This window comes from Gordonia sp. NPDC003422, assembly GCF_053588675.1.
In genome coordinates this window covers 56,766-112,817 of sequence record NZ_JBSFQL010000003.1, presented here as the reverse complement: position 1 = coordinate 112,817, position 56,052 = coordinate 56,766, and the positions used below count along the sequence as shown (strand labels likewise).

The window sequence follows — 56,052 nt, the reverse complement described above, 5'->3', positions numbered from 1 at the left end:
GAACAGCTCTGGGGCACCCTGCTGTCAACCGCAGCAGCGACCCGTAATGCCAAGGTGCTCAGCGAGATCGCCGACGAGGCGGCCGATACGCTGTCGGCCGACGCGTACAACGCGGCCCTCGGCGCAGCGTCGATCATGGGCATGAACAACGTCTTCTACCGTGGCCGCGGATTTCTCGACGGTCGCTACGACGATCTGCGCCCCGGACTGCGGATGAACATCATCCGCAACCCCGGCGTCGACAAGGCCCTTTTCGAACTGTGGTCGTTCGCCGTGTCGTCGATCAATGGCTGCGGCCACTGCGTCGCAGCTCACGAGAACACACTGCGTGAAGCGGGTGTCGAGCGTGAGGCGATCCTGGAATCCCTGAAGGTCGCCTCGATCGTCGCCGGTGTCGCGCAGGCCCTCACCACCACCGAGGTCCTTGCCGGCGTCTGAATCACCGCACACCGCACGGTCGACAAGTGACAGCGGGGCCCCGGTCTCGAATCCACGAGACCGGGGCATCATTGCTTTGATGTCGACCGTGCGGCGGACACCGATCCGCGGCAGCGCATGACAGACTGAGAAGGATTTCTGTGCGACGATCCACGGTGCGAGCGTGATCTCGCCGGCACGGTGAGACGCGCAGGCATGCACAGAGAGGACTGGTACTGGTGACCTACCCGAACGATCCGGGCAATCAGCACTGGAATCAAGGGCGTCCGCCCACCGGTCCCGGCGGTTCACCGCATCCGTACGGCAATCAGGCACCGTACGGCAATCCACAGCCGCCGAACGATCCGTACGCCCCGACTTCCTCGTACCAGCAACCCGATCCGTACGGCTATGTCGCTCCGGGCTATCCGGGTTACGGGCAGCAGCCTCCCGGGTACGGCGGTCCGCAACCGCAGGGCGGCACCAACGGTCTGGCGATCGCGGCGCTGATCTCGGCATTCATCGTCGCGCCGGTGGGCATCGTCCTCGGGCATTTCTCGCTGTCCGAGATCAAACGCAATCACCAAAAGGGTGGTCCGCTCGCGATCGCCGCGCTCGTGATCGGCTACCTGTTCACGGTCGTCGGTGTCGTCGCGCTGGTACTCGTTCTGACGGGCGCGATCGGATCCGGCAACGACGAGGAGTCGACCACCGCGGCCGGCAAGTCGAGCACGACGACCGAATCCACCACCGAGACAACAGAGACCACAGAAACCAGCACGACCTACTCGTACCCGTCAACCACCTACACATACTCGACGACGGCCGAACCCGGGGTGACGAGTCCCCCCGCGTACACGCCGGACCCGTCGAACACCATCGCCAACGAGATCCGCACCACCGATGTCGGCGCGTGCATCCACCGAGAGGCCAACGGAAGCCAGCTCACCGCGTTCTATCGGACGTCGTGCGGGTCGTCGGCAGCCACGGACCGGGTCTACCTGCGCACCGACAACACCAGCAGCTGCAACGGAAACTGGGTGCAGATCGGTCCGTCGTCGTACTTCCGCTACAACGTCGTCCTGTGCCTCACCCCGCTGTGATCGCCTGATCAGCCCAGTGCGGCACGCATGCGTCAACTCAGTGCGGCACGCATGCGTCAACTCAGTGCGGCGCGCATATGCGTCAACTCAGTGCGGCACGCATGCGGTCGGCGAGTTCGCCGACCTCTTCGGTGGTCATCACGAACGCGGGCGAGATCTGGAGCGCGCCCTGCCCGGCGGCGCGCCCGCTCACTCCGTGCTCGCGCAATTTCGAGATCATTCCGATTGCCTGTGTGGGGTCGGCGAGTTGGACGGCCGAGACCGCCCCGAGCCCCGTCCGCACCTCGGTCACCGAGTCCAGTTCGGCGAGCGGAGCCAGCGCCGCGGCGAGATCCTTCTCGAGGCGGGCCGCCTCGGCGAGCAGCCCCTCCCGTTCGATGATGTCGAGGTTCGCCATCGCCGCCGCCGCCGCGCCCGCGTGACCGCCGTAGGTATAGCCGTGGCGCCACCAGACCCCGCCGGCGAAGAAGGGTTCGGCGACATGCGGCGCGACGAACACCGCGCCCATCGGGACGTAACCGGAGGTGAGCCCCTTCGCCGTGGTCATCATGTCCGGCTCCAGACCGAGTCGCGACGATGCGAACCAGGAGTCGCCGCCGATGCGGCCGAACCCCGTGACCACCTCGTCGGCCACGAAGAGCACGTCATGGTCGCGACAGATCTGACGCACCTCGGTCAGGTAGCCGTCGGGCGGGAGATAGATTCCGCCGGCTCCGATGATGGGCTCGCAGAAGAATGCGGCGATCCGATCGGCGCCGAGCCGCTCGATGAGTCCCAGCAAGCTCTTCGCGTTGTCCCATTCGACGGTTTCCGCGGCCGGCATCAGCTCGCCGTAGCCTTCACGGTTCACCGGAATCCCGGCCAGTGCCGTTCCCGCAACGTGCATTCCGTGGTAGGCCTTGGTCCGGCCGACAATGATCTCCTTCTCCGGCCGCCCGCGCTCGTGCCAGTAGCGCCGGGCCAGCTTGGCGGCGCTGTCCACCGAGTCGCTGCCACCCGAGGTGAAGAAGATCTTGCTGCCCGCGACCGGCGCGATCGCGGCGAGACGTTCGGCCAGCGCCAGCGTCACATCCGACGTGAAATCGCCGAATCCCGAGTAGTGCGCGAGCGTGGAAAGCTGATCCGCCACCGCCGCGCCGATCTCTGCGCGCCCGTGACCGACGTTGGTGAACCACAGTCCCGCTGTCGCGTCGAGATACCTGTTCCCCTCGCGGTCCCAGATCCGGGTGCCCTCGCCACGCACCACAACGAACGGACCGCTCGCCCTCACCGCACCCATGTCGGCGAATCCATGCCACAACGCATCAGCCATGCCGCCAATCATGCCGGATGCCCGGCACGGCGGGACCACAACGCCCACCGACGGGCAACGGCCTGCACCGCGCTCACTATTCTGGACAGACCATGACCGCGACCCCAACCGACGCCGATCGCGCGGCCCTGCGCACCGCGCTGCGCGAACTGACCGTCGTCGACGGTCATCGGCTGCGTCGGCGCGCCGACAAACTCGGGTCGGCACCCACGTCCGACGCCTGGCAGCAGCTCCTCGGTGCGGTGCAGGCCGCACGTCGTCGAATCGACGCCCGACGAGCATCCGTGCCCGACCTCCACTTCCCACCCGAACTGCCCATATCGGCCGCCCGCGACGAGATCCGGGACGCGATCGACGCACATCAGGTCGTGGTGATCGCCGGCGAGACCGGTTCGGGTAAGACCACGCAGCTCCCGAAGATCTGCCTGGAACTCGGACGCGGTGTGCGCGGCATGATCGGGCATACCCAGCCACGCCGCATTGCGGCGAGCTCGGTCGCCCGGCGCATCGCCGACGAAACCAACACCAAACTCGGCGACGCGGTCGGGTACTCCGTGCGATTCACCGACAGATCGGGCGCCGACACCCTGGTACGGGTGATGACCGACGGGATTCTGCTGCGCGAGATCGCGGCCGATCCGCTGTTGCGCCGCTATGACACGCTGATCGTCGACGAGGCGCATGAACGCAGCCTCAACATCGACTTCATTCTCGGATACCTGCGCCGGCTGCTCCCGCGCCGCCCAGACCTCAAGGTGATCATCACCTCGGCCACCATCGAACCCGATCGGTTCGCACGGCATTTCACCACGGCCGACGCTCCGGTGCCGGTGATCGAGGTGTCGGGGCGCACCTACCCGGTCGACGTGCGCTACCGCCCACTCACCCTGCGTGAACGACCCGACAGCGGCGACGAGGGCGGTGGAGGCGAGCACGCCGACCTCGACCTGTTCCAGGGCATCGATGCCGCGATCGACGAGCTGTGGTCGGCCGGCCGTGGCGACGTGCTGGTCTTCCTGCCCACCGAGCGTGATATCCGCGACGCGTCGGATGCTCTGCGGCGCAGAGCTTCTGCGGGTGCAGAGATCGTCCCGCTGTATGCGCGGCTGTCGGTCGCCGATCAACAGCGGGTGTTCGCACCCTCGGACGGACGTCGCATCGTCTTGGCCACCAACGTCGCCGAGACCTCCGTCACCGTCCCCGGCATCCGCTACGTCGTGGACTCCGGCACCGCACGCATCAGCCGATACTCGACCCGCACCAAGGTCAGTCGCCTTCCCGTCGAAGCGATCTCACAGGCCAGCGCCCGTCAACGTGCCGGACGCTGCGGTCGTGTCGCGCCCGGCATCTGCATCCGCCTCTACAGCGAGGACGACTTCGACGCACGACCGGCCTTCACCGATCCCGAGATCTTGCGGACCAACCTCGCCGCGGTCATCCTGCAGATGACGTCGCTGCGCCTTGGCCCCATCGCCGACTTCCCGTTCGTGCAGCCGCCCGACGATCGCGCGATCCGCGACGGTATGGCCGTGCTCACCGAACTCGGGGCGATCGAACAGTCCGACAAGGCAGGCGGGCCCCCGCGACTCACCTCGGTCGGCCGCTCGATGGCGCGGCTCCCGGTCGACCCTCGCATCGCCCGAATGCTGATCGCGGGACACGAACTCGGATGTCTCGACCACCTCGTCGTCCTGGCGGCCGCCCTGTCGCTGCCCGACGTTCGTGAACGGCCCGCCGATCACCGCGAGGCCGCCGACACCGCACATCGCCGCTTCGCGGTGCCCAATTCGGATTTCCTGGCCTACCTGGAGCTGTGGCGCTATCTCCAGGAGAAGCGGAATGAGCTGTCCGGCAACACGTTTCGCAGGATGTGCGAACGCGAGTACCTCCACTATCTACGCATCCGCGAATGGCGCGATCTGACCCGTCAACTGCGCGAGATCGTCGGCGAACTCGACTGGCCGACCACGCCGACCGAACCCGACGCGGACGCCATCCACCGAGCGGTCCTGTCCGGACTGCTCAGCAACATCGCTGTGCGCAATTCCGAGGGCCGCGAATACACGGGAGCCCGCGGCACCACGCTGATGATCTTCCCGGGTTCGGCCCTTGCGCGGAAACCGCCCGCCTTCCTCATGGCCGCCGAAATCCTGGAGACCTCACGGCTTTTCGCGCACACCGTGGCCGGGATCGACCCGCTGTGGGTGGAACGGGTCGCCGGCAGCCTGGTCAAGCACACCTACAGCGAGCCGCATTGGTCGGCAAAACGGGGCGCGGCGATGGCCTACGACCGGGTCACGCTCTACGGCGTCACCCTGGTTGCTCGACGACGGGTCGTGTACGGGCCGATCGATCCGGTCACGTCCCGCGAGTTGTTCATCCGCCACGCGCTGGTCGAGGGCGACTGGCGCACCGATCACTCCTTCTTCCACCGCAACCGCGAACTGCTCGAGGCGGCCGCCGACGTCGAACACCGAGTCCGCCGACGCGATCTCGTCATCACCGAGGATCAACTCTACGATTTCTACGATCAGCGCATCGGAGCCGAGGTCACCTCGGCCCGCCACTTCGACACCTGGTGGAAGCGCGCACGCCGCGATCGGCCGGATCTGCTCGATCTCACTGCCGCCGACGTCGGCGCCGACACCTCGGTCGCCGACGCGGACTTTCCCGGCGCATGGCAACAGGGCGACGCACGACTCGAATTGCGGTACCGGTTCGATCCGGCGGCCACGGATGACGGCGTGACCGTGGTCATTCCGGAAGCACTGCTGGGCCACATCCGGTCCGCGGGCTTCGACTGGACGGTGCCGGGCCTGCGATCGGAATTGGCCACCGCGCTGGTCAAGACGCTGCCCAAGCATCTGCGCAAGACGATGTCGCCCGCCGGGCGGTTCGCCGAACTCGCTCTGTCCCAACTGAAACCACGGTCCGAACCGATCGTGTCCGGACTGGCCCGGGAGCTGACCACCATCGTCGGAACCACGGTGGCCGCCGACGATTTCGTCCCCGACCGGCTACCGGCACACCTGCGCGTGCATTTTGCGCTCGCCGATGCGACGGGCGCCATCGTCGACACCGACGACTCGCTCACCGATCTCCAACGCCGACATCGTCGGAGCACCACCCCGGAGCCGATCGTCCGGCGCGAGTTCACCGCGTGGACGGCCGACGGGATCGGTTCGCTCCCACACAGCTCGCAGGTGAAGATCGCCGGTCAAGAACTGACCCGCTACCCCGCGATCACGGCGGTGACCGACGCGACCGGCGCCTCGCGTGCCGTCGTCCGTACCGACGCGACGTCCCCGCAGGAGCGTGATCGGCTCGTTTTCGAAGGCGTCGCGGCCCTGCTCGACATCGCCATCCCGCCGCTGTCGAAGAAGGTCGTCGGCTCTCTGGCCGGGGCCGACAGACTCGCCTTGAGCCAGAGCCCCTACCGCAGGATCGAGGACCTCACCGCCGACTGCACGCGACGCGCGATCCGCGACCAGATGGCTGATGCGTCCGCCGCCGTTGCCGCCGTCCGCACTCCCGCCGAGTTCGAGACCGTGCGCGCGCGGATACAGCCGGCAGCCCTGGCCGCCGCACCCGAGTACTTCGCTCTCGCCGTGGCGACCCTTCGGGCCCTCGCCCCGGTGCGCACGCTGATCGACCAACACGCGGGTTCGGTGGCAGCCGACGACGTCGCCGAACAGATCGACGACCTGGTGTTCGACGGATTCGTCCGCGTCACCGGGCGTACTCACCTGTCCGAGTTGCCGCGCTACCTTCTCGCCGCACAGACCAGGTTGGCAGCGCTGCCCGCATCGGCGGCACGCGACCAGGAAGGCGTCGCGGTCATCGACCGCGTGACCCAACGCTGGAATCAGCGTCTCGCGCAGGTGTCGGCGGCCAGGCGGGACGCGGTCAACGAAGAAGCCCACTGGCTCGTCGAGGAACTGCGGGTGGGTGTGTTCGCCCAGCGCATCGGAACCGCGTACCCCGTATCCGAGAAAAGGGCGCTACGAACCCTGGACAGACTCGGCTGACACCTTGGTATCGGCGCCATTCGTTGCGACCGAACGGCCTTGGAGGTCGTCGATCTCACGCTGGAAGTCGTCGAGCGAATCGAACGACCGGTACACCGAGGCGAAGCGCAGGTAGGCCACCTCGTCGAGGTTGCGCAGCGGTCCGAGGATCGCGAGACCGACCTCGTTGCTCGGGATCTCGGCCGAACCGCTGGCGCGGACGGCGTCTTCCACCTGTTGCGCCAACTGTGCGAGGTCGTCGTCGCCGACCTCGCGCCCCTGACATGCGCGACGGACCCCGCGCATCACCTTTTCCCGACTGAACGGTTCGGTCACGCCGTTGCGTTTCACCACGGCGAGCACCGCGCTCTCCACCGTGGAGAAGCGGCGGCCGCACTCAACGCACGCCCGACGCCGCCGGATGGCCTGCCCCTCGTCGGCGACACGCGAGTCGATGACCTTGGTGTCCTCGTTCTTGCAGAAGGGGCAGCGCATGTGATCCTCACGCCTGTCGCGGGACACGGCGGCACATGCGAGTCGTACGCCGGGTCGGTTCCCGACCGGTCCCTGTGACATCGAGGATACCGCCCGCCGATCAGCGGTACGCGGGTGTCAGCAGTGGCTGCCCGACCCGAAGTCCGCTGGACTCCAGGTCATTCAGCTCCAGAATCTCGTCGATGACCACTTGGCGCGGAACGTCCGGCGCCACCCGCGCCGCAATGGTGCTCAGCGAGTCACCCGCCCGCACGTGCGTCACCTGGGTACTCGTCGGCGACGGGGTCTGCGACTCGGCGTAGTTGTTGCCGACGATGCCGATCACCCACACCGACACCGCGAGCGCGAGACCGGCGAGCACCCCGAGCGCGGTGGCACGCCGACGCGCGTACACGGCGGATGCGGGCCGTTTGGACCCGCGACGCCCCACCGCCTCGCCGCACCGCGTCGAGGTCGGCGCGACCCCCGGCATCGGCGCGTCGGCGCGACCTGCCGGGCTGGTCTGCCCGATCGGCCGGCCGGTCGGCCGCGTGATGCCGCGCGGCGCGGGCTGCGTCCGCAGCGGCGTGCCGGCCGCCTTACGAGTGGTGACAATGGTCGAGTCCACGCTGGTGCGGGCGCGGCCCGAACGGGTGAGTGTCGCGCTGGTCATGCTGGCCTCCGGGGGTGCTCGTGGCGGTTGTGCCGGGTACTCGGGCAGTTCGGCGAACGCGCTGTCGAGGACGTTCGACGGCCTCGATCACGTGTTCGATGAACTGATGTTCGAGTTGTACCACGCCCGACCGACAAAGTCGCGCCACACCTCGAACAAATGTTTGAAGTGATCGTCGCGCTCCGCTAGGCTCGGGCCCACGGACATGTCAACACCCGCCGCCGACAACCAGCCGATTCGCTCTCAAGCGAGGCGGCGACAGAGAGGAATCCGAGCAGATGAGCGACTCACGGCCCAAGCGCACCGGAACTCGGAGCGATGATCGCGACCAGGACGCTCCCATCGATCCTGCCGCCGCCGAGGCGTCGCTGACCGCGCGTCAGCGCGGCGTGCTGGACGTGATCCGGCAATCGGTGCGCGAACGTGGCTATCCCCCGAGCATCCGCGAGATCGGCGACGCGGTCGGACTCACCTCGACATCGTCGGTCGCCCACCAGCTGCGCACGCTGGAGCGCAAGGGACTGCTCAAGCGCGACCACAACCGTCCACGCGCGGTCAACGTGCAGGACGCAGATCCGGCCGCGACCAACGCGGGAGGCGATCCGCTGCCGACGCCGACCTTCGTGCCGGTGCTGGGCAGGATCGCCGCCGGTGGACCGATCCTCGCCGAGGAAGCGGTCGAAGACGTGTTCCCACTCCCCCGCGAACTGGTCGGGGACGGCTCACTGTTCCTGCTGCGGGTGGTCGGCGAATCGATGATCGACGCCGCGATCTGCGACGGCGACTGGGTGGTCGTCCGTCAGCAGAGCGTGGCCGAGAACGGCGACATCGTCGCCGCGATGATCGACGGCGAGGCCACGGTGAAGACGTTCAAGCGCAAGAACGGGCACGTCTGGCTCATGCCGCACAACGAGCTGTTCGAGCCGATCCCCGGCGACGACGCCGCCATCCTCGGCAAGGTTGTGACGGTGATGCGCCGGATCTGAGGGCAAGTACACCCCGTCGGATATCTGTACCTTTCAACCCGACCGTGGACCTGGCCAGAAACCTCAGCTGTGGCCAGAAACCGCTGGGGCGCCTCGGGTTTCTGGCCAGACACGCGGTTTCTGCACTCACGCAGCGCCGACGATGCGCCGGGGACACCATCTCGCCCCCGCACAGACCACCCATCCCGAGTGCTCGCATCTGCGCGCGTCTCCCATCCGCGCGCAATGCATTACGAGCAGATGGGAGGAATGCGAGCACCTGTTCCGTCGAGCCCGCTAACGTCGATCGGCGCGTTCTGCGGAACGCGCCGCACGGACGCGGCACCCGCAGAAAGCAGGGGAAGAAACTTCCTCCCCTACCCTCAGAGTCCTCCCCTACAAATTTCTCGGGGACGACTGTGAACCCCGGGGAAGAAACTCTTCCCCTAGATTTTGCGGCACCACACTGACGCATTTGCCCAGGTCAGCGACCTGGGCGCCGCCATCGACAGCGGAAGCACAATCCGTTGAAGTTGTGCCCGGAATCCGGGCACAACTTCATACGGAACCACGGACAGCCGAAGTCTTCGTCTCAGACGGCAGGAGAGAGCGGGGTGGCTGCGGCGTCGAGCACCGACGTCGCGGCCTGACGCGCACCGGCCGGATCCGCGGTTGCCAGTGCTGCAGTGGCGGCTTCGCGGCACGCGTCGAGGGTGACCTCGGCGAGCCGCGCGCCGACGCCGGCCGCGGCGACCGGTGCACTCGAGAGCGAGGTCACCCCGAGCCCGGTCAGCACGCATGCGAGGTTGGGGTCGGCGGCGGCCTCCCCGCACACCCCCACCGGCTTGCCCAACGTCTGACCTGCCGACGCGACCTCGGCGATGAGCTTGAGCACCGCCGGTTGCCACGGGTCGGTCAACGACGCGAGGTCCGCGGACATCCGGTCGGCGGCCATCGTGTACTGCGTCAGATCGTTGGTGCCGATGGATACGAAGTCCACCTCCGCGAGGATGAGCGGCGCCAGAATCGCGACGGCGGGGATCTCGACCATCACTCCGGCGGTCATCCCCCGCGCACGCACCTCCTGCGCGAACGCCGCTGCTTCCCGGGCGCTGGCGATCATCGGTGCCATCACCCACGGTGTCGATCCGGTTTCGGCTGCGGCCCGCGCGATCGCATCGAGTTGGTGCGCTCGAATCTCCGGGTTCTCCACCGCGATTCGGTCGCCACGAACTCCTAGTGCCGGATTTGCCTCGTCTTTGTGGTTGACGAATTTGAGCGGTTTGTCGGAGCCCGCGTCGAGCGTGCGAACCACGACCTTCTGCCCGGGAAATGCCTCGAGCACTTCGCGGTAGATGCCCGCCTGCTCGTCGACCGTCGGCTCGTCGGGGCGGTCGAGGAAGGCCAACTCGGTGCGGAACAGCCCGATCCCTTCGACGGGGTATCCGGTGGCCGTGCGTGCCGACGCCCCGTCCGCGACGTTGGCGAGCACCGAGACCTCGTGTCCGTCGGCGGTGCGCCCGGGCCCGTGCCAGGCGGCGACCGCTTCCGCACGCCGACGACTGGCATCGACCTGTGCTCGCGCCGTCGCCTCGTCGGGGCCGATGGTGATGGTGCCGAGCGTGCCGTCGATCAGCACGGGGGTTCCGGCCGGCACCGTCGTCAGATCCGATACCGCGACCACACAGGGAATCCCGAGTTGCCGGGCGATGATGGCGGTGTGACTCGTCGGGCCGCCGAGCCGGGTGACGAGGGCGACGGTGGTCGCCGGATCGAGTCCGGCGGTGTCCGCGGGCGCGAGATCGTCGGCGAGCAGGACAGACGGTTCGATCGGTTCCGGCACACCTGGTTCGGGCAGGCCGAGAAGTTCGGCGAGGACGCGGTCGCGCACGTCGTTGAGGTCGGTGACTCGCTCGGCCATGAGCCCGCCGAGCTTGGTGAACATGGTGGCGAACTGTTCGGTTGCCGCAGCCGCTGCCGCAGGCGCAGGCGATCCTTTGCGAATCAGTCCCGACGCAGCGCCGATCCACCCGCGATCCTCGGCGAGTCCGGCGGTGGCGGCCAGCACTTCGGCGGCTGCACCCGAGCTGTGCGATGAGCGGTCACGGAGTCGGCCGGCGACCGTCCCCGCCGCGGCGACAAATCTTGCCACCTCGGGTTCGCGCTGGTCTTCGGGCAGTTCCGTGTTTGCACCCAGGGCGTCCGGGTCGTGGTCGGGGCGCTCCCCGGGCCAGATCGCCGGCCCGTAGGCCAGCCCGCCGACGACCGGCGTTCCCTCCAAAATGCCTCCCGCTAGCGTCTCGGTCACTGCGACCCCTCTCGTCTTCGAGTTCCGCTCCGCCAATCGGCGGCACGGCCGCACATACACGACTCAGTTCTACGCGATTCGTGTCCGGGCTCACCGTCGAGCTGCATTGCGTGACCGATGACCGGCTTTCGAATCTCTTGTGATCAAAGTTACAAGAAATGCTTGACTTGTCAACGCAAACAGGCGTAAACAAAGAAATATCAACAATCAAGGCCACACAGATCAACACAACCACACGGGAATCGCAGACAGATCCACCCGGATGTCCCATCGAGAGATCGGAGCGGTGTTGTACGCCGAAGAACGCCAACAGGCGATCGCCGAACAGGTACGCGCGAACGGACGCGCCTCCGTCGCCGCACTCGCCACCAGATTCGAGGTGACGAGTGAGACCGTCCGCCGTGACCTGGCCGCCCTCGAACGGGCGGGCCATCTGCAGCGGGTGCACGGCGGTGCGGTGCGCGCCGGGGTCATGCGGGTGATCGGCGAGCGCGGAATCGACGAGCGGCAGGTCACCCAGACCGACGAGAAGGCCGCCATCGGCCGTGCCGCAATCCGCTTTCTCCCACCCGACGGCGGGTCCGTCTTCTTCGACGCGGGTACCACCACCTTCCAGGCCGCCTCCGCGCTGCCCACCGACCGTCGTCTCACCCTGATCACCAACAGCCTCCCGATCGCCGGCCTGCTGGCCAACCACAATTCGGCCAACCTGCACGCGATCGGCGGCCGCGTGCGCGGTCTCACCCAGGCGACCGTCGGCGCCGAAACCGTTGCGGCGCTCGAACGTCTACGGGTCTCGACCGCTTTCGTCGGAGCCAACGGCATCAGCGAGGCGCACGGATTGTCGACTCCCGACCCTGACGAAGCCGCGGTCAAAGCGGCAATGGTCCGCGTCGCGCAGCGGGTTGTGGTCCTCGCCGACTCGTCGAAGATGAACCGCGAAGACCTGTCCGGCTTCGCCGATCTCGACGACGTGGACGTCCTCATCACCGATTCGGGTGTTGATCCAGGCTTCTCCGCGGCGTTGTCGGCCCGGGGCATCGACGTGGTGATCGCATGATCCTCACCGTCACACCCAATCCCAGCCTCGACCGCACACTCGAGTTGCCCGGGCCCCTCGACCGAGGCGAGGTCCAGCGCGCCGTCGCAACCCGAGCCGAGGCCGGCGGCAAGGGCATCAACGTGTCCCGCGTGGTCGCCGAGGCCGCAATCGCGACCCGTGCGATCCTGCCCGCACGCGACGGAGATCCGCTGCTGCGGGCCCTCGACAGCGTCGGGCTGCCGTACGAGACCGTCGCGGTCGACGGAGAAATCCGGTCCAACATCACCATCGCCGAACCCGACGGCACCACGACCAAACTGAACGCACCCGGAACCGAACTCGACGCAGGACAGCTCAGCGCTCTCGGTGATCTCATCCGGACCCACGCGGCCGACGCCGTATGGGTCACCCTCTGCGGCTCCTTGCCGCCGGGAGTTCCGGTCGACTGGTATCGCACCGTTGCCGACGACCTCTCCGACCTCGGATGCCGGATCGCCGTCGACACGTCCGGGCCTCCGCTGCACGCAGCGGCACTCGGGTCCGTCGACCTGCTCAAGCCCAACGAGGACGAGCTCGCAGAGGTGACCGGTGCCGATGGCGAGGTCTTCCGACGCTCTGCGTCGACCGGAGATTTCGGCCCGATCGTCGCCGCCGCGCGCACCATCGTCGACCGCACCGGCGGTGCCGTGCTCTCCACCCTCGGCGCGACGGGCGCCATTCTCACCACGCCGGCCGGTTCGTGGTTCGCGACTCCACCGCCGATCGTCCCCCGCAGCACGGTGGGCGCAGGCGACTCGTCACTGGCCGGTTACCTGGTCGCCGAGACACGCGGTGCGTCCGAACCGGAACGTCTCCGCAGCGCCGTCGCGTACGGCGCCGCGGCAGCCGCCCTCGCCGGCACTCAGGCCCCCACCCCCGATCAGCTCGACCTCGACGGAGTCCGGGTCACCGAACTGACGGGAGCCGCACGAGTCACCTGAACCCCGCCCCAACGATCACAAACCCCACCCCCAACCCAGAAAGCACCTCGAGAAGGAACCCCCATGGCAGAGCAGATCATCACCGAATCAACGGTGAGTCTCGACGTGAACGCCGGCAACGATCCGGCCGCCGTCATCAGTTACCTCGCGGAGTCGCTCGGCGCCGCCGGGCGGACGACCGATCCGGCCGACCTCACCCGCGGAGCCCTTGCACGCGAAGCCAAGTCGGCCACCGGCCTGCCCGGCGGGATCGCGATCCCGCACGCCCGGGCCGCGTCGGTCACCGAGGCGAGCCTCGCGATGGCACGCCTGTCGGAGAAGGTCGACTTCGGGGCACCCGACGGCCCCGCCGATCTGGTGTTCCTCATCGCCGCACCCGAGGGTGGCGCCAGCGAACACATGAAGCTGCTCAGTTCACTTGCCCGCGCCCTCGTCCGGCCGGACTTCGTCGAGGCACTCCGGAGCGCACCCGACGACGCCCAGGTCATCGCCCTGGTCAACGAGGCGATCGATCCGGCCGCGAAGCCCGCATCCACCGTCGCCGTCACCAAACCCGCCGCCGCAACATCGGCGCCGGTGGCCGACGATCAGTCCGGTGACCGGCCGAGCATCGTCGCGATCACCGCCTGCCCGACCGGAATCGCGCACACCTACATGGCGGCCGACGCGCTGAAGTACGCCGCGGAGCGCGCCGGTGTCGACTTCGCCGTCGAGACCCAGGGCTCGTCGGCCACCACACCCTTCGCCTCGGACGTCATCGCGAACGCCGACGCAGTCATCTTCGCCACCGACGTCGGGGTGAAGGGCAAGGAGCGTTTCCACGGCAAGCCCGTCATCGCATCCGGCGTCAAGCGCGCGATCAACGAACCAGACACGATGATCGCCGAAGCCGTTGCGGCAGCGAAGAACCCGAACGCCGCGGTGGTCACCGCCGGGGACGGCGCCGATGCGTCGGACGCCACGCCCGAAGGCGGCGTCGGTCTCGGCAAGCAGCTGCAGCAAGCGTTGATGACCGGCGTCAGCTACATGATCCCGTTCGTGGCGGCCGGCGGCCTGCTGATCGCTCTGGCCTTCCTCCCGTTCCTCGGTGGATATGAGATCGCCAACACGAATCTGGACCCGGACGGCGCCCTGAACGACGGACAGTTCATCGCCCTCAACAACAGCCTGTGGGATCTCCCCGCCGGCGGACTGGGTCAATACATCGGCGCGGTCCTCTTCGCCGTCGGCGGTCTCGCCATGAGCATGCTCGTCCCCGCCTTGGCCGGCTACATATCGTTCGCGATCGCCGACCGGCCCGGCATCGCACCCGGTTTCGTCGCAGGTCTCGTCTCGGTCCAGGTGGGCGCCAGCTTCATCGGTGGCCTGATCGGCGGTCTCATCGCCGGCGTTGTCTGCCTGTGGATCTCGCGATTGCCGCTACCGCAGTGGGCGCGAGGTCTGATGCCTGTGGTCATCATCCCGCTCCTCGGCAGCATGGTCATCGGCGTTCTGTTGTACATGCTGCTCGGAAAGCCCCTGGCCTGGGTCACCGATCAGATGACCGACGGACTCAACAGCATGTCGGGTGGCTCGGCGATCATCCTGGGCATCGTCCTCGGTCTCATGATGTGCTTCGACCTCGGCGGTCCGGTGAACAAGGCCGCGTACCTGTTCGCGACCACGGGCCTCGCAGTCGGCACCACCGCGCAGTTGGAGATCATGGCAGCCGTGATGTGTGCCGGCATGGTTCCGCCGCTGGCGATGGCTCTCGCCACCGTGCTGCGCCCGGGTCTGTTCACCGAGCCGGAACGTGAGAACGGAAAGGCCGCATGGCTGCTCGGAGCGTCGTTCATCTCCGAGGGCGCCATCCCGTTCGCCGCCGTCGATCCGCTGCGGGTGATCCCCTCGATGATGGCCGGTGGTGCACTGTCCGGCGCCTTGATCATGGCCTTCGGCGTCACCCAGCGCGCCCCGCACGGCGGCATCTTCGTCTTCTTCACGATGAACAACTGGCTGCTGTTCCTGGTGTCGCTGGCGGCCGGAACCGTATTGTCGGCAGTCCTGGTGATCGCCGCCAAGCAGTGGCACACCAGCCGCGCCGCCCTGACGGTTCCTGCCTACGAGCCCGTCGCGGCGTGACACGCTCGCCGGATTCGCGCCGCCACGCGGTCGAACTTGGCAGAGTAGAACCCAATACCAACCTCAGCAAAGGAGCGATCATGCCCAGTACCACCGCCGTCGTCGGATCGGCCGTCGGCCTGCACGCACGCCCGGCCACCATCATCGCCGAGGCAGCCGCGGACGCCGGCTCGCCGGTCACCCTCGCGGTCGAGGGCGGTGAACCGGTGGATGCCGGCTCGGCCCTGATGATCATGACGCTTGGCGCGGAGAAGGGCACCAAGGTCGTCGTGACCGCCGACGATCAGAACACCCTCGACGCGATCGTCAAACTCGTCGAGAGCGACCTCGACGCCGAGTAACCCGCCCGACGACGAAACGAGTGGCCGGTCACCTATGAGGTGATCGGCCACTCGTGTCTTGCGGTGTCAGGCGTCGACCGCGAGCGGCGCGAGTTCCCCGGCGAAGGCGGACGGCACCCGCACCCGCATCGTGGTGCCGTCGGCGTGATGGTCGGCCGCGAGTACCTCACCCTCGCTGTGCACGCGCGAGACGATGTCGCCACGCGAGAAGGGCACCGCGATGGTCAGTTCGACGTCGGAGGAGCCCACGAACTCGCGGATGCGCTCGAAGAGTTCGGGCAGTCCCTCGCCGGTGCGCGCCGACACGAAGGCCGCCTCGGTTCCCACCGCGCCGCGGATCTCGGTCAGCCGGGTGGCGTCCACCGCGTCGATCTTGTTGATCACCAACAACTCCGGCGGGGCAGCCACGCCCTCCTCGGCGACGATCTCGTTGATCACCCGGCGCACCGCCGAGATCTGTTCCATCGGAAAGGCATCCGACCCGTCGACCACGTGCAGCACCAGGTCGGCGTCGACCACCTCTTCGAGGGTGGATCGGAATGCCTCGACCAGCTGGGTCGGCAGGTGCCGGACGAATCCGACCGTGTCGGTGAACACCACCGCGCGGCCGTCGTCGAGCGTCGCGCGCCGCGTCGTCGGATCGAGCGTCGCGAACAGTGCGTCCTGCACCAGGACACCGGAACCCGTCATCGCGTTCACCAGGCTCGACTTGCCGGCGTTGGTGTAGCCGGCCACCGTGATGGCCGGGATGGCGTTGCGCCGGCGCGCGGCCCGCTTGGTGGTGCGGGCCTTCTTCATGCCGCGAATCTCGCGGCGCAACTTGGCCATTCGCTCACGGATACGCCGCCGGTCGGTCTCGATCTTCGTTTCACCGGGACCACGCAGGCCCACGCCGCCGTTGCTGCCGGCACGACCACCGGCCTGCCGTGACATCGACTCACCCCAGCCGCGCAGGCGCGGGAGCATGTATTCCATCTGGGCGAGCGACACCTGCGCCTTGCCCTCTCGGGAGGTCGCGTGCTGGGCGAAGATGTCGAGGATGAGCGCGGTGCGGTCGATCACCTTGACCTTGACGACCTTCTCCAGCGCGGTCAGCTGTGCGGGTGTGAGCTCACCGTCGCAGATCACGGTGTCGGCGCCGGTGGCCAGCACCACCTCGCGCAGTTCGTCGGCCTTGCCAGACCCGATGTAGGTGGCGGGGTCCGGTTTGCTGCGACGCTGGATCAGCGCGTCGAGCACCTGGGAACCCGCGGTCTCGGCAAGCGCCGCGAGCTCGACCATGTTGGCGCGGGCCGCGGCCGCGCTGCCCTCGGTCCACACGCCGACGAGAACGACCCGTTCGAGTCGGAGGCGGCGGTATTCGACCTCGGTGACGTCGGTGAGTTCCGTCGACAAGCCGGCCACACGCTGCAGTGACGCGCGCTCGGAGAGTTGGAGCTCGCCTGTTGTGGGTGTGGATGTCGTGGGAGTGGATTCGGGCGCCTCGAGAAGATCGTCCGGAAAACTGATGTGTGCTGCTGATTCGGTCATACTACGACCATTTTGGCACGTCGCCGGTGTGCTTAGCACATCATTTACTGCGCGCCCGCGTCCCGCCATCCGTCTCGGAGCACCCCGTCGGCGACCAGCATCGACGGGCCACGCAGCCGAGCGCCCGATGCGTCGATCGCGACCCGCACGGTGCCACCGGGTATGTGGATGCGCAGGTCGCCGGTTGTTTCGCCGCGTCCGGCGAAGGCCGCCGCGGCGGCTGCCACGAGACCGGTGCCGCAACTGCGGGTCTCCCCGACCCCACGCTCGAACACCCGCATGTGCGCGGTGAGCACCCCGTCGTCGGCGGGTTCGGGCGGAGTCAACAGTTCGACGTTCGCGCCGTGCGGAAACTCGTCGGGCTCGAGCACGACACCCGTGGTGAAGTCCACCGCGGCGAGCGCATCGGCGGTCAGCTCGCCGACGACGCAGGCCAGATGGGGATTGCCCACGTCGACCTTGGTTCCCACGTAGAGGTCGTCACCGACGCGCACCTTGCCGTCGTCGCCGACCCGCGCAACACCCATCTCGACGGTGACGTCGGCGTGGACGTGGTCGAAGCTGTGCACGGTCACCGGCCGGCCACCCGCGCGGGATCCGACCGTGAAACGGTCGACGTCCACGAGCCCGCTCGCCCGGAGGAAGTGCGCGAACACCCGGACGCCGTTCCCACACATCTCGGCGATCGAGCCGTCGGCGTTGCGGTAGTCCATGAACCAGTCGTCGGGCTCGACGCCGTCGGGCAGTCCGTCGAGCACACCGCCGGACACCAGCGCGCCGGATCGTGCGACACGCAGTAGGCCGTCGGCCCCGATGCCCCGGGGCCGATCGCACAGTGCCGCGACCAGCGCCGCGTCGACGTCGAGTTCGGCCGCCGGGTCGGCGAGGATCACGAAGTCGTTCTGGGTGCCGTGCCCCTTCGCGAAGCGCAAGCCGGTGGTCGCTGTCATCGGTCCAGGATACGTGCGCGCCAGGGCACTCAGCCGTGCACCGTGTCGAGCGCGCGGTCGGCGAGGTCGGGTGCACTCGCGTCGAGCCACACGATGCGGTGGTCGCGCCGAAACCACGACCGCTGGCGGCGCACGTAGCGCCGGGTACCGACAAACGTCAGTTCCTCCGCGGTCTCCAGGTCGTACTCTCCGGCCAGGGCGGCGAGCACCTGGACGTAGCCGATCGCCCGCGACGCGGTACGCCCCTCGACGAGACCGTGCCGCATCAGTTCACGCACCTCGTCGACGAGCCCGTCGGCGAACATCTGCCGCGTTCGCTCCCGAATCCGGTCGTCGAGCTCGGCGGTGTCGCGGTCGAGCGCGATAATTCTTGTGCCCCAGCGTGGTTCGCCGATCTGCGGTGCCGAGGCCGCAAACGGGCGGCCGGTGAGCTCGACGACCTCGAGCGCTCGGACGATCCGGCGTCCGTCGGTGGGCAGGATCGACGCCGCTGCCGCCGGGTCGACTGCGCGCAGCCGGCGGTGCATCTCGGCCACCCCGACCGCCGCCAACTCTTCCTCGTAGCGCCGCCGGACGTCCGGGTCGGTCTCCGGGAAGCTCCAGCCGTCGAGCAGACCCTGGATGTACATCATCGAACCGCCGACGATCACCGGTACCCGCCCGGCGGCGAGCAATCGCTCGACGTCGGCCGTCGCGGCGGCCTGGTAGCGGGCCACCGTCGCCACCTCGGTGACGTCGAGGACGTCGATCTGGTGATGCGTGATGCCACGTCGCTGGTCGATCGGCACCTTGGCCGTCCCGATGTCCATGCCGCGGTATTGCTGCATGGCGTCGATGTTCACGATCTCCCCACCCAGCCGTTCGGCCAGGTCGAGGGCCAGCTCAGACTTGCCGCCCGCGGTGGGCCCGACGACGGCGATGGGGCGCGTCGCGCCACCGGTCATCGCCGTACCGGTCACCGGGCACCTTCCGGAATCCATCGCGCCACCGTGTAGCCGACGCCGAACGGCGCGTCGGCGTAGAGCACCTCGGAGCGCACGGCGAGTCCGGTACACAGTGCCGCGGCCACCTGCCAGGCGACCCGACCTGCGACGCCCTCGGCCTCGCACTCCGGCTCGCTCAGCGCGGCAAGCCGTTCGGGTTCCGGGCCTGCCATGGCCTCGTCGATCACCTTCTGCAACACGACCGCCGACTCCCGCAGTCCGCCCCCTGGAGCCTTCGCCGACAGCGCGGTCGCGCCATCGCCGACGACGAGCACGCCGAACCGCTCATCGGACGCCGCGATCTCGGTCGCGAGTCCGCGGCCCACCACGGCGCACCCGGCGGCGGAGGTGTCGGCACCGACGAGCACGGGCCGGCACCGGTCGATTCCGCTTTGGCCGCGCAGCCATGCCGCGACGAGCATCGACAGACTCATCTCCGGATCGACAGCGTGTGGATCGGTTCGGCCGGCGGTCAGGGTCACGGACACATCCACGCCGAACCGCGCGAAGGTGCCGACCTCCGACGGCGTCGGCATCTGTCCCGAGCCGCCACAATCGGTGGCGCCGAGAGCGATCCACTTGTCGCAGCCGGTCGTGGCGCTCGCAAGTGCCGACACCGCGGCGGCACGCACCGCAACGGTGTCGGTCGCTGCCGGACCGGCCACCTCGGGGACCAGGAGCGGAGCGCTGGGTTCGAAGACGACGGCAGCCAACACACCACGACGCTAGCCCAGCTACCGGCTGTCGCCACATGCGCGGCCCTGAACTGCTTGAATGGATCCGTACTGTCGAAGTTCGTCGCGCGCGTAGGATCGCGACGACCTTCGTCTCCAGCGACCGGCAGCCGTGACGCGCGGCAACCAACCAGCGGTAGGACCCTGCACATGACCAACCCGAACGATCCCGCCCCAGCACCGGAATCGGCAGCCTCGGATTCACCGGCATCGGATGCGCCCACCCTCGTTCCGACCCCGGCTCCCCCCGCTCCCAAGCCCAAGCCGGGTCCGCGCCCCAAACCGGGTCCCCGACCCGGTGCGACGGCCCGTCCGGACGTAGTGCAGACCCCGCCGGTGATCGCCCCCACGCTGATCCCGCACGGCGATCCGCACAAGTTCGGCCGGATCGACGAGAACGGCGTGGTGTGGTTGAAGACCGAAGACGGTGAGCGCGAAATCGGGTCGTGGCAGGCGGGCACCGTCGAAGAGGGACTCGACCACTTCGCCCGACGCTTCGACGATCTGGCCACCGAGGTGGAGATCTTGGAGGAGCGTCTTGCCGCGCGGTCGGGCGATCCGCGCAAGTCGCAGGCTGCAGCCCGACATCTGCTCGACGAGCTGCCCAACGCCCATGTGATCGGCGATGTTTCGGCTTTGCACACGCGATTGACCGCAATCGTCGGGAGTGCCGACGAGGTCGCCGACGAGATCCGGGAGAGCAAGGAGAAGGCACGCGCCGACGCCATCGCCCGCAAGGAGGCACTGGCCGCCGAAGCCGAGCAGATCGGTGCGGAGGCGTCGCAGTGGAAGTCGGCCGGCGACCGTCTCCGGCAGATCCTCGACGAATGGAAGACGATCAAGGGTGTCGATCGCAAAACCGACGACGTCCTCTGGAAGCGCTACGCCAAGGCGCGCGACAGCTTCAACCGTCGGCGTGGAGCCCATTTCGCCGAGCTCGACCGCGAGCGCGCAGGCGCCCGGGCCCGCAAGGAAGAACTGATCACCCAGGCTCAGGAGCTGTCGAGTTCGACGGACTGGGGTCCGACGTCGGCGAGATTCCGCGAGTTGCTGACCGAGTGGAAGGCCGCCGGACGGGCACCCCGCGATGCCGACGACGCGCTCTGGCAGCGGTTCAAGGCCGCGCAGGACGTCTTCTTTGCCGCCCGGAACGCGGCGACGTCCGAACGCGACGCCGAGTTCACGGCGAACGCCCAGGCCAAGATCGACTTGCTCGACGCAGCGGAGAAGGCCATCGATCCGGCCACCGACCTCGACGGCGCACGCCGCGAGTTTCGGGTGTTCCGCGACAAGTGGGACGAGATCGGCAAGGTTCCGCGCGATCAGATGTCGTCACTCGAGGCCCGGGCACGTGGCCTCGAGAAGCGGATCCGTGACGCCGAAGACGCCCAGTGGCAGCGCACCGACCCGGAGGCCCAGGCTCGGGCCGCACAGTTCGCCGACCGCGCCGCACAGCTGGAGGATCAGGCACGCAAAGCGGCCGAGCGCGGCAAGGACAAGGACGCCACCGCGCTGCGTGAGCAGGCCGCCCAGTGGCGGGAATGGGCCCAGGCCGCGCAGAGCGCCATCGGCGACCGCTGACCCGCCGTCAGGCCGGGTTGTCGGGCTTGCGCTGCAACGACAGCGCATGCGCGTCGCGTGCGGCGGCTTCCTTGCGTCGTTCTTCTTCGAGGGCGAGATGGTAGGTGCTGCGGGCCCATACCACCCGCGCCCAGTGGAAGGTCAAGACGAAGACCGCGAGCCACCCGAGGACGAGCCCGATCCCGACGCCGCTCGGCGGATGGACGTCGTTGACGCCGGGAGTGTTTCGCGACCACCACGCAAGCATCCCGGCCACGCACGCAATCGCGTTGCCGCACAGAGCAATCCACGCGATGAGCCACCGGCGCGTGAGGAGTGCGAGCATCGACGCGCCGATCCCGAAGATGACGAGCAGGTAGACAAAGACCTTGGAGGTGATGGTGACCAACTCCGCCTTGGAGTCCGGGGCAAAGGTCAGCACCTCGATCCCGGTGGCCGAACCGGTATGCGGCAGGATCAGCGAGACCATCGCCAGCAGCACGGCGACGGCGACGACGAGTGCGCGCGCCCCGGGATCGATTTCTCCGGCGACCTTCTTCTCGGCCTTGCGAAGGTCCCCCGCATATTCCGCGAATCGGTCCGCGGACCCGTCCGGCTGTGTCATGTCATCGCCTCAATCATGTCGTTCTCAGTGTCAATCGTGAACCCGCGTCCATGGTGCACCCGGCTCAACCGCAACCGCCGCCACACCCAACCTCTTGCGCCACCGGCGGAACACCGATGGCCGGGATACCGAGGCCGACGCCGACCGGCGGCGTGGTCGGGGTCCGCTGCTGTTCGTGGGCATCGCCGGCACGGGTCGTCCGGTGCCCGGCCACCCCGGAGTCTGCGATCAGGTGATGCGGCGCGGCCGCCGTCACCGTCGTGTGCACCACGTCGCCCGGCCGGATACGGGCGCGGTCGGCGGCGGCGTCGACCGCGAAGTGCACCAGCCGCCCATCCCGGGCTCGGCCCGTCATCCGCTGTGTCCGGGCCGATTTGCGACCGTCGTCGTCGACCACGAGCAGTTCGACCTCCGAGCCGATCAGCGACTCGTTCTCCGACAGACAGATCTGTTCCTGTAGGGCGATCAGCCGCTGATAACGCTCGCTGACCACCTCAGGTGCCACCTGGTCGGCCATGGTTGCCGCCGGGGTTCCGGGTCGCGGCGAGTACTGGAAGGTGAACGCACTGGAGAAGCGAGCGCGGGCGACCACGTCCAGCGTCTCCTGGAAGTCCTCTTCGGTCTCCCCGGGAAAGCCGACGATGATGTCCGTGGTGATCGCGGCGTGCGGCATCGCGGCGCGCACTTTGTCGAGGATGCCGAGGAACTTGGTCTGCCGGTAGCTGCGTCGCATGGCGCGCAGCACGCGATCGGACCCCGATTGCAGCGGCATGTGCAGCTGCGGGCAGACGTTGGGGGTCGCGGCCATCGCATCGATGACGTCGTCGGTGAACTCGGCGGGGTGCGGCGAGGTGAACCGGACCCGTTCGAGGCCGTCGATGGTTCTGCAGGCACGAAGGAGTTCGGCGAATGCGCCGCGGTTGCGCGGCAGTTCGGGATCGGCGAAGGACATGCCGTAGGCGTTCACGTTCTGCCCCAGCAGGGTCACCTCGAGGACGCCTTGGTCGACGAGGGCCTGCACTTCGGCGAGCACGTCGCCGGGGCGGCGGTCCACTTCTTTGCCGCGCAACGACGGCACGATGCAAAAGGTGCAGGTGTTGTTGCATCCGACGGACACCGACACCCACCCCGAGTATGCGGACTCGCGTTTGGCCGGCAGCGTCGACGGGAACCTGTCGAGCGCGTCGAGGATCTCGACCTGGGCGGCCTCGTTGTGGCGTGCGCGGTCGAGCAGCGCCGGCAGCGAACCGATGTTGTGCGTCCCGAAGACCACGTCGACCCACGGCGCCCGCTTGAGGACGGTGTCCTTGTCCTTCTGGGCGAGGCACCCGCCGACCGCGATCTGCATACCGGGACGGCTCGATTTGACGGGCGCGAGATGCGACAGATTGCCGTAAAGCTTGTTGTCCGCGTTCTCCCGGATCGCGCAGGTGTTGAACACCACCAGATCGGCCTCGGCGCCGTCGGCCGCACGGACGTATCCGGCGCCCTCCAGGAGGCCGGAGATACGTTCGGAATCGTGCACATTCATCTGGCACCCGTAGGTACGCACCTGATAGCTGCGCGTCTGATGAGCCGGCTCGCCGACTGGCGATGTTGCCAGGTCGCGGGGCTCCGAGAGGTCGATACTCACTCCTACCAGGGTACGGATCGGTGCAAATCGACTCCTGAGGACATCATTGCGACACCCCGAGGCGACGTTTCGCGTTCCAGCGCGACTGAGGCCGATTACGCGGTTAGGGTGCCTTATGACCGTTTCGCCGAATGACGCGTCGCAGACGCAAGCAGCATCGGGAACCACCGGGTCGCCGATGATCGTCATGAAGGATGTGCAGAAACACTTCGGTTCGCTGCACGTGCTCAAGGACATCAATCTCGAAGTGCCGACCGGGCAGGTCGTCGTGGTGCTCGGGCCGTCGGGCTCGGGCAAATCGACCCTGTGCCGAACCATCAACCGGCTCGAACCCATCGACAGCGGCGAGATCTACGTCGAAGGGAAACTGCTTCCCGCCGAAGGCAAGGACCTCGCCGGGCTGCGCGCCGACGTCGGCATGGTCTTCCAGTCCTTCAATCTGTTCTCGCACAAGACGATCATCGACAACGTCACCCTCGCGCCGACCAAGGTGCGCAAGAAGAGCAAGGCCGACGCCACCAAACAGGCTCTCGCCCTGCTCGAGCGCGTGGGCATCGCCACCCAGAAGGACAAGTACCCCGCGCAGTTGTCCGGCGGACAGCAGCAGCGTGTGGCGATCGCGCGATCGCTCGCCATGGAACCCAAGGTGATGCTGTTCGACGAACCCACCTCCGCGCTCGACCCCGAGATGGTCAACGAGGTGCTCGACGTGATGGTGTCCCTCGCCAAAGAGGGCATGACCATGCTGGTGGTGACCCACGAGATGGGCTTCGCACGCAAGGCGGCCGACCGCATCATCTTCATGGCCGACGGCGCAATCGTCGAGGACACCGATCCGGAATCCTTCTTCACCCAACCGAAGTCGGAGCGGGCCCGCGACTTCCTCGGCAAGATCCTGGGCCACTGAGATGGCACGCAACTCGACAAAACGTCTCGGTGTTCTCGTGTTCGCCGTGGCGATCGTCGGCGGATTCCTTGCCGCGTGCGGCAGCACCGAACCGCGCAACCTGCTCGATTCCATCCGGGACGGCAACGTGGTCCTCGGCGTGAAGTTCGATCAGCCCGGCCTCGGCCTGTACGACCCCGAGACCGGCGGGGTCGACGGCTTCGACGCCGATGTGTCGACGTACGTCGTGAACGCCATCGCCGATCAACTCGGCGTCGACCATCCGAAGATCACCTGGCGTGAGACGCCGTCGGCGCGCCGCGAGGCGATGATCGAGAACGGCGAGGTCGACATGATCGCCGCCACCTATTCGATCAACGCGGCACGGTCGAAGAAGGTCGACTTCGGCGGGCCCTACCTCACGACCTATCAGGGCCTGCTGGTCCGCGAGGACGACGACTCGATCAACACCCTGACCGATCTCAACAAGGGCAAGAAGCTGTGCTCTGTCTCGGGGTCGACGTCGGCGCAGAACGTCAAGGCGCAACTGCCGTCGGTCCAACTCCAGGAGTACGACACGTACTCGGCCTGCGTCGAGGGACTACGCCGGGGCAAGGTCGACGCACTGACCACCGACGAGGCGATCCTGGCCGGCTACAACAACTTCTGGGGTGAACAGTTCAAGCTCGTCGAGATGACCTACCCCAAGGCAGCGTGTGTGACGAGCAGCGGCAAGAAGGTGCTGAAGAAGGCCGGCGCGCCGTTCTCCACCGAGCGCTACGGCATCGGGCTCGGCAAGGGCGACACGGCGTCGCAGGAAGCGATCAACGCCGCCCTCGACAAGATGCTCACCCCCGAGGCCGGCGGAACCTCACCGTGGACCAAGGCGCTGCAGGACAACCTCGGCACCTCGTATGTGGACATGATCGCCACCCGCGCCGAACGCAACGACAGCTTCTCCTACAAACCCGACCCGGGCAATCTCGAGTTCCTCGACTCCCCGTCGACACCGTGCCCGGCCGATCTGCAGTGAGGAAGGTGACACGACATGAGTGAACTCTGGGAATCCATGGGGCCAGAACTCTGGCCTGCATTCTGGGTAACCCTTCAGCTGACCTTCTTCTCCGCGATCGGCTCGCTGGTCTGGGGAATCATTCTCGCCGGCATGCGTGTGTCGCCGGTACCGGTGATGCGCGGATTCGCGACCGTGTACGTCAACGTCTTTCGCAACACACCGCTCACGCTGATCATCCTGTTCTGTGCCATCGGCCTCTCCTACAACCTGGGCGTCACGTTCTCCTCGACGCTCAAGACCAACAACTTCTGGCTCGCCGTGGTCGGCTTCATCGCCTACACGGCGACCTTCGTCTGCGAGACACTTCGCTCCGGCTTCAACACGGTGCCCCTCGGCCAGGCGGAGGCGGCGCGGTCACTCGGACTGTCGTTCACCCAGGTCTTCGGGGTCATCGTGCTGCCGCAGGCGCTCCGGTCGGTCATCGGTCCGCTCGGCAGCGTCCTCATCGCCCTGACGAAGAACACCACCATCGCCTCCGCGATCGGTGTTGCCGAGGCGTCGCTGTTGATGAAGACAGAGATCGAAACCTACTCCGACCAACTGTTCTTGATCTTCGGCATCATCGCCGTCGGATTCATGATCATCACCCTCACCGAAGGATTCATCTTCGGCTGGCTGGCCAAGCGACTGGCGGTGAAGCGATGAGCGCCGACGCAACCGTCCTCTATGACGCACCCGGGCCCAAGGCCCGGATGCGCAACCGCATCATCGCGGTCGTCTTCATCGCAGTCCTGATTGCGATCGCGGCATGGGTGATCATCGTGCTCGCCGGCAACGACCAGTTCCTCGGCGAGAAGTGGAGCCCCTTCCTCAAGTGGAGCACCTGGTCGGGGTACATCCTTCCCGGCCTGTTCCGCACGTTGGCGGCAGCGGCGGTATCCATCGTCCTCGCCCTGATCCTCGGTGCGGTGCTGGGTATCGGACGACTCTCCGATCACCTATGGGTACGCCTCGTCGCCGGGTTCTTCGTCGAAGTGTTCCGGGCAATTCCGGTGCTGATCCTGATGGTCTTCACCTGGTTCCTGTTCGCGATCTACGGCATCGTGCCGGCGTCACAGTTGGCCTTCGCCGCGGTCGTGACCGGATTGACGCTCTACAACGGGTCGGTCATGGCAGAGATCCTGCGCTCGGGTATCAACTCGCTGCCCAACGGCCAGACCGAGGCGTCCAAGGCCCTGGGTCTGCGCAAGGGACAGATGATGCGCGTCATCCTGCTGCCGCAGGCGATCACGGCGATGATGCCGGCGCTGGTCTCTCAAATGGTCGTCGCGCTGAAGGACAGTGCGCTCGGCTACATCATCGGCTACTCGGAGATCATCCGGTCGGCACTGCTGTCGTCGGCCCGCTACGGCAACTACATCCCGGCGCTGTTCGTGGTCGCGGTCATCATGATCGCCATCAACTTCGCTCTGTCGTGGTTTGCGACCTGGTTGGAGAAGCGGCTGCGCTCGGGTCGCCGGAAGGTCGACACACCCGACCACGACCAGGCCGACGCCGCCGCGATGGAGAACATGCCGTTCATTGCCAAGTCGTCGCGGTCAACCGGCACTTAGGGCGTGTCTCCTAGGCGTACCTCGAGCTCCTCGGTCACGACGTCGATCGCCATCGACTGCGCGTAGCCCCGCCGAACCAGCATGCCGACCAGCCGGCGAAAGGCCTTGTCGCGCTCGGCCGGGTCGGCAGCCACGCGCTCGGCCGCGGAAGGGGTCAGTTTGCGCGCGACGAGGCTCGCGGCCATCGCCCGTTCGTCGTCCGGGTCCACCTCCGCGAGGGTGGCGCTGATGGTGGATTCGTCGATTCCCTTGGCCCGCAACTCGTGCCGTAGTGCCACCCGACCGCGGCCCGAATGCGCGTGCCGCGAGCGCACCCATTCCGTGGCGAAGTCGGTGTCGTCGATGAGCTGGTGACGGTCGAGCCGAGCCATCACGTCGGCGACCGTGTCCTCGTCAAAACCCTTGCGCGCCAGCCGCTGCGCCATTTCTTGGCGAGAACGCGCTCGGACCCCGAGAAGCCGTAGCGCCGCGTCCCAGGCACTGGGACCGGTGGGCTCCTCGGGGTCCGAGGCGTCGGTCATCCGGTTCAGAACTCCACCGGGGCAGGTGCGACATCGTCGGCGTCGACGACCGCGCCGATACCCAGTTTCTCTTTGATCTTCTTCTCGACCTCGTCGCGGATGTCGGTGTTCTCGAGCAGGAACTTGCGGGCGTTCTCCTTGCCCTGGCCGAGTTGATCGCCCTCGTAGGTGAACCACGAGCCGGACTTGCGGATGAAGCCCTCGGCCACGCCCATGTCGATCAGCGAGCCCTCCTTGGAGATGCCCTGGCCGTAGAGGATGTCGAACTCGGCCTGCTTGAACGGCGGCGCCACCTTGTTCTTGACGACCTTCACCCGCGTGCGGTTACCGACCGCGTCGGTACCGTCCTTCAGCGTCTCGATGCGCCGGACATCCAGTCGCACAGACGAATAGAACTTCAGCGCCTTGCCGCCCGTGGTGGTCTCCGGCGAGCCGAACATCACGCCGATCTTCTCGCGGAGCTGGTTGATGAAGATGGCCGTGGTCTTGGAGTTGCTCAGCGCCGAGGTCATCTTGCGCAGCGCCTGGCTCATCAGGCGGGCCTGCAGGCCGACGTGGCTGTCTCCCATCTCGCCCTCGATCTCGGCGCGCGGCACGAGCGCGGCCACCGAGTCGATGACGAGGATGTCGAGCGCACCCGAGCGGATCAGCATGTCGGCGATCTCCAGTGCCTGCTCGCCGGTGTCGGGCTGCGACACCAGCAGTGCGTCGGTGTCGACACCGAGCCGGGCCGCGTAGTCGGGGTCGAGCGCATGCTCCGCGTCGATGAAGGCCGCGATACCGCCCTGCGCCTGCGCGTTCGCCACGGCGTGCAGCGCCACGGTGGTCTTACCCGAGGACTCCGGTCCGTAGATCTCGACGATGCGTCCACGCGGCAGACCACCGATGCCGAGCGCGACGTCGAGCGCGATCGAGCCGGTCGGGATGACCTCGATCGGCTGGCGGGTCTCCTCTCCGAGCCGCATCACCGATCCCTTGCCGAAGTTCTTGTCGATCTGCGCGAGAGCCAGGTCGAGAGCCTTCTCGCGGTCTTGCGGGGCTGGTGCCATGGGGTTTCTCCTCCGTTGTCCGGCAGGTGACTTCTGTCCGGCTGGTGATTTCGATGTCCGGGATTTCACGTCTGCACGTTATCTGCGGGCTATGACAAAACTGTTCTTCTGCGGCATTGCGTTCTTCTGTGACACTCTCTTGGACGCGAGAGCCTCGCTCCCGGTTCCCTCTGACCCACAGCATGGACGAACACGTGTTCGATGGCAAGGCGACACGCGCGTCAGATCTGCCCGAGTCCCGACGATCGGTTAGCGTCATCTGCGTGGTGGGGCAGGTCGGGGCGAGAGTGGATCAATCGATCCGTCTCAGGGGCAACCCCTGGGTACATTCCACAGTTGGTCTCTGCGTCCGACGCCGGACGGCACGCTTCGCGTGCTTCACGGCGCCGCTGCTGCACGTTCCGGTCATCCCGACCGGCCCTCATCCGTGAGGCCTTGCGCCGATGGCAACAACCCGAGCACCGCGGCCACCCGATCGACCTGCCCGGTCCGGCACCGATCGATTCCCTCCCCTACGAACTGCCCGTCCTCACCGGTGTCGACGATGTCGCGGCCTGGCTGGCTCTCACACCGGCGGAGGTGGATTGGTTCGCCGACCGCGGGTCGTGGCTGACCACAGCACGCCCGGCCCTGCGGCACTATCGGGTGTCCCACCGCGAAAAGCGCACCGGCACAAGGATCATCGAAGCACCCAAACCCATGTTGCGGGAAACACAGCGCCGGATCCTGCGCCGTCTCGTCCAACGGATTCCGGCGCATCCGGCTGCGCGCGGCTTTGTTCCCGGCGGCTCGACCGCGGCCTTCGCGTGGGCGCACAGCGATCGACCGGTGGTCCTGCGCGCCGACCTTCGCCATTGTTTCGAGTCGATCACCGTGTCGCGGGTCCGACACGTGTTCGCGCAGGCGGGATATCCGGCGGGTGTCGCACGGGTACTGGCCGAACTGTGCACCACCACAACCCCGCCCGACCAACTCGTCGGCGTCGACCCCGCGCACGCCGGGTTGCTGCGCCGACGCCATCTCCCGCAGGGTGCGCCGACCTCACCGCACCTGGCAAACCTGGCCTTGCGCAGGCTCGACCAACGACTCGACGGATACGCCCGACGAAATCAGTTGCGTTACACACGATATGGCGACGACCTGGCAGTCTCCGGGGATGCCATGGACGCCGACCGCGCGCTGTGGACGCTGCTCCGGATCGTCGAGGACTGCGGGTTTGTCGTGCACCCGGAGAAGGTGCGCATCATGCCGGCGCACCAGCGTCAGCGCCTGGCCGGCCTCGTGGTCAACGACCGCCCGCAGGTGTCGCGCGAAGACTACGACCGGCTGCGGGCCTTGCTGCACAACGCGGCCCGGCACGGCCCCGAATCACAGAACCACAGCGCCCACCCGGATTTCCGCGCGCATGTGTACGGCCTCATCGCCTGGGTCGGCGCGACCTCCGAAACCCGACGCAGACGTCTGCTGGACATGGCCGACCACGTGCACTGGTAGGCGCCTACCACCGTTGCTTCGGCACGTCGAAGTCCCGGCAGATGGCCACCCACACGTCGCGTGGGTCCTCCCCGTCGTCGATGGCCTGTGCGCCCGTGCGGCCACCGAACTCGGTCAGCACATGGTCGACAAGGATCGAATCTGCCGACGGCACACCGAATTCCGCAGTCATCAGATCGGTGAACTCGGTCAGGCGCACGGTCCCACCCTACGTTCCCTCCCGGCGGCGATGGCGACCACGTGTCGTGCCACCGCGACCGGGTCGACGACATCCGCGTTGGACGCGCCGATGCGCCGTGCAGCGTCGGTGAATCCGGGATCGGCAAGGATCGTGCGGGCGGCATCGGTGATCGCGTCGGCGGTGACCGGGCGCACCAAACGACCCGCCCCCAGACGGTTCACCCGGTTGGCGAGTTCCCACTGGTCACCGCCGCCCGGCACCGTCACCACCGGCACTCCGGCGAGCAGCGCCTTGGCCAGCATCCCGTGCCCGGCACCGCACACCGCGAGGTCGGCGTCGGCGAGGATCTCGTCTTGACGGCCCAGGCCGGACACCACCGTCATGTTCGGGTGCCCGGTAACCACATCCGGCGGGTCGAGCGACGAAACCACCACGCGGACCGGCGATTTCAGCTCCGACAACCCGCGCAACGTCGCCGTCACCATGTCCTGCGCTCCGGTGACCGCGGTCGACGGCGCGACGATCACCAGCGGCCCGGGCCCCCTCGGCGCGTCGAACGACTCGTCGGTGGGCTCCCACAACAGCGGTCCGATCAGATGGGTGCGAGCCGGCCAATCCGGCCGATACACCTCCAGTCCGGGAAGCGTCGCCACAAATCGGGCGTCGGGGCAAGACCCGGCGCCGGTCAATCCGACGGTGGCGCGGGCGCTCTCCCGCTGCCGCTCCCCCTGACGGACCGACGTGGCGCTCAAGGCGCGCATCGCGCTGTCACGTAACCGTCCGCGAACGCCGGTGCCCGCAGCGAGTCCCGAGCCGACGGGTGGCAATCCCTTCGACGGCAGATACAGCGGGTGCGGCGACAGCTCGATCCACGGCAGCCCACACATCTGGGCCGCCCAACCGCCTGCCACGGTGATGACGTCGGAGATCACCAAGTCGTGATCACCGCTGTCGATCAACGGCCGGAGAGCAACCGCCATCCTGGCCGCACGCGCGGACAACTTCTCGCCGGCATCGGCATCATCGTCGTTCTCGGCCACGGCGAGTCCAGGCAACTCAGTGATGTCCACCTGGCGCCGACGAGCCGCATCCTGCCATCGCAGGCCGGTGAAGACGGTTGGCGCATCGCCTCCGGTGGCGAATCGCTCGGCCAGCGCAAATGCCGGAAAGGCATGTCCCGCATCGGGACCCGCGACTATCGCAACGCGCAGCGTCAGCTACCCGCTTGTCCGGGCTCTTTGGTGACCGACGGAGGCGCCGGAGCCGCGGCGGGCGGCGCAACCGCGCCCTGAGCGCCCGCGGACGGGAGGGCCTCACCGCGCATGCTCGCACGGATCTGCTCCAGTCGTGAGTGTCCGGCCATCTGGATGCCCGCCTGCTCGACCTCCGCCATCCGACCCTGCACCGAGTTCTGGGCCAGCTCGGCCGACCCGAGTGCGTTCGCGTATCGACGTTCGATCTTCTCGCGGACCTGGTCGAGGTTGGGGGTGTTGCCCGGCACCGACAGCTCGCTCATCTGATTGAGCGAGGCGCTCACCTGCTCCTGCATCTTCGCCTGCTCCAGCTGGCTGAGCAGCTTCGACCGCTCGGCAAGCTTCTGCTGCAGGACGAGTGCGTTGCGTTCGACCGCCTTCTTGGCCTGCGCGGCGGCCTGCAGCGACTGATCGTGCAGTGATTTCAGGTCTTCGACGCTCTGCTCCGCGGTCACGAGCTGGGCAGCAAATGCCTCCGCGGCGTTGGTGTACTCGGTCGCCTTCTGCGTGTCACCGGCGGCCGCGGCCTGATCGGCCAGCGTCAGCGCCTGCCGGGTGTTGGCCTGCAGCTTCTCCACCTCTTCGAGCTGGCGGTTGAGCTTCATCTCCAGCTGACGCTGGTTGCCGATGACCGACGCGGCCTGCTGACTCAACGCCTGGTGCTGACGTTGCGCATCCTCGATGGCCTGCTGGATCTGCACCTTGGGATCGGCGTTCTCGTCGATCTTCTGGTTTCCGAGTGCCATCAGGTAGCGCCACATCTTCACGAACGGGTTCGCCATGCTCGTCGTCACTCCAATTCAGCGGTAGAGAACTTTGCACCCCAATTTAGCGTCTGAGACGGCGCAATGGTGGCGGCGTCATCTGCTTGACGCCGTCGGAGACGGTCTCAGGCTGCGGCGAGTGCCGTTGCCTTGCGATGATCGGCCGGGGCCGGGATGACCACGGTGGACTCGAACTCGGAGCCGGCCAGTTCGGCAGGCCGCATCGCGTTGCCCGCGTCGAGGAGCAGATCGGCGATCTCCACGTCGAGCGCATCACAGATGGCCGCGAGCAGTTCGCTCGACGCCTCCTTCTGTCCGCGCTCCACCTCCGAGAGGTAGCCGAGGCTCACCCGGGCGTCGGTGGACACCTCGCGCAGCGTCCGGCCCTGGTCTGTACGCACCCGGCGCAGGCTCTCGCCCAGTGCCTCGCGCAGAAGCATCGCCATCGAGACCCCTCTCCGTCTGATTCCCCTGACCTGCCACCCATACGGGTGCACTCAGGTCATTCAACGCACCGGCCGGTCGTTCCGTTCCCCGACGATCCGTTTGAACGACAGTAGTCGAAGTTCTGGCCGGGCGCCGTTCACACCCCGGTCTGTCGTTCGGACGCGTCATCGCGCAGCGAACCATTGCGTCCAGGCGCCGCGTCGTGATCTCGGGTCGACTCCGACTCGTCCTCGCGCCCCTTGGTCCGGGCCGACCAAGCCTGCCACGTGTAGTCGAGACCGGTGAGCACCGTGATGACCAGAGCAACGCCCATGATGATGTCCGCCGCGACCTGCCAGGCACCACTGAGCGGAAGTAGATAGAGCCCGATCGACACCGCTTGCAGGAGGGTCTTGAGCTTGCCACCGCGACTGGCCGGGATGACGCGGTGCCTCAGCACCCAGAATCGCAGGGCCGTCACCCACAGCTCGCGCGCGAGGATCACCGCAGTCACCCACCACGGCAGGATGTCGAGGATCGACAGCCCGATCAGCGCCGCCCCGATCAGCGCCTTGTCGGCGATCGGATCCGCGAGTTTGCCGAAGTCTGTGATGAGGCCGCGTTCGCGCGCCACTCGTCCGTCGTACCGATCGGTGAGCGCGGCCACCGCGAAGATCACCGCCGCCACGATCCGCCACGTGGTGCTCTCGCCGCCGTCGACGAACAATGCGATCAGAAAGATCGGGACCAGGATGATCCGGAACACGGTGAGGGCGTTCGCGATGTTCATCACCGGCACCGGGTCGACCGGATCGGTGATGTGGTCGGGACCACGTCCCGCATTCGCGATGGGGTGCTCGCCGACCGCCCGCCGCATCCGTTCGGTCATGGGCACACGCCCTGCCGTGTCGCCTGTTTGCCGGCAAGGTGGTAGATCCGCACGTGCCCAGCGTATCGGCCCGTTCCATACGCGGTTGCGACGAGGTCGGAACCAGCCCCGGACACTCCCATGCCGAGAAGGCAAGATGTCCGTATGCACAGTGACGCCGACGGCACCGGAACGCCTGCCACGACCCCCGGGTCGACCGTGATCCGTCGCGCACGAACCTCCGACGTACCGCGCATCAAGGAGCTCATCGATCAGTACGCGGGCCGCATTCTCCTCGAGAAGAACCTGGTCACCCTCTACGAAGCCGTCCAGGAGTTCTGGGTCGCCGACGTCGACGGCGTGGTCGTGGGATGCGGTGCGCTCCACGTGCTGTGGGCCGACCTCGGCGAGGTGCGCACCGTCGCCGTCGACAATGCCCATGCCGGACGCGGGATCGGCCACGTTCTCGTGGGACGCCTCATGGACGTCGCACGTGAGCTTCAGCTCTCCCGGGTCTTCGTGCTCACCTTCGAGACCAGCTTCTTCGCCCGGCACGGATTCGTCGAGATCGAGGGCACCCCCGTCACCCGCGAGGTGTTCGAGGAGATGTGCCGGTCCTATGACACCGGCGTCGCCGAGTTCCTCGACCTGAGCTACGTCAAGCCGAATACGCTGGGTAACACCAGGATGCTGGCCAACCTCTGACCCGACCCCCATTCGACCCAACACCACCGAGGAGCACACAGTGGCGATCTTCGCCGTCCACTACACATATCGCCCCGCCAAGGCAGCGATCCGTGACCAGCACCGCGCGCTGCACCGCGAGTGGCTCGGCGAAGAACACAGCGCCGGCAACATCCTCATCGCCGGCCCCTACCCCGACGGCACCGGCGCGCTGATCCTCGTCCGCGCCGACGACCTCGACGGTGCCGAGGCATTTCTCGCGAACGATCCGTTCAACGCGCACGAGGCCATCGACGCCGTCGAGGTCAAGGAGTGGACCAACATCTACGGTCCGTTCGGTGACTGATTGCTACAGCCTTCGCGTCACGGCTCCGACGGTCGCTGCTTCTCCGGTTCTGACGGCTCGGCGGCTTCCACCTGTTCGGCATCCGGCTTCTTCGACGACAAGAGGCTGGCCACCGTCGTGATCACCAGCGTGCCGACGATGACGCCGAGCGACATCGGTGTCGATATCTCCGGGACGCTGACGTGCTCGCCGCCGTTGATGAACGGCAGGGTGTTCTCGTGCAGCGCGTGCAGCACGAGTTTGACGCCGATGAACGCCAGGATGAACGACAGCCCGAAGGACAGGTAGACGAGGCGGTCGAGCAGTCCGCCGAGCAGGAAGTACAGCTGGCGCAGACCCATCAGTGCGAACGCGTTGGCCGTGAACACCAGGTAGGCCTCCTGGGTCAGTCCGTAGATCGCCGGGATCGAGTCCAGGGCGAACAACACGTCGGTGAACCCGATAACGATGAGCACGGTGAGCATCGGGGTGGCCAGCCGCTTGCCGTTCACGCGGGTGAACAGCTTGTCGCGGTCGTATTCGTCATGGGTGCGCAGGACTCGCTTCACGAACCGCTCGAGTCGGCTTTCGCGCTGCTCCTCGTGTTCGACGGGATCGTCGCTCTCACGCAGCAGCTTGATCGCGGTGAAGATGAGGAATGCACCGAACAGGTAGAACACCCAGCTGTAGGCATTGATGGCCGCGGCACCGACCGCGATGAAGATACCGCGCATCACCAGCGCCATCACGATGCCCAGGAGCAGCACCTTCTGCTGATACTCCTTGGGCACGGCGAACTTCGACATGATGATGACGAAGACGAACAGGTTGTCGACGGACAGTGCCTTCTCGGTGACATAGCCGGCGTAGTACTCACCGCCGTAGGTGCCACCCCACTTCCACCAGACGAAGAGACCGAAGATCAGTGCGATCGTGATGTAGACCGCCGACCAGGTACCGGATTCCTTCAGCGACGGCGCGTGGGGAACACGCACGTGGGCAAAGAAGTCGAAGACGAAAAGCGCCAGGATCACCACACAGGTGATGACCCAGACGGTGGGCGAGACAACCATGAGACCTACTACCTCCAGCGCGCAGCGTTACGTTGCGATGCCAGAGGTCTCTCCCGCCCGGGGGTTGAACCGGACCGGCGCATCCGGGCCGGGACATGAGCACACGGTGTTCGGCACCGGATGACATCTCGACCGTATTGACGGAAACGCCACGAGATCGGGGATACTCCCCTCTTCGATCGTTGCCCAGCCTAACCGAACAATTCCGACATGGAAACCCGGCCGGTCCTATTCGGTGGTTTCGCCCGCGTCGTCACCGCCACCGGTGATCGACGCGATCACACCGGCCAGGTCCTCCGGCTTCACCAAGACCTCACGCGCTTTGGACCCCTCGCTCGGTCCGACAACGCCGCGGGTCTCCATCAGATCCATGAGCCGCCCGGCCTTCGCGAATCCGACGCGAAGCTTGCGCTGCAGCATCGACGTCGACCCGAACTGACTGGACACCACGAGTTCGATGGCCTGCAGGAGATCGTCGAGGTCGTTGCCGATGTCGGCGTCGATGTCCTTCTTGTCACCGGCCTTCGCCGTCGTCACGCCCTCGGTGTACTCCGGATCGGCCTGTTCGCGGCTGAAGTCGACGACCGCGCCGATCTCCTCGTCGGTGATGAACGCACCCTGCATACGGATGGGCTTGTTGGCGCCCATCGGCAGGAACAGTCCATCGCCCATGCCGATGAGCTTCTCGGCGCCGGGCTGATCGAGGATCACGCGCGAATCGGTGAGCGAGGACGTCGCGAACGCCAGCCGCGAGGGCACGTTGGTCTTGATCAGGCCGGTCACAACGTCCACCGAGGGACGCTGGGTGGCCAGGACCAGATGGATACCGGCAGCACGCGCCTTCTGGGTGATGCGCACGATCGCATCCTCCACGTCGCGTGGCGCGGTCATCATGAGGTCGGCGAGCTCGTCGACGATGGCCAGGATGTACGGATACGGCTTGTACACGCGTTCGGAGCCGAGCGGCGTGGTGATCTCGCCGGAGTTCACCTTCGCGTTGAAGTCGTCGATGTGGCGGACGCGCGACGCCTTCATGTCCTGGTAGCGCTGCTCCATCTCCTCGACCAGCCACGCCAGCGCCGCCGCCGCCTTCTTCGGCTGTGTGATGATCGGGGTGATGAGGTGCGGGATGCCTTCATACGGCGTGAGCTCGACCATCTTCGGGTCGATCAGGATCATCCGCACCTGTTCGGGTGTGGCACGCGTGAGCAGCGACACCAGCATCGAGTTCACGAAGCTCGACTTGCCCGATCCGGTCGATCCGGCGACCAGCAGGTGCGGCATCTTGGCCAGATTGGCGCTGACGAAATCGCCCTCGATGTCCTTGCCGAGGCCGATCACCAACGGATGCTTGTCTTTTCGGGTCGATGACGCGTTGAGCACATCGGCCAGACGCACCATCTCCCGATCGGAGTTCGGCACCTCGATACCGACTGCCGACTTGCCCGGGATCGGCGCCAGCAGGCGCACGTTGTCGGTGGCGACCGCGTAGGCGATGTTGCGCTGCAGCGCGGTGATCTTCTCGACCTTGACGCCGGGTCCGAGTTCCACCTCGTAGCGGGTGACCGTCGGACCGCGCGTGTAGCCGGTCACCGCGGCGTCGATCTTGAACTGTTCGAGCACACCGGAGATGCGGTCGATCATGTCGTCGTTGGACCGGCTGCCCTGCTTGGGTGGATCTCCGTCGATCAGCAACGACGACGGTGGCAGCCGATAGTCGCCCTCGGGCACATCGGGTGCCGCAGGCGCGGCGGCCGGTTCCTTCTCCACGCGAGGTTTGCGGGGCGCTCGCGGCTTGCGCGGTGCCGGTCGACCGATCTCCTCGGTGATCTCGTCGACAATGGGTTCGGTGACCTCGTCGACGATCTCGTCGGTGGGTGCATCCGCGAGGCTCCGCGACGTGGCGCGCGATCGGCGGCTCGGGGTGACGTCGGGGGGATAGTTCTCATACGGATCACCGGAGTAGGCACGGTCACGAATCTGGCCGGCGGTCATACCGCGAGCCGAGCCCGCCCAGTCCGGCTCGTCGTAGCCGTCCACGTCGTCGTAGTCGACCGGGCCCGCATCGTCGTAGTCGTCGGAGTCGTAGTCGTCGTCGATGTGCTCGGTTCTCGCGGAACGGCCGGACGGATCTCCGAGTCCGAAGTAGCCCGCCGCAAAGTCGATGACCTCACGCACGGTCCGCCCGCTCAAGAGCAGCACGCCGAACGCGGCGCACAGCAGCAGGATCGGTACCGAGATCCAGATGGTCACACCGTTGGTGAGGGGTGTCCCGACCGCGAATCCGAGGAACCCGGACGCCCCGGACCGTCCGGGTAGGTCGATGGGAGCGCCCGCGATGAGGTGCATCAGGCCGAGGATCGGGAGCACCACGAGCAGACCACCACCGATGTAGCGGGCCCGGCGCTCCGGCGCGGGCGGTCGCCGCATCAGCACCACCGCGAGCGCCACGAGCGCAACGGGCAGCACCAGCACCACCGAACCGATGATCGCCCGGATCAACGCGTCGACGAACGCACCCACCGGTCCGGCCGCGCCGAACCACACGCTGGCACCGACAAGCAGTGCGAAGGCCAGCAACCCGAGCGCGACGCCGTCCCGGCGGTGCGAGTGGCCGGCCGAGGTTCGGTTCTGGTCGCGTCGACGTCGTACGAGGGATTCGCTGTCCTCGAAGCCGCCGTCGTCGGAGCCGCCGTCATATCCGACGACGTACCCCGTGTCGTCGCGATACTCGCCGTCGGGCGCGTCGAAGTCCGTCAACTCCTGGTCGTCATAGTCGTCGTAGTCTGCGCGCGCGTCGGCGCGCGGTCCGCTGCCGATGGTCGAACCGGCCCGTGCCATGCTGCCGACGCCCTTGGCGAGCAGCGACCACCCGGCGCCGATGCCCTTGCCGACCGATGCCGCGCCGCTGGCGGCGATCGACCGCCGGTGCAGGTCGGCCGACTCCGCTACCGCAGTGTTGCGTGGTGCCGGCTTCGGGGTGGCCTTCTTCGCGCGACCCGACGCCGACGCCTTGCCGGAGCCCTGATTACCGGTGCCCCGATTACCTGTGCGCTGCCTCCCGGCGGTCTGTCCGGTCCGCGACGAGCGCGTTCCTCCGGACTTCGCAGACGACGTTCTCCCCCGGGACGCTGTTGTCCCACCACGCGACGCGGACGCGCGTGAACCCGTGCTCGCTCTCGAAGCCATGCCGACAGCCTAGTATCTGAGAGTCACCACAGTCACATGAGCAACACCGGCAACACGATCGCGTATCGAATTCGTGACCCCTTCGAGTCAGAAGCCGCGCTTGCTGGCCTTCACCGCGGCTACCGCGGCATCGTCACCGGAGAATTCCAGGTCAACGGGTGCGCGACCGAACGCGAACAACGTCAGTTCGCCCGGGGTGCCGGTGATGGTGACCGGATCGCCGTGGCCGACCGTCACGAGGTCCTCACCGGAGTCGGTTCGCAACGTCACCGTCGCCGGCACGTTCTTCAACGCCATCTTGCCGATGCTGCGGGCCGGGGTCCGCAGGTCGGAACTCAGCTGATCGGAGAGTTGCCGTGGCACCCATGGTCCGTCGGGATCGGCGCCGCCGCGCAGCACATCCTCGTGGTGGACGAACATCTCCCCCAGGTTGGCCCAGCGATCGACCAGCTTGAACGGTGAGTAGACCGGTGGCCCGCCGGCCAGTTCGTCGAGGAGGACGTCCCAGTCCTTGGCAGCGGCGACGCTGCGGACCTTCTCGGTGTGCGGGGCGAACTGTTTGATCAGGATGCCCGGACCGGTGTCGAGTCGTCGTTCGCGAACCACGAGGTGCGCCAACAGGTCTCGGGTGGTCCATCCTTCACAGAGGGTCGGGGCGTCGGGCCCCTTGGCTCGAAACGTGTCGACGAGGGCTGCGCGTTCATCTTGGGCACTGGTCACTCCGCCCACCCTAGCCCGACAAAGGAACGTGTGCGGAACATCGTCCCAAGCAGGGGCTAGCCGTTCACCGCGAGCACTGTCGGCACGATCATCGGCCTGCGTCTGTACGTGTCGGACACCCAGCGGCCGACGGTGCGGCGGATGGTCTGCGCGATGCGGTGCGTGTCGGCCACGCCCTCGGCGGCGAGGGCATCGAGGGTCTTGTTGACCAGATCCGCGGCCTCTTTGAGTGCGCTGGGATCGTCGGAGAACCCGCGCCCGGACACCTCGGGAGCACTGACCGGTCGGCCGGTGGTCGCATCGACGGCGACGGTGATGGCGATGAATCCGCCCTCACCGAGCACGAGTCGCTCGGACAACGTCGACTCGCCGACGTCGCCCACCGACAGTCCGTCGACGTAGACATGGCCGACCGGAACGCGTCCGACGATCTCGGCCCGACCGTCGACCAGGTCGACGACGACCCCGTCCTCGGCGAGCACCACCCGGTCCTCCGGGACTCCGGTCGCGACGGCGAGTGCGGCGTTGGCGCGCAGGTGTCGCCATTCGCCGTGCACCGGCATCACGTTCGACGGCCGGACGGCGTTGTACAGATAGAGCAGTTCGCCCGCCGAGGCGTGACCGGACACGTGCACCTTGGCGCTCTGTTGGGTGATCACGGTCGCTCCGCGCTTGGCGAGACCGTTCACCACCGCGAACACCGAGTTCTCGTTGCCCGGGATCAGCGACGACGCGAGGACGACGAGGTCGTCGGCGCGGATGTTGATCTGCCGGTGCTCGCCACGCGCCATCCGCGACAGCGCCGAGAGCGGTTCGCCCTGCGAGCCGGTCGAGATCAGCACCACCCGATGGTCCGGCAGGGTCGCGGCGGTGTCGAGGTCCACCACCACACCGTCGGGCACCCGCAGATAGCCGAGGTCCTGTGCGATCTGCATGTTGCGCACCATCGACCGCCCGACGAAGGTGACCCGACGGTTGTGGGCGTCGGCGACGTCGATGATCTGCTGGATGCGGTGGACGTGGCTGGCGAAGGAGGCCACGATCACGCGTTGCTTGGCCTTGCCGATGACCTGGTCGAGCACGCTGCCGATCTGGCGCTCCGGCGTCACGAACCCGGGCACCTCGGCGTTGGTGGAGTCCACCAGGAACAGGTCGACCCCTTCGTCGCCGAGTCGGCTGAAGCCGGCCAGGTCGGTGAGCCGACCGTCGAGTGGCAGCTGGTCGAGTTTGATGTCGCCGGTGTGCAGGACGACGCCCGCCGGGGTGCGGATGGCGACCGCGATCGCGTCCGGGATCGAGTGGTTGACCGCGAAGTACTCGCATTCGAACGGTCCATGCGTGGTGCGTTCGCCCTCACGAACCTCCACCAGACGCGGCCGCAGCCGGTGCTCGCGACACTTGGCTTCGACCAGCGCCAGCGTGAACTTCGACCCGATGACCGGGATGTCGCCCCGCAGGCGCAGGAGGAACGGGATGGCGCCGATGTGGTCTTCGTGACCATGGGTGAGGATCACCGCATCGACATCGTCCATTCGGTCTTCGATGTAGCGGAAGTCCGGCAGGATCAGGTCGACGCCGGGCTGGGCGTCCTCGGGGAACAGCACGCCGCAGTCGACGATGAGCAGGCGGCCGCCGTATTCGAAGACGGTCATGTTGCGGCCGATCTCACCGATGCCGCCGAGCGCGACCACCCGTAGCGCGCCACGCGGCAGTCGCCGCGGCGTACCACCCGGCTGCGTCACCGGTTCGGCGGTCGGCCGAGCGGCCGGACGAGACTCCCCGCGCTCGTGACGTCCCTTGCGTCGCGACGATTTGGCGCCACCCGATTCCGGTTGATTCACAGCATGTTTGGGCCCTTTGCCACGACCACCATCGGCGTTGCGCGCGGGCTCGGCGGGCGGCTGCTCGGGCGGCCCGGCCTTGCGGGTCGCTGCGCGGCGGCGATTGGGCGGCTGACGATCGGGGCCGGTCATCAGTTCAACAGACCCGCGGCGCGGAGATCGGCGATGAGCAATTCGATTTGCGGTCCATCGGCGGGAACCTGCGGCAATCGCGGGTCCCCGACATCGATGCCGAGTATGCGGAGCGACGCCTTGACCATGGTCACGCCACCGAGCCGGCCCATCGCGTTCACCAGGGGCAGCATCGACGTGTTCAAGGTGCGGGCAGCCGCGAGGTCGCCCTTTTCGACGGCGATCTGCATGTCGCGCAGGCGATCAGCGACCAGATGCCCGATCACGCTGACGAATCCGGTCGCACCGATCGACAACCACGGCAGGTTCAGTGCGTCCTCGCCCGAGAGATACTCCAGCTCCGTGGACGCGATGATCCCGGCGGCCGAATGCAGATCGCCCTTGGCATCTTTGACGCCCTTGATCTTCGGGTGTTCGGACAGGGCCAGCATCGTCTCGTTCGCGATCGGCACCACCGAACGCGGTGGGATGTCGTAGAGCAGCACGGGCAGGTCGGTCGCATCGGCGACGGTCCGGAAGTGCGCGAGCAGACCAGCCTGCGGCGGCTTCGAGTAGTAAGGGGTCACCACGAGCAGTGCGTGTGCGCCGACCTTCTCGGACTCGACGGCGAACCGCACGCTCTCGGCGGTGTCGTAACTGCCCGCGCCCTGGGTGATCCGCGCACGGTCACCGACCGCATCGAGGACGACGCGCAGCAGGTCGAGCTTCTCGGGCACGGTGGTCGTCGGCGATTCACCGGTGGTGCCCGACACGACAAGTCCGTCGCAGCCCTTGGCGACGAGGTGATCGGCCAGCTCCGCGGCCTTGTCGAGGTCGAGTGCACCGTCGGGTGTGAATGGGGTCACCATTGCCACGACATTGGTCCCGAAGGGATGCGTGTGCAGCTGTTCGGAGACGGCGTTCATGGTGCTCAAGGCTACCGTCTCAGCCTTCGAGCACGAATGGTGAGGTCGCGACCTCTGTTCCGTCGGAGAGCGTCCCGATCTCGAAGTCCCCGAAAACGGTCGGCGCCACCGCCATGAGCTGACGCAGACACTCGATCGCGAGCTGTCGGATCTCCACATCCGCGTGCTCGGTGGCCCGCATTCCGACGAAATGCCGCCAGGACCGGTAGTTGCCGGTGACGACGATCTTGGTCTCGGTGGCGTTCGGCAGCACCGACCGAGCCGCCTGCCGGGCCTGTTTCCGGCGGAGGATGGCGTTCGGTACATCCGCGAACTTCGCCTCGAGTGCCGTCAGCAGTTCGGTGTAGGCCGCGCGGCTCGCGTCGGTGGCCGCGGTGAACTTCGCCTCGAGCTCGGGATCACCCACGATGGCCGGGGGTGCCACGACGTTCGAATCGTGTTCGGGGACGAACCGTTGGGACAGCTGCGAATACGAGAAGTGCCGGTGCCGGATGAGTTCGTGTGTGCACGACCGCGAGATGCCGGTGATGTAGAAGGTGACCGACGCGTGTTCGAGCAGCGACAGGTGCCCGACCTCCAGGATGTGGCGCAGGTAGCCGGCGTTGGTCGCGGTCCGCGGGTTGGGCTTGTCCCAACTCTCGTAACAGGCGCGACCGGCGAACTCGACGAGCGCCTCACCGCCGTCGGCGTCGGTGCTCCACGAGACGTCCTCAGGCGGTGAGAACTGCGTCACGGCCACCATCTTCACCTTGAGCGGCACCAGTTCCGACACGCCGCGCCTCCGTTTCTCGCCCCGCTGACGGTTTTCAGCCCGCTCGATTGTCCCCCACCGGAGGACTCCGGTCGCCGCCACCCCGCAGCCGGAGTCCTCCGAGGGCCGATCAGGTCGCCGGGACCGCGCCGTCGGCGAGGTTTCGGTGAACCTTCGGCGACCGGGCGGTAAAGTCCCCAGCGCAGCGTCGGCAGTGAGGCAGGACACGCTCGCCTCTCCTGCTGCGGCGGCGCATCATGAGCGCGCATGTGTCGGCAGCCCACCGATATCCCGGCTCTGCCGGGTCGTCGGTGACAACTCTTTCGGGGGCGAAGATTTCACCACAGACACCGAACGCCAACGAGCGTGCGGGAACATCACGACGTACTTTCCTGCGCTCCGGGGTCGCGGTCGCGGGGACCGCGGCAGTCCTCGGTCAGGCATCAGCGCCGGCGTCGTCGGCGCCGGCCCGAGGCGTGTTCGCGCACGGGGTCGCGTCCGGCGACCCGCTCCCCGACCGCGTCATCCTGTGGACTCGGGTGACGCCGACCCCGGCCGCGACACCTGGCTCGGGCATCGGTCCGGCGGCCGACGTGGTCTGGGAAGTGGCGCGCGATGCGTCGTTCGGGACAGTGGTCGCCACCGGACGTCGCACCGCCACGACGGACACCGACTTCACCGTGAAGGTCGACGCCGCCGGACTGGCCCCGGACACCCGCTACTTCTATCGGTTCCGCGTCGTGTCCGGTCCGGCGTCGGGCGCGGTGTCGCCGACCGGCCGCACCCGCAGCGCTCCAGCCACCGGAGCCGACGTCGGCTCGGTGCGGTTCGGAGTGGTCTCCTGCTCCAACTGGGAGGCAGGCTATTTCGGCGCGTATCGCCATTTGGCCGGGCAGCCGGATCTCACCGCGATCGTCCACCTCGGCGACTACATCTACGAGTACGAGACCGGCGGCTACACCGGCAAGACCGGCCCGGTACGCACGCATTCACCGCGCAACGAGACCGTCAGCCTGCGCGACTACCGGATGCGGCACGCCCAGTACAAGACCGACCCCGACCTTGCGCGGCTCCACATCATGCATCCGTGGATCTGCACGTGGGACGACCACGAGTCCGCCAACGACGCCTGGTCGGGCGGCGCGGAGAATCACCAGCGCAACGAGGGGTCGTGGGCGGCGCGCAAAGCGGCTTCCGAGCGGGCGTACTACGAATGGATGCCGGTACGTCCGGTGGTCGATGCGGGCGGACGTCACCTGTACCGCCGTCTGCGGTTCGGGACGCTGCTGGAACTGTCGATGCTCGACCTGCGCACCTACCGCGACGTCCAGGTGCCGGCGACCTCGCGCAAGATCGACGATCCCGGCCGCTCGATCACGGGCCGCGCTCAGATGGATTGGCTCACCAGAGGTTTGGTCACCTCCGACACCCGATGGCGCATCGTCGGCAACCCGGTGATGATCACGCCGGTGCTCATTCCGCCGCTCGAACCCAGGACCACCGCCGCGGTGACCGACCTCCTCGGGGTTCCGGGCGCCGGCGTGCCCTACAACCCCGATCAATGGGACGGGTACACCGCCGACCGCAAACGACTCCTGAATACGTTGCGCGCCAACAACATCGACAACGTCGTGTTCATCACCGGCGACATCCATTCGTCCTGGGCGTGCGACATTCCGGTGGATGCCGCGACGTACCCCGGGAGTGGCAGCGTCGCAACCGAACTCGTCGTCACCTCCGTGACGTCCAGCAACATCGACGACATCCTGAAGGTGCCGGCCAACACACTCGGCGCGGCCGTGCCGCCCGCCTTCATGACCGCCAATCACCATGTGCGATGGAATGATTTCGACGCCCACGGATACGCGGTCCTGACTGTCACACGAAACGCCACCCAGATGGACTGGTTCTTCGTGAACGAGAAGACCGATCCGAACACCGGCCAGACCTACGCGCGGTCGTTCCGGGTCGGCAGCGGATCGCAACGCGTCCAACCCGTCGCGCGTCCGGCCCGCTGAACGAGAGGACAACGATGTCAACGACTTTCACCCGACGTATCGGTACCGCAGTCGCGAGCCTGGCTGCCGTCGCGACGCTGATTGCCACCCCGGCTGTGGTCGGGTCCCCGCTCACCGGCACGGCGCATGCCCTGCCCGCCGACCTCGCGGTGCACGCGGTGCAGCTGACCGGCACCGAGAACACCCGGACGTTGGCGTACTACCGTGCCGCGGACGGCCGTTACGTCGACGACCTGGTGATCCGCAGCGACAACCTGTCCGCGATCACACCGGCCGATGGTCGCACCCTCGCGCAGCGTCGGGTGCGAACCGTGATCGATCTGCGCACCCAGATCGAACGTGCGCTCCAGCCCGACCGTCCGGTTCCGGGCGCCACCACCAAGGTGTTCGACGTCTTGGGCGGCGCATCCCCGACCACCCTGGTCGACCTGTCGAGTGCCTACAGGGCCTTCGTCACCGATCCCGGTGCGCGACGGGCATTCCGAGACACCCTGCTGGAGATCAAACGCACCACCGCAAGCGACAACTCGGTACTGTTTCACTGCTCGGCGGGCAAGGACCGCACCGGCTGGGCGTCGGCAGTGCTGCTCACGCTTCTCGGCGTCGACCGCGCAGGCGTCGAACGAGATTATCTGGCCAGCAACACCTTCCGGCACACCAGCCCGGCGGATCGGTTGAACGGCGTCAACATCGCCTGGCTGCGCACCGCCTTCGCCACCGCGGACCGGGTCTACGGCAGCTTCGACAACTACGTCCGACGCGGCCTGCGCCTCACCTCGCGGGACATCGCAGCCCTGAAGAGTCAGTTGTTGAAGTCTCCGTACAGGTCGTCCTTCAGCGTGTTGACCATCGGCGGCTGATCCGAAGAGTACTGTCTTAGGCCTCCTGAACTGCGACGACTCGCGGGCCCTGCATCGCCCGCACCTCCTACCACCTGCTGGTTGAGTCGCCACCACCCCGCTGGTTGAGTAGCGACGAGCGAGCTTGCGAGCCCGCCGCGTATCGAAACCTCGGGAGCCGACAACGTCAGCGACCACTGGGCTGCGGACACATCCACCTTGTCGGATTTCGATACACCTCGCCCTATGGGGCTCGGCTACTCAATCAGCAGGAGATCAGCCGGCGTGAAGGCCCAGCGATTAGCCGTCGACGATCGCCGACAGCTTGGCGTAGGTGTCGGGCCACCCGTGCACTGCGATGGACTCGATCCCGAGCGCTTTCACCGGGTAGTCGTTGCCGCCCTCGTCGAGGCGGTCGCCGAAGAACAGGATGTCGTCGACCCCGAGGTCGAGGATCTCCATGAGTTTGTTCGCGCCGTAGGCCTTGTCGATGCCCTTCTTGGTGACGTCGACCGACGTCGAACCGCCGCTGCGCACCTCGAGGTCGGGCAACAGTTCCGCGGCATAGGCGCGTAGTGATTCCTTCTTGGCGCCGTCGGGGTCCCAGGCGGACTTCGCGTCGACCGGCGCGGACTGTCCGAGCGCACTGAAGGTGATCTGGCTGCCCCGGTCTTCGAGGATGGGTCCCCACGTCTCGGCTTCCCAGAGCCCGAGTTCGCGTGCACCTGTCTCCAGGACGTCGAGGGTGCGCTTCTTCTCGTCGTCGCTCAGGTATTCGGCGTAGACGGTCTCCCATTCCGAACCCGACCACCGCACGTACTGCGTGCCGCAGGTCGGCATGAGGTGGAGGTTCCCCATGGCGTCGAACTCACCGAGCCGGTCGAGGACCTGGGTCTGGAACTGGCCGAAGCGGCCACCGGAGATGATGCAGCCGAGGCTGCGGTCGAGCATGCGGCGCAATAGTGCCACCATGTCGTCGGCCAGGGGACTCTTGGACGGTGCCAGGGTGTCGTCGAGGTCGAACATCACCAGGCGGTACTCACTGCCCTGATACGAAACCGTCATGGCGCAAGCATGTCATCCCCCGCGAGTGCGATGCGCGGCGGGATCGCAGCGCAATCACCCGATTGTGTCCACTGTCACCTCGAGGAGACGCACCGCTTCGAGACGATTCACCCGCGCCAGTGTCATGGCGGCGATGACCGCGCCCGCGATCGAGCGCGCCCGTGACATCACGTCGGCGGCGTGCGCGGCGGGCAATCGCGCGGCCACCCCCGCCGATATCGCCGCCAGCAGTTCGGCGTGGTAGGCGGCGATGACGCCACGGACGGCGGCATCGTCGTTGAGAGTGGTCGCCGTCGTCGCGACCAGTAGGCAACCGGTGGGTTCGTTCGCGTCGCCGAGTCGGGCGATCGCGGCCGACAGGCCGGTCAGATACTCGACGAGGGCGTCGGGATCCACCCGATCGGCCTGCAAGGGACGCAGCCGGGGACGGACGACGACGTCGAGATAGTCCCGCACCGCCGCATCGAAAAGTCCCCGCATGCTCCCGAACGCGTGGTAGACGCTCGAGCGCGAGAGTCCGGTCGCCCGCTCGACATCGCTGACCGACACCGCGTCGAAGCCCTTGTCCCAAAACAGATTCCGCGCGGCAGCCACCACCTCGGCGGTGTCATAACCAGGTGACCTTCCCATGACCTCGTTCCCCCGTCGTACACGTCGCTGCTTGTCCAACCACCAGTATAGCCGTATTGTGTAACGAGTAGTCCACAAAAGGAGTCGAACCCATGTTGGTCGTCGCCGCCATCTTGGCCCTGGTCGCCGCCGCGATTCACGTGTACATCTTTGTGCTCGAGTCGGTGTGGTGGACCACGCCACGGGGCCGGGCGGTCTTCGGGACCACCGAGGCTCAGGCCGTCGAGACACGCCAACTCGCCTTCAACCAGGGTTTCTACAACCTCTTCCTGGCCGTGATCGCGGCCGCCGGCGCGGTCGCGCTGTTCCTCGATCAGTCGGCGGTCGGCGCGACCCTGGTCATCGCGGGATGCGGATCGATGACGCTCGCCGGCGTCGTCCTGCTGGCCTCCGACCGCACCAAGACCCGTCCCGCGCTGATTCAGTTGGCCGCTCCCCTGCTCGCGCTCGTGGCGCTGGCAGGCTCCGCTCTCTGACGCCGCTCATCTCGACTCGACGAAAGGTCCCCATGTCGCACAACAGCACTCACATCCAGCTGGTCAACCGCCCGGTCGGCTGGCCGACCGCCGACGACTTCCGCACGGTCACCATCGAATACGGCCCCCTTCGCCCCGGACAGGTGCGGGTGGTCAACGAGTTCGTGTCGGTCGACCCGTACATGCGCGGCCGGATGATCGACACGCGCAGTTACATTCCGCCGTTCGCACTGGGCGAGACCATGACCGGCGGTGCGGTCGGACGTGTCGTGGAGACCACGGTCGACGAGTTCCCCGTCGGCTCCCTGGTGTCACATCAGTACGGCTGGCGTGACGTGGTCCAGGAGGACGCGGCCGGCTTCCGCGTTGTCCCCGAACCGCCCGAGGGCGTCGCGTCGTCGGTCTACCTCGGCATGCTCGGCATGACCGGCCTCACCGCCTACGTCGGGCTGCTGACGGTCGCGGCGATGCAGCCCGGCGACACCGTCTTCATTTCCGGAGCGGCCGGTGCCGTCGGGACGGCCGCCGGTCAGATCGCACGGCTCAAGGGTGCCGGTCGGGTCATTGGATCTGCTGGTTCCGCCGAGAAGGTCGCGCTGCTGACCGAGCGCTACGGCTACGACGCGGCGTTCAACTACAAGGACGGACCGAGCGTGCGCAAACAGCTGCGAGCTGCCGCTCCGGACGGCATCGACGTCTACTTCGACAACGTCGGAGGCGACCATCTCGAGGCCGCACTCGATTCCTTCAACGACGGCGGCCGAGCAGCACTGTGCGGTGCAATTGCGCAGTACAACAACACATCTCCGACGCCGGGTCCGTCGAACATGGCCAACATCATCACTCGCGGACTGACACTCACCGGATTCACCATCGGCCACTACCTCGACCAGGCCCCCGAGTTCACCGCCACGATGAGCCAGTGGTTTGCCGAGGGCAAGGTTGTCCACGACGAGACCGTGGTCGAGGGAATCGACAACGCGGTCGACGCTTTCCTCGGCCTGATGCGCGGCGCGAACACCGGGAAGATGGTGGTCAGGACGTCCTGAGGGCGTCGGCCAGATCGCCGCGATCGCCGATGTGCACCGCGTCGAGGCCAAGCCATGTGGCCATCTGCTGCAGATCAGCGGAGAGGCGCTCCGCGACAACGGTTTCCGGGCGTCCGCTCTCCAGGAACGCGCCGAGTACCTGGAGCACCCCCGACTTGCGATCGGCCTTGAGGTCGACGCGTGCGACGATGTCGTCGCCAAGAAGGTACGGCAGCACGTAATACCCGTGTACCCGTTTGTGTTCGGGAACGTAGATCTCGATGCGGTAGCGGAAGCCGAAGAGTCGTTCGGCGCGGGGCCGGAAGAAGACGAGCGGGTCAAAGGGCGACAGGATCGCCCCGCTGTCGACTCGACGCGGGATACGCACTCCCGCATGCAGATACGCCTCGTCGCGCCAGCCGTCGACCTGCACCGGGACAAGTTGTCCGGCGGCGACGAGGTCGGCGATCGCGGGCCGGACGTCGGCCGTCTTGGTGCGGTAATAGTCGGCGAGGTCCGCGGCGGTGGCGACACCGAGTGCAGCGGCGGCACGTGCGGTGAGTTCTCGGTGCGCGTCCTCTTTCGACACCTGCAGACCGGCGAGTTCAGCACCGACGACGCGTTCGGTGAGATCGTAGTGGCGCACGAAGTTCTCGTTGCGAACAGCCGACAGGTCGCCCGCCGCGAACATCGCCTCACAGACGTGCTTGACCTCGCCGCGGTGCCACCAACCGCCCGGAATACCGGCCGGTCGCTCGATGCCGAGGGTCTCCTCGATCTGCTTGGGTGTGCTCGGCCCACGTTCGGCGATGACGGCGTGCACATCGGTGGCGAGGTCGCGGTTGCGTTTCATCACCTCGCGCGTGTAGCGGTAGCGTCCACCGCGGAATTCGTCTCGGCGCCAACCGAACAGCGGCCAGTCCTCGATCGGGATCAGCGCGGCCTCGTGTGCCCAGTACTCGACGAGGAGGCGGTTGCCGCGACATGGTCGCCAGGCCGCGCGGTCGAGCAGGTCCCGGTCGTAAGGTCCGAGCCGGCTGAACATCGGCATGTAATGGGCTCGAGCGGCAATGTTCACCGAGTCCATCTGGAAGAGTCGCGTCCGCCCTATGACGCGTTTCAGGTGCGTGAGGGTCGGATCGGCCGTCGGTGGCTTGTCCGTGAATCCTTGTGCGGCGAGCACGATTCGGCGCGCCTGCGCGAGCGAGAGATCGCCTCGGCTCATCCGCGCACGAGCGCGTGCCGGACGTAGTCGACAAAGCGATAGCGCAGGCCGGTCGTCGACGACAGCCATTCGCCCGCACCTGCGGTGTCCCAGCGGTATGGGTCGATCTCCGGTGCAAACGCGTCCGCGCCCTCCACCAGGATGTCGATCTCGGTGACCCGCAGATGTGTCGCGATCTCCATCGACGCCTCGTAGATCTGGCCACCGCCGATCACGGTCACCGGACCGTCGACCAGCGCGAGCGCATCGTCGACGGTGTGCACGATCTCCGCGCCGTCGGCCGTATACGTCGCCGACCGGGTGATCACCACATTCCGACGACCGGGCAAGGGGCGGAACCGGGCCGGTAGCGATTCCCACGTCTTGCGGCCCATGATCACGGGGTCGGCGCCGGTGAGCTCCCGGAAGCGACGCATGTCCTCGGGGACCCGCCACGGGATGGTCGAGTCACGGCCGATCGCGCCGACGCGGTCTTGCGCCCACAGCAGTGTGATGGTGGCGGCCATCAGACCGCCACCGGCGCCTTGATCCCCGGGTGACATTGATAGCCGACGATCTCGATGTCGTCGAACTCGTAGTCGAAGATCGAATCACGCTGCCGCAGTTGCAGTGTCGGGTACGCGAACGGTTCGCGGGAAAGTTGCAGCCGAACCTGGTCGACGTGGTTGTCGTAGATGTGGCAATCACCGCCGGTCCAGACGAATTCGCCGACGTCGAGTCCCGCCTGCTGCGCCATCATGTGGGTCAGCAACGCGTAGGACGCGATGTTGAACGGGACGCCGAGGAAGAGGTCGGCGCTGCGCTGATACAGCTGGCAGGAGAGTTTGCCGTCGGCGACGTAGAACTGGAAGAAGGCGTGGCACGGCGGCAACGCCATCTGCGGGATCTCCCCCACATTCCAGGCCGACACGATGTTGCGCCGCGAATCCGGGTTCGTCTTGAGCAGGTCGAGGGCGGCCGAGATCTGGTCGATGTGCTCACCCGACGGAGTGGGCCAGCTACGCCACTGGACGCCGTACACAGGCCCGAGCTCACCCTGCACGTCGGCCCACTCATCCCAGATGGTGACGCCGCGCTCCTGCAGCCAGCGCACGTTCGAGTCGCCGCGCAGGAACCACAGCAACTCGTAGACGATCGACTTGAGGTGCACCTTCTTGGTGGTGATGAGCGGGAACCCCGCCGACAGGTCGTAGCGGAGCTGGTGCCCGAACAGACTCCGGGTACCGGTGCCGGTGCGATCGGCCTTCGGCGTCCCCGAGTCGAGGACCAGCGCCAACAGATCCTCGTACGGAGTCGGGATGGTCTCGGTCGAGGAGATGTCGCGGATCGCCGTGCTCACGATCATCCAGTGTAGAGCCACACCCGCTGATCGAGCCGGTACCGAGCCCCACAGGGCGAGGCACCGTGTCGAGATCACTCGCGTGTGACATCTGAGGCGCACGTGACTGACGAGGTACCCTCCAACCGTGCCTCCCCGGAGTCGTACTCGTGCCAATCGCTACGCCCGCCGTCGGCGATTGCGCGTCGCCGCTCGCGACAACGATCTCACCGACGTGCAGTGGGCCGCACTCACGACAGCGTGGGGCGGGTGTGCGTACTGCGGGGCGTCGGGCACCCCGCTGCAGCGCGACTGCATGCTCGCCATCTCGCGCGGCGGCAGCTACACGCTGGCCAACGTGGTGCCCTGCTGCGGGTCGTGCAATGCCAGCAAGTGCAACACCGAGGTGACGACCTGGATGCGTCGCAAGAAGCTCGACGAGAAGGCCTTCCTCGTGCGCCAGATGGAGATCTCGCGCGCACTCATCTCGAGTCCTGCCGAGCCGGATGTGGGCCCGGACACCACGGACGCAAGCCTGTGAGATGAGCGGCGTGGGGGCGCTCTGCGGAACTGCGCGGCCGAGAATGGGCGTTGGAAGTCACGAGGCAACGATGCCGCCATGACCACCCCGAGCACCACGACTCCAGCCCACAAGGCCAGAGCGCTGCTCGGACCCGGAGCCACGAGCATCCGGCAAACCCAGAGGAACTTCATGACGCACCCCACCCCTGCCACCACTCTGATCACCCAGATCACGCACACGGCGTGCGCAGCCCGCACCGCACCCGCGACTTCCGACGAAGCGGTTGCCCTGGCCTCCTCGGTCAGCGACCTCGTCGCCGCGGCTCGCGTTTCGGGTCTTCCCGACGCCGCGATCGACGCCGCCCTTCGCGGCGCGCGCGCCGACGCGGTCAGCGCACTGCCCACCCACACCTACCGGGTGGTCGCGGTCGAGGACAGCGTCGGTGCCCGCCACTACGAGGTCCGTTCGACCGTCGACGACGAGCGGGTCGTCGGCTTCTACAGCCCCGACATCGCTCGGGACGCGGCGCGCATTCTCAACACCGGCATGTGCCCGGAGTCATGGCTGCCGGCGGGCGACCGACTGCGCTGATCGCCCGCACGATCACAACTCTTCCGCCTTCAGCGCCACGATCAGCCGCTTCAGGGTGTCGCGGGTCGACGCCAACTCTGCGGGCTCCACGGTGTCGGCGAGACGGTCGTTGACGACTGCTGCGCGGGCGGTGATCGCCCGGAGCACTTCACGACCGTTCTCGGTCGTTTCCAACAGTGGTGACGTCCGGTGGTCGGGGTTCGCTCTCAACTCAGCCAGTCCGGCGGCGACCAGATCGTTTGCCACACGCTGCACGCCTTGACGTGTCACACCAAGGCGGCGAGCCGCTTGGGGAACGGTCAACGACCGCTCGGAGACCGCGCTGAGCAACTGCCATCGCGCCTGCGTTTGGCCTTCCTCTGCCGCAACAGCTTCACCCGAGCGTCGCAACAGGTCGGCGAGTTCGAAGACGTCGGCCACCAGCAATGCCATCTCGTCTGCCATGAGATCCCCTTTCCGATCTTGACAAGATGTTGTCAATATGGCGTAGTGTTGTCAATGTCCGGCTCACCGGCCGGATGTCGCCACACCCTCGCATCGGAGAACCCCATGACCACAGCGCTGACGAATCTTCAACGCGCACAGCAGGATGCCGTCGCGAATCGCCCAGCGATCCACGGTTTCCCCCATCTGGCGGAGACACTGCGCCGCGCGGGCGTCCGCACAAACACCTGGTGGCTTCCGGCGATGCAGAGTCTCTATGAGACCGATCTGGGCCCTGTCGTCGTCCAAGGCACGCCGCTGATCGACGGGATGGCCGAGGTTCCGTCATTCGACAGCACAGCCCTCATCGCGGCACTGCGCGCCGATCAGGCGGGCCGGACAACCTTTCCCGAGTTTGCCGCAGCCACATGGCGCGCCGGTGTGATTCGCTACGTCGTCGACCTCGAGAACAGGACGTGCACCTACTTCGGTCTGCACGACGAGAGCTACGTCGAGCACTATGCAGCAGTGGAGCTTTCACCTGACGGGCAGGCCACCAATCAACCCATCAGCGCAGCGGCGACAGTCGCTCCGAGTTCCCAGCACGCCTCGAGGTCGTCCTTCGACGGTTTGCCCGAGACGGTGACGTACTCGGCCGCCTTGGTCCAACCCAATCCGGTGGTGATCGAGTCCACCGCTTTCTCCGCGCCCTCGGTGCCCTCGTTGCCATGTAGGTAGAGACCGAACGGACGGCCTTTCGTCGAATCGAGGATCTGGTAGTAGCTCACGTCGAAGGCGTGTTTCAGTGCGCCGCTGACGTATCCGAGGTTCGCCGGACTCCCGAGCAGATACCCGTCGGCCTCGAGGAAATCGCTCGCAGACACCGACAGCGCGGCCCGCCGCACCACGTCGACGCCTTCGATCTCGGGGTCGGTGGCTCCACTGATCACCGCCTCGAACATCGCCTGGCAGTACGGCGACGGCGTGTGATGGACGACCAGGAGTTGCGTCACCGCGTCCTCCTCGCTCGGCCCGCGATTGCCAGCAGTCGATCCTCAGCGCTCGACGATGCAGGCTCGACCGCGGGGCCGATCATCCCCATCGCCCGGAACTCCTCGAGGATCGGCGTCGCTTCGGTCAGCACATAGTCGGCCAGCGCATCCGACGGCACCCACTCGATTCCGATCCCGACCGCGAGGTCGTGGGTGTGCAGCGTCAGTTCCATCGCGCGCATCGTCAGGAGCTGATGCCCCGGGCGCGGTCCGGCGCGATGATCAACCAGCTCATCGAGGTCGGCGTCGCCGGCAGCCTCACGCAGCATGGTCTCGTACGTCCAGAACTCGCCGACCGGATCGTCGACGATGTAGTCGGTGCCGCGCGTCGCCACCGTGTCCGCGGCACTCGCACCGGCCAGAAGCATCGCGTACCGGTGGCCACCGCCGATCGTGTGGTTGATCAGATCGCGGTTGGTCCATTCACCGCAGCCGCTTGGTCGGTCCAACGCGGCCGGACCGACCTGTGCGAGCGCGTCGGCCCAGAGCTGTTCGGCGTCGTAGAGCGCGCGAACCGTGTCGGTCACCCGGGCTGCTCCTCGCCGTGGAACTGGGCGACGGCGCGCTTCATCATTGCGCGCGCACGACTGCGGTCTCCGGCGTAGTCGTAGGCGCGCGCGATACGATAGGTGTTGCGCCAATCGGACGGATCGGCCTCCCACTCCGCCTTGACCTGGGCGAACAGCTCATCGGCCGCGTCGCGTTCGATACGTCCCGACGCACGGCGCGGCAACTCCGAGACGTCGAGCTCACGGCCCTCGTCGGCCATGATCGCCGCGAGACGCTGATGCTCGATGCCGGCGCGAAGCGTCGCGTAGACCAGCCACACCCCGATGATCGGCAGCACGATCATGCCGATGCCCAGGCCGATCCCGGCGACGGTTCCGGTGGCGATCAGCCCGATGCCCCGCCACCCGAGCAGGACGAAGTAGACCACGAGAGCCACCACCATCAGGCCGATCATCCACACGATCGGCCGCGCGTCGCGCGGGCGGGAAGCCTTGTCCTGCTTGGGTTTTCCGGTCACCGGCTCACAGATCCATCAGTTCTTCGAGGCCGACGGTGAGTCCCGGACGCGAGCCGATCTCGCGGACACCGAGCAACACACCGGGAGCGAACGACGAACGGTCCAGGGAGTCGTGCCGGATGGTCAGCGTCTCCCCTTCGGTACCGAGCAGCACCTCCTGATGGGCAACAAGCCCGGCGAGGCGCACCGAATGCACACGCACACCGTCGACCACCGCACCGCGGGCGCCGTCGAGTTCCTCGGTGGTGGCGTCCGGACTCGGTCCGACGCCCGCGTCTGCACGCGCCTGCGCCACCAGCGCAGCCGTGCGGTAGGCCGTTCCCGACGGCGCGTCCGCCTTGTACGGGTGGTGGAGTTCGATCACTTCGACGGAGTCGTAGAAGCGCGCG

55 protein-coding genes and 1 pseudogene (2 of these 56 running past the window's edge) are annotated in these 56,052 nt (G+C 67.1%); 23 read left to right on the top strand and 33 right to left on the bottom strand.

Going from position 1 to position 56,052, the window contains the following annotated elements:
• Together ACWDTF_RS03920 and ACWDTF_RS03915 are read left to right on the top strand one after the other, a co-directional pair.
• Window positions 1-438, top strand: partial view of an alkyl hydroperoxide reductase gene (locus ACWDTF_RS03920; RefSeq protein WP_449753980.1) — the 3' portion only. 96 nt of this gene lie to the left of the window's left edge; 438 of the gene's 534 nt are visible here — the last part of the coding sequence; its start codon lies beyond the left edge, outside the window; its stop codon occupies window positions 436-438.
• Window positions 439-656: 218 nt separating this feature from the next.
• Entirely contained in the window at window positions 657-1,520 is an 864-nt protein-coding gene (locus tag ACWDTF_RS03915; protein ID WP_355279627.1) for a DUF4190 domain-containing protein, read from the top strand.
• Window positions 1,521-1,602: 82 nt separating this feature from the next.
• Here the strand turns inward: ACWDTF_RS03915 and ACWDTF_RS03910 are convergent, their stop codons facing one another.
• Window positions 1,603-2,832 (bottom strand): aminotransferase family protein, encoded by a 1,230-nt coding sequence (locus tag ACWDTF_RS03910; RefSeq protein WP_449753979.1) that lies wholly within the window; start codon window positions 2,830-2,832, stop codon window positions 1,603-1,605.
• Between the two features lie 92 nt (window positions 2,833-2,924).
• Between ACWDTF_RS03910 and hrpA the strand changes: the two genes are divergently transcribed.
• The gene (gene hrpA, locus ACWDTF_RS03905; RefSeq protein WP_449753978.1) at window positions 2,925-6,860 is read left to right on the top strand and encodes an ATP-dependent RNA helicase HrpA; all 3,936 of its coding nucleotides are present in this window, start codon (window positions 2,925-2,927) and stop codon (window positions 6,858-6,860) included.
• On the opposite strand, the gene nrdR is transcribed toward hrpA, so the two are convergent.
• Together nrdR and ACWDTF_RS03895 are read right to left on the bottom strand one after the other, a co-directional pair.
• Window positions 6,834-7,334, bottom strand: a complete 501-nt coding sequence (gene nrdR / locus ACWDTF_RS03900) for a transcriptional regulator NrdR (RefSeq protein ID WP_240856980.1) — start codon at window positions 7,332-7,334, stop codon at window positions 6,834-6,836. The two genes, hrpA and nrdR, sit on opposite strands and share 27 nt — an antisense overlap.
• A gap of 100 nt (window positions 7,335-7,434) precedes the next feature.
• Window positions 7,435-7,986: a LysM peptidoglycan-binding domain-containing protein gene (locus tag ACWDTF_RS03895; protein WP_449753977.1), complete on the bottom strand. Its 552-nt coding sequence runs from the start codon at window positions 7,984-7,986 to the stop codon at window positions 7,435-7,437.
• A 278-nt stretch (window positions 7,987-8,264) separates the two neighbouring features.
• Between ACWDTF_RS03895 and lexA the strand changes: the two genes are divergently transcribed.
• A complete protein-coding gene (lexA, locus tag ACWDTF_RS03890; RefSeq protein ID WP_240856978.1) occupies window positions 8,265-8,972 on the top strand; it encodes a transcriptional repressor LexA in 708 nt (235 codons plus the stop codon).
• A 571-nt stretch (window positions 8,973-9,543) separates the two neighbouring features.
• Here the strand turns inward: lexA and ACWDTF_RS03885 are convergent.
• Window positions 9,544-11,259, bottom strand: a complete 1,716-nt coding sequence (locus tag ACWDTF_RS03885) for a phosphoenolpyruvate--protein phosphotransferase (protein WP_449753976.1) — start codon at window positions 11,257-11,259, stop codon at window positions 9,544-9,546.
• Window positions 11,260-11,548: 289 nt separating this feature from the next.
• Between ACWDTF_RS03885 and ACWDTF_RS03880 the strand changes: the two genes are divergently transcribed.
• The 4 genes from ACWDTF_RS03880 to ACWDTF_RS03865 all read left to right on the top strand — a co-directional run bounded on the left by ACWDTF_RS03880 (window position 11,549) and on the right by ACWDTF_RS03865 (window position 15,743).
• Window positions 11,549-12,319: a DeoR/GlpR family DNA-binding transcription regulator gene (locus ACWDTF_RS03880; protein ID WP_355279873.1), complete on the top strand. Its 771-nt coding sequence runs from the start codon at window positions 11,549-11,551 to the stop codon at window positions 12,317-12,319.
• Window positions 12,316-13,281: a 1-phosphofructokinase family hexose kinase gene (locus tag ACWDTF_RS03875; RefSeq protein ID WP_240856976.1), complete on the top strand. Its 966-nt coding sequence runs from the start codon at window positions 12,316-12,318 to the stop codon at window positions 13,279-13,281. The genes ACWDTF_RS03880 and ACWDTF_RS03875 overlap by 4 nt, the downstream gene beginning before the upstream one ends.
• A gap of 63 nt (window positions 13,282-13,344) precedes the next feature.
• Complete coding sequence (locus ACWDTF_RS03870) at window positions 13,345-15,402, top strand: PTS fructose transporter subunit IIABC (protein ID WP_240856975.1); 2,058 nt, start codon at window positions 13,345-13,347, stop codon at window positions 15,400-15,402.
• Between the two features lie 80 nt (window positions 15,403-15,482).
• On the top strand, window positions 15,483-15,743 hold the full coding sequence (locus tag ACWDTF_RS03865; protein WP_240856974.1) for an HPr family phosphocarrier protein: 261 nt from the start codon (window positions 15,483-15,485) through the stop codon (window positions 15,741-15,743).
• A 66-nt stretch (window positions 15,744-15,809) separates the two neighbouring features.
• Here ACWDTF_RS03865 and hflX read toward each other — a convergent pair whose 3' ends face one another.
• From hflX to ACWDTF_RS03845, 4 genes are read right to left on the bottom strand one after another with little or no spacing between them, the layout of a single operon-like run.
• Window positions 15,810-17,273 (bottom strand): GTPase HflX, encoded by a 1,464-nt coding sequence (gene hflX, locus ACWDTF_RS03860; protein WP_240856973.1) that lies wholly within the window; start codon window positions 17,271-17,273, stop codon window positions 15,810-15,812.
• A 44-nt stretch (window positions 17,274-17,317) separates the two neighbouring features.
• The gene (dapF, locus tag ACWDTF_RS03855; RefSeq protein ID WP_240856972.1) at window positions 17,318-18,223 is read right to left on the bottom strand and encodes a diaminopimelate epimerase; all 906 of its coding nucleotides are present in this window, start codon (window positions 18,221-18,223) and stop codon (window positions 17,318-17,320) included.
• Between the two features lie 29 nt (window positions 18,224-18,252).
• The gene (gene miaA / locus ACWDTF_RS03850; RefSeq protein WP_449754016.1) at window positions 18,253-19,167 is read right to left on the bottom strand and encodes a tRNA (adenosine(37)-N6)-dimethylallyltransferase MiaA; all 915 of its coding nucleotides are present in this window, start codon (window positions 19,165-19,167) and stop codon (window positions 18,253-18,255) included.
• 11 nt (window positions 19,168-19,178) lie between these two features.
• On the bottom strand, window positions 19,179-19,922 hold the full coding sequence (locus tag ACWDTF_RS03845) for a class III extradiol ring-cleavage dioxygenase family protein (protein ID WP_240856971.1): 744 nt from the start codon (window positions 19,920-19,922) through the stop codon (window positions 19,179-19,181).
• Window positions 19,923-20,090: 168 nt separating this feature from the next.
• Here ACWDTF_RS03845 and ACWDTF_RS03840 point away from each other — a divergent pair, with 168 nt between their 5' ends.
• A complete protein-coding gene (locus ACWDTF_RS03840; protein WP_355276040.1) occupies window positions 20,091-21,521 on the top strand; it encodes a DUF349 domain-containing protein in 1,431 nt (476 codons plus the stop codon).
• 7 nt (window positions 21,522-21,528) lie between these two features.
• Here the strand turns inward: ACWDTF_RS03840 and ACWDTF_RS03835 are convergent, their stop codons facing one another.
• The gene (locus ACWDTF_RS03835; protein ID WP_240856969.1) at window positions 21,529-22,125 is read right to left on the bottom strand and encodes an Rv2732c family membrane protein; all 597 of its coding nucleotides are present in this window, start codon (window positions 22,123-22,125) and stop codon (window positions 21,529-21,531) included.
• Window positions 22,126-22,189: 64 nt separating this feature from the next.
• Window positions 22,190-23,758 carry a tRNA (N6-isopentenyl adenosine(37)-C2)-methylthiotransferase MiaB gene (gene miaB, locus ACWDTF_RS03830; RefSeq protein ID WP_449753975.1) on the bottom strand — a complete coding sequence of 523 codons (1,569 nt, stop codon included), beginning with the start codon at window positions 23,756-23,758 and terminating at the stop codon, window positions 22,190-22,192.
• A 178-nt stretch (window positions 23,759-23,936) separates the two neighbouring features.
• Here miaB and ACWDTF_RS03825 point away from each other — a divergent pair, with 178 nt between their 5' ends.
• The 4 genes from ACWDTF_RS03825 to ACWDTF_RS03810 are packed head-to-tail and all read left to right on the top strand — an operon-like array spanning window position 23,937 to window position 27,272.
• Window positions 23,937-24,665, top strand: coding sequence for an amino acid ABC transporter ATP-binding protein (locus tag ACWDTF_RS03825; protein WP_240857037.1), 729 nt, complete (start codon window positions 23,937-23,939; stop codon window positions 24,663-24,665).
• 1 nt (window position 24,666) lies between these two features.
• On the top strand, window positions 24,667-25,677 hold the full coding sequence (locus tag ACWDTF_RS03820; RefSeq protein WP_240856968.1) for a glutamate ABC transporter substrate-binding protein: 1,011 nt from the start codon (window positions 24,667-24,669) through the stop codon (window positions 25,675-25,677).
• Window positions 25,678-25,692: 15 nt separating this feature from the next.
• Complete coding sequence (locus ACWDTF_RS03815) at window positions 25,693-26,364, top strand: amino acid ABC transporter permease (protein WP_240856967.1); 672 nt, start codon at window positions 25,693-25,695, stop codon at window positions 26,362-26,364.
• On the top strand, window positions 26,361-27,272 hold the full coding sequence (locus ACWDTF_RS03810; RefSeq protein ID WP_240856966.1) for an amino acid ABC transporter permease: 912 nt from the start codon (window positions 26,361-26,363) through the stop codon (window positions 27,270-27,272). Before ACWDTF_RS03815 ends, ACWDTF_RS03810 begins: the two co-directional genes overlap by 4 nt.
• Here ACWDTF_RS03810 and ACWDTF_RS03805 read toward each other — a convergent pair.
• Both ACWDTF_RS03805 and recA read right to left on the bottom strand, forming a co-directional pair.
• Window positions 27,269-27,793, bottom strand: a complete 525-nt coding sequence (locus ACWDTF_RS03805) for a regulatory protein RecX (protein WP_240856965.1) — start codon at window positions 27,791-27,793, stop codon at window positions 27,269-27,271. The two genes, ACWDTF_RS03810 and ACWDTF_RS03805, sit on opposite strands and share 4 nt — an antisense overlap.
• A gap of 5 nt (window positions 27,794-27,798) precedes the next feature.
• Window positions 27,799-28,842, bottom strand: a complete 1,044-nt coding sequence (gene recA, locus ACWDTF_RS03800) for a recombinase RecA (RefSeq protein ID WP_240856964.1) — start codon at window positions 28,840-28,842, stop codon at window positions 27,799-27,801.
• Between the two features lie 201 nt (window positions 28,843-29,043).
• Here recA and ACWDTF_RS03795 point away from each other — a divergent pair, with 201 nt between their 5' ends.
• On the top strand, window positions 29,044-30,336 hold the full coding sequence (locus ACWDTF_RS03795; RefSeq protein ID WP_449753974.1) for a reverse transcriptase family protein: 1,293 nt from the start codon (window positions 29,044-29,046) through the stop codon (window positions 30,334-30,336).
• A 4-nt stretch (window positions 30,337-30,340) separates the two neighbouring features.
• Here ACWDTF_RS03795 and ACWDTF_RS03790 read toward each other — a convergent pair whose 3' ends face one another.
• From ACWDTF_RS03790 to pgsA, 5 genes are all read right to left on the bottom strand, one after another.
• Complete coding sequence (locus ACWDTF_RS03790; protein ID WP_240856962.1) at window positions 30,341-30,535, bottom strand: DUF3046 domain-containing protein; 195 nt, start codon at window positions 30,533-30,535, stop codon at window positions 30,341-30,343.
• Complete coding sequence (locus tag ACWDTF_RS03785) at window positions 30,526-31,728, bottom strand: glycosyltransferase (RefSeq protein ID WP_240857036.1); 1,203 nt, start codon at window positions 31,726-31,728, stop codon at window positions 30,526-30,528. Before ACWDTF_RS03785 ends, ACWDTF_RS03790 begins: the two co-directional genes overlap by 10 nt.
• A gap of 2 nt (window positions 31,729-31,730) precedes the next feature.
• The gene (locus tag ACWDTF_RS03780; protein ID WP_240856961.1) at window positions 31,731-32,552 is read right to left on the bottom strand and encodes a PspA/IM30 family protein; all 822 of its coding nucleotides are present in this window, start codon (window positions 32,550-32,552) and stop codon (window positions 31,731-31,733) included.
• A 107-nt stretch (window positions 32,553-32,659) separates the two neighbouring features.
• Window positions 32,660-32,980, bottom strand: coding sequence for a helix-turn-helix domain-containing protein (locus ACWDTF_RS03775; RefSeq protein ID WP_240856960.1), 321 nt, complete (start codon window positions 32,978-32,980; stop codon window positions 32,660-32,662).
• A 137-nt stretch (window positions 32,981-33,117) separates the two neighbouring features.
• Window positions 33,118-33,849 carry a CDP-diacylglycerol--glycerol-3-phosphate 3-phosphatidyltransferase gene (gene pgsA / locus ACWDTF_RS03770; RefSeq protein WP_355276033.1) on the bottom strand — a complete coding sequence of 244 codons (732 nt, stop codon included), beginning with the start codon at window positions 33,847-33,849 and terminating at the stop codon, window positions 33,118-33,120.
• A gap of 144 nt (window positions 33,850-33,993) precedes the next feature.
• On the opposite strand from pgsA, the gene ACWDTF_RS03765 reads away from it, so the two are divergent.
• Both ACWDTF_RS03765 and ACWDTF_RS03760 read left to right on the top strand, forming a co-directional pair.
• Entirely contained in the window at window positions 33,994-34,533 is a 540-nt protein-coding gene (locus ACWDTF_RS03765; protein ID WP_240856958.1) for an amino-acid N-acetyltransferase, read from the top strand.
• Between the two features lie 40 nt (window positions 34,534-34,573).
• Window positions 34,574-34,858 carry a YciI family protein gene (locus ACWDTF_RS03760; RefSeq protein ID WP_240856957.1) on the top strand — a complete coding sequence of 95 codons (285 nt, stop codon included), beginning with the start codon at window positions 34,574-34,576 and terminating at the stop codon, window positions 34,856-34,858.
• 17 nt (window positions 34,859-34,875) lie between these two features.
• Here the strand turns inward: ACWDTF_RS03760 and ACWDTF_RS03755 are convergent, their stop codons facing one another.
• From ACWDTF_RS03755 to thyX, 6 genes are all read right to left on the bottom strand, one after another.
• Window positions 34,876-35,910 (bottom strand): TerC family protein, encoded by a 1,035-nt coding sequence (locus ACWDTF_RS03755; protein ID WP_240856956.1) that lies wholly within the window; start codon window positions 35,908-35,910, stop codon window positions 34,876-34,878.
• A gap of 228 nt (window positions 35,911-36,138) precedes the next feature.
• Window positions 36,139-39,099: a DNA translocase FtsK gene (locus tag ACWDTF_RS03750; protein WP_449753973.1), complete on the bottom strand. Its 2,961-nt coding sequence runs from the start codon at window positions 39,097-39,099 to the stop codon at window positions 36,139-36,141.
• A gap of 87 nt (window positions 39,100-39,186) precedes the next feature.
• Complete coding sequence (locus ACWDTF_RS03745) at window positions 39,187-39,819, bottom strand: TIGR03085 family metal-binding protein (RefSeq protein WP_355276028.1); 633 nt, start codon at window positions 39,817-39,819, stop codon at window positions 39,187-39,189.
• A 56-nt stretch (window positions 39,820-39,875) separates the two neighbouring features.
• Window positions 39,876-41,792, bottom strand: coding sequence for a ribonuclease J (locus ACWDTF_RS03740; protein WP_449753972.1), 1,917 nt, complete (start codon window positions 41,790-41,792; stop codon window positions 39,876-39,878).
• Window positions 41,792-42,697 (bottom strand): 4-hydroxy-tetrahydrodipicolinate synthase, encoded by a 906-nt coding sequence (gene dapA, locus ACWDTF_RS03735; protein ID WP_433259170.1) that lies wholly within the window; start codon window positions 42,695-42,697, stop codon window positions 41,792-41,794. Before dapA ends, ACWDTF_RS03740 begins: the two co-directional genes overlap by 1 nt.
• A gap of 19 nt (window positions 42,698-42,716) precedes the next feature.
• Entirely contained in the window at window positions 42,717-43,469 is a 753-nt protein-coding gene (gene thyX / locus ACWDTF_RS03730) for an FAD-dependent thymidylate synthase (protein WP_240856951.1), read from the bottom strand.
• A gap of 236 nt (window positions 43,470-43,705) precedes the next feature.
• Here thyX and ACWDTF_RS03725 point away from each other — a divergent pair, with 236 nt between their 5' ends.
• Both ACWDTF_RS03725 and ACWDTF_RS03720 read left to right on the top strand, forming a co-directional pair.
• Window positions 43,706-45,466, top strand: a complete 1,761-nt coding sequence (locus ACWDTF_RS03725; RefSeq protein WP_240856950.1) for an alkaline phosphatase D family protein — start codon at window positions 43,706-43,708, stop codon at window positions 45,464-45,466.
• Between the two features lie 14 nt (window positions 45,467-45,480).
• Window positions 45,481-46,326, top strand: a complete 846-nt coding sequence (locus ACWDTF_RS03720) for a tyrosine-protein phosphatase (RefSeq protein ID WP_449753971.1) — start codon at window positions 45,481-45,483, stop codon at window positions 46,324-46,326.
• Between the two features lie 279 nt (window positions 46,327-46,605).
• Here the strand turns inward: ACWDTF_RS03720 and ACWDTF_RS03715 are convergent, their stop codons facing one another.
• Both ACWDTF_RS03715 and ACWDTF_RS03710 read right to left on the bottom strand, forming a co-directional pair.
• The gene (locus ACWDTF_RS03715; RefSeq protein ID WP_240856948.1) at window positions 46,606-47,370 is read right to left on the bottom strand and encodes an HAD-IIB family hydrolase; all 765 of its coding nucleotides are present in this window, start codon (window positions 47,368-47,370) and stop codon (window positions 46,606-46,608) included.
• Window positions 47,371-47,424: 54 nt separating this feature from the next.
• Entirely contained in the window at window positions 47,425-48,000 is a 576-nt protein-coding gene (locus ACWDTF_RS03710; RefSeq protein ID WP_355276020.1) for a TetR/AcrR family transcriptional regulator, read from the bottom strand.
• Window positions 48,001-48,092: 92 nt separating this feature from the next.
• Between ACWDTF_RS03710 and ACWDTF_RS03705 the strand changes: the two genes are divergently transcribed.
• Both ACWDTF_RS03705 and ACWDTF_RS03700 read left to right on the top strand, forming a co-directional pair.
• Window positions 48,093-48,476 carry a DUF1304 domain-containing protein gene (locus ACWDTF_RS03705; protein ID WP_449753970.1) on the top strand — a complete coding sequence of 128 codons (384 nt, stop codon included), beginning with the start codon at window positions 48,093-48,095 and terminating at the stop codon, window positions 48,474-48,476.
• 32 nt (window positions 48,477-48,508) lie between these two features.
• Window positions 48,509-49,525: an NADP-dependent oxidoreductase gene (locus ACWDTF_RS03700; protein ID WP_240856945.1), complete on the top strand. Its 1,017-nt coding sequence runs from the start codon at window positions 48,509-48,511 to the stop codon at window positions 49,523-49,525.
• On the opposite strand, the gene ACWDTF_RS03695 is transcribed toward ACWDTF_RS03700, so the two are convergent.
• The 3 genes from ACWDTF_RS03695 to ACWDTF_RS03685 are packed head-to-tail and all read right to left on the bottom strand — an operon-like array spanning window position 49,512 to window position 52,068.
• Window positions 49,512-50,729, bottom strand: a complete 1,218-nt coding sequence (locus ACWDTF_RS03695) for a winged helix-turn-helix domain-containing protein (protein ID WP_449753969.1) — start codon at window positions 50,727-50,729, stop codon at window positions 49,512-49,514. The two genes, ACWDTF_RS03700 and ACWDTF_RS03695, sit on opposite strands and share 14 nt — an antisense overlap.
• Window positions 50,726-51,235 (bottom strand): dihydrofolate reductase, encoded by a 510-nt coding sequence (locus ACWDTF_RS03690; protein ID WP_240856943.1) that lies wholly within the window; start codon window positions 51,233-51,235, stop codon window positions 50,726-50,728. The genes ACWDTF_RS03695 and ACWDTF_RS03690 overlap by 4 nt, the downstream gene beginning before the upstream one ends.
• Window positions 51,235-52,068, bottom strand: a complete 834-nt coding sequence (locus ACWDTF_RS03685; protein ID WP_355276016.1) for a thymidylate synthase — start codon at window positions 52,066-52,068, stop codon at window positions 51,235-51,237. Before ACWDTF_RS03685 ends, ACWDTF_RS03690 begins: the two co-directional genes overlap by 1 nt.
• A 127-nt stretch (window positions 52,069-52,195) precedes the next feature.
• On the opposite strand from ACWDTF_RS03685, the gene ACWDTF_RS03680 reads away from it, so the two are divergent.
• On the top strand, window positions 52,196-52,588 hold the full coding sequence (locus ACWDTF_RS03680) for an HNH endonuclease (RefSeq protein ID WP_240856941.1): 393 nt from the start codon (window positions 52,196-52,198) through the stop codon (window positions 52,586-52,588).
• 171 nt (window positions 52,589-52,759) lie between these two features.
• Window positions 52,760-53,161 (top strand): hypothetical protein, encoded by a 402-nt coding sequence (locus ACWDTF_RS03675; RefSeq protein ID WP_240856940.1) that lies wholly within the window; start codon window positions 52,760-52,762, stop codon window positions 53,159-53,161.
• A 12-nt stretch (window positions 53,162-53,173) separates the two neighbouring features.
• On the opposite strand, the gene ACWDTF_RS03670 is transcribed toward ACWDTF_RS03675, so the two are convergent.
• On the bottom strand, window positions 53,174-53,605 hold the full coding sequence (locus ACWDTF_RS03670) for a MarR family winged helix-turn-helix transcriptional regulator (RefSeq protein ID WP_355276013.1): 432 nt from the start codon (window positions 53,603-53,605) through the stop codon (window positions 53,174-53,176).
• A 54-nt stretch (window positions 53,606-53,659) separates the two neighbouring features.
• Between ACWDTF_RS03670 and ACWDTF_RS03665 the strand changes: the two are divergent.
• Window positions 53,660-54,076, top strand: a pseudogene (locus ACWDTF_RS03665) (DUF1398 family protein); the annotation flags it as partial.
• Window positions 54,077-54,144: 68 nt separating this feature from the next.
• Here ACWDTF_RS03665 and ACWDTF_RS03660 read toward each other — a convergent pair.
• The 4 genes from ACWDTF_RS03660 to dapB form a co-directional block, all read right to left on the bottom strand.
• A complete protein-coding gene (locus ACWDTF_RS03660) occupies window positions 54,145-54,546 on the bottom strand; it encodes a flavodoxin family protein (protein WP_240857035.1) in 402 nt (133 codons plus the stop codon).
• 47 nt (window positions 54,547-54,593) lie between these two features.
• Window positions 54,594-55,163: a TIGR03086 family metal-binding protein gene (locus ACWDTF_RS03655; protein ID WP_355276011.1), complete on the bottom strand. Its 570-nt coding sequence runs from the start codon at window positions 55,161-55,163 to the stop codon at window positions 54,594-54,596.
• Window positions 55,160-55,600: a hypothetical protein gene (locus tag ACWDTF_RS03650; protein WP_240857034.1), complete on the bottom strand. Its 441-nt coding sequence runs from the start codon at window positions 55,598-55,600 to the stop codon at window positions 55,160-55,162. The genes ACWDTF_RS03655 and ACWDTF_RS03650 overlap by 4 nt, the downstream gene beginning before the upstream one ends.
• A gap of 67 nt (window positions 55,601-55,667) precedes the next feature.
• A protein-coding gene (gene dapB, locus ACWDTF_RS03645; protein WP_355276009.1) for a 4-hydroxy-tetrahydrodipicolinate reductase crosses the window boundary here: on the bottom strand, window positions 55,668-56,052 show its 3' portion. It continues 368 nt past the right edge of the window; the window shows 385 of its 753 coding nt (coding positions 369-753); the start codon falls outside the window, past its right edge; its stop codon occupies window positions 55,668-55,670.

Excerpts from the sequence above, each read along its gene's own strand:
- ACWDTF_RS03910 (WP_449753979.1), bottom strand. The coding sequence starts at position 2,832 with ATGGCTGATGCGTTGTGGCATGGATTCGCCGACATGGGTGCGGTGAGG.
- hrpA (WP_449753978.1), top strand. The coding sequence starts at position 2,925 with ATGACCGCGACCCCAACCGACGCCGATCGCGCGGCCCTGCGCACCGCG.
- nrdR (WP_240856980.1), bottom strand. The coding sequence starts at position 7,334 with ATGCGCTGCCCCTTCTGCAAGAACGAGGACACCAAGGTCATCGACTCG.
- ACWDTF_RS03895 (WP_449753977.1), bottom strand. The coding sequence starts at position 7,986 with ATGACCAGCGCGACACTCACCCGTTCGGGCCGCGCCCGCACCAGCGTG.
- lexA (WP_240856978.1), top strand. The coding sequence starts at position 8,265 with ATGAGCGACTCACGGCCCAAGCGCACCGGAACTCGGAGCGATGATCGC.
- ACWDTF_RS03875 (WP_240856976.1), top strand. The coding sequence starts at position 12,316 with ATGATCCTCACCGTCACACCCAATCCCAGCCTCGACCGCACACTCGAG.
- ACWDTF_RS03870 (WP_240856975.1), top strand. The coding sequence starts at position 13,345 with ATGGCAGAGCAGATCATCACCGAATCAACGGTGAGTCTCGACGTGAAC.
- ACWDTF_RS03865 (WP_240856974.1), top strand. The coding sequence starts at position 15,483 with ATGCCCAGTACCACCGCCGTCGTCGGATCGGCCGTCGGCCTGCACGCA.
- hflX (WP_240856973.1), bottom strand. The coding sequence starts at position 17,273 with ATGACCGAATCAGCAGCACACATCAGTTTTCCGGACGATCTTCTCGAG.
- dapF (WP_240856972.1), bottom strand. The coding sequence starts at position 18,223 with ATGACAGCGACCACCGGCTTGCGCTTCGCGAAGGGGCACGGCACCCAG.
- miaA (WP_449754016.1), bottom strand. The coding sequence starts at position 19,167 with ATGACCGGTGGCGCGACGCGCCCCATCGCCGTCGTCGGGCCCACCGCG.
- ACWDTF_RS03840 (WP_355276040.1), top strand. The coding sequence starts at position 20,091 with ATGACCAACCCGAACGATCCCGCCCCAGCACCGGAATCGGCAGCCTCG.
- ACWDTF_RS03835 (WP_240856969.1), bottom strand. The coding sequence starts at position 22,125 with ATGACACAGCCGGACGGGTCCGCGGACCGATTCGCGGAATATGCGGGG.
- ACWDTF_RS03825 (WP_240857037.1), top strand. The coding sequence starts at position 23,937 with ATGATCGTCATGAAGGATGTGCAGAAACACTTCGGTTCGCTGCACGTG.
- ACWDTF_RS03820 (WP_240856968.1), top strand. The coding sequence starts at position 24,667 with ATGGCACGCAACTCGACAAAACGTCTCGGTGTTCTCGTGTTCGCCGTG.
- ACWDTF_RS03815 (WP_240856967.1), top strand. The coding sequence starts at position 25,693 with ATGAGTGAACTCTGGGAATCCATGGGGCCAGAACTCTGGCCTGCATTC.
- ACWDTF_RS03810 (WP_240856966.1), top strand. The coding sequence starts at position 26,361 with ATGAGCGCCGACGCAACCGTCCTCTATGACGCACCCGGGCCCAAGGCC.
- ACWDTF_RS03805 (WP_240856965.1), bottom strand. The coding sequence starts at position 27,793 with ATGACCGACGCCTCGGACCCCGAGGAGCCCACCGGTCCCAGTGCCTGG.
- recA (WP_240856964.1), bottom strand. The coding sequence starts at position 28,842 with ATGGCACCAGCCCCGCAAGACCGCGAGAAGGCTCTCGACCTGGCTCTC.
- ACWDTF_RS03795 (WP_449753974.1), top strand. The coding sequence starts at position 29,044 with ATGGCAAGGCGACACGCGCGTCAGATCTGCCCGAGTCCCGACGATCGG.
- ACWDTF_RS03780 (WP_240856961.1), bottom strand. The coding sequence starts at position 32,552 with ATGGCGAACCCGTTCGTGAAGATGTGGCGCTACCTGATGGCACTCGGA.
- ACWDTF_RS03775 (WP_240856960.1), bottom strand. The coding sequence starts at position 32,980 with ATGGCGATGCTTCTGCGCGAGGCACTGGGCGAGAGCCTGCGCCGGGTG.
- pgsA (WP_355276033.1), bottom strand. The coding sequence starts at position 33,849 with ATGACCGAACGGATGCGGCGGGCGGTCGGCGAGCACCCCATCGCGAAT.
- ACWDTF_RS03765 (WP_240856958.1), top strand. The coding sequence starts at position 33,994 with ATGCACAGTGACGCCGACGGCACCGGAACGCCTGCCACGACCCCCGGG.
- ACWDTF_RS03755 (WP_240856956.1), bottom strand. The coding sequence starts at position 35,910 with ATGGTTGTCTCGCCCACCGTCTGGGTCATCACCTGTGTGGTGATCCTG.
- ACWDTF_RS03750 (WP_449753973.1), bottom strand. The coding sequence starts at position 39,099 with ATGGCTTCGAGAGCGAGCACGGGTTCACGCGCGTCCGCGTCGCGTGGT.
- ACWDTF_RS03740 (WP_449753972.1), bottom strand. The coding sequence starts at position 41,792 with ATGACCGGCCCCGATCGTCAGCCGCCCAATCGCCGCCGCGCAGCGACC.
- dapA (WP_433259170.1), bottom strand. The coding sequence starts at position 42,697 with ATGAACGCCGTCTCCGAACAGCTGCACACGCATCCCTTCGGGACCAAT.
- ACWDTF_RS03725 (WP_240856950.1), top strand. The coding sequence starts at position 43,706 with ATGAGCGCGCATGTGTCGGCAGCCCACCGATATCCCGGCTCTGCCGGG.
- ACWDTF_RS03720 (WP_449753971.1), top strand. The coding sequence starts at position 45,481 with ATGTCAACGACTTTCACCCGACGTATCGGTACCGCAGTCGCGAGCCTG.
- ACWDTF_RS03715 (WP_240856948.1), bottom strand. The coding sequence starts at position 47,370 with ATGACGGTTTCGTATCAGGGCAGTGAGTACCGCCTGGTGATGTTCGAC.
- ACWDTF_RS03710 (WP_355276020.1), bottom strand. The coding sequence starts at position 48,000 with ATGGGAAGGTCACCTGGTTATGACACCGCCGAGGTGGTGGCTGCCGCG.
- ACWDTF_RS03705 (WP_449753970.1), top strand. The coding sequence starts at position 48,093 with ATGTTGGTCGTCGCCGCCATCTTGGCCCTGGTCGCCGCCGCGATTCAC.
- ACWDTF_RS03700 (WP_240856945.1), top strand. The coding sequence starts at position 48,509 with ATGTCGCACAACAGCACTCACATCCAGCTGGTCAACCGCCCGGTCGGC.
- ACWDTF_RS03695 (WP_449753969.1), bottom strand. The coding sequence starts at position 50,729 with ATGAGCCGAGGCGATCTCTCGCTCGCGCAGGCGCGCCGAATCGTGCTC.
- ACWDTF_RS03690 (WP_240856943.1), bottom strand. The coding sequence starts at position 51,235 with ATGGCCGCCACCATCACACTGCTGTGGGCGCAAGACCGCGTCGGCGCG.
- ACWDTF_RS03675 (WP_240856940.1), top strand. The coding sequence starts at position 52,760 with ATGACGCACCCCACCCCTGCCACCACTCTGATCACCCAGATCACGCAC.
- ACWDTF_RS03670 (WP_355276013.1), bottom strand. The coding sequence starts at position 53,605 with ATGGCAGACGAGATGGCATTGCTGGTGGCCGACGTCTTCGAACTCGCC.
- ACWDTF_RS03660 (WP_240857035.1), bottom strand. The coding sequence starts at position 54,546 with ATGTTCGAGGCGGTGATCAGTGGAGCCACCGACCCCGAGATCGAAGGC.
- ACWDTF_RS03650 (WP_240857034.1), bottom strand. The coding sequence starts at position 55,600 with ATGATCGGCCTGATGGTGGTGGCTCTCGTGGTCTACTTCGTCCTGCTC.